56 protein-coding genes (2 of these 56 cut by a window edge) are annotated in these 55941 nt (G+C 64.1%); 31 read left to right on the forward strand and 25 right to left on the reverse strand.

The window, feature by feature from the left end:
• A protein-coding gene (locus ACRECS_RS03230) for a phytanoyl-CoA dioxygenase family protein (RefSeq protein ID WP_431581514.1) crosses the window boundary here: on the reverse strand, nucleotides 1-207 show its start. Its footprint begins 588 nt before the window's first position; 207 of the gene's 795 nt are visible here — the first part of the coding sequence; it begins with the start codon at nucleotides 205-207; its stop codon lies beyond the left edge, outside the window.
• A gap of 249 nt (nucleotides 208-456) precedes the next feature.
• Between ACRECS_RS03230 and ACRECS_RS03235 the strand changes: the two genes are divergently transcribed.
• The 4 genes from ACRECS_RS03235 (at nucleotide 457) to ACRECS_RS03250 (ending at nucleotide 3802) form a co-directional block, all read left to right on the forward strand.
• Nucleotides 457-2061, forward strand: coding sequence for a phosphoenolpyruvate carboxykinase (locus tag ACRECS_RS03235; protein WP_431581515.1), 1605 nt, complete (start codon nucleotides 457-459; stop codon nucleotides 2059-2061).
• A gap of 41 nt (nucleotides 2062-2102) precedes the next feature.
• Entirely contained in the window at nucleotides 2103-2549 is a 447-nt protein-coding gene (locus ACRECS_RS03240) for a hypothetical protein (protein WP_431581516.1), read from the forward strand.
• Between the two features lie 78 nt (nucleotides 2550-2627).
• Nucleotides 2628-3260: a DUF937 domain-containing protein gene (locus tag ACRECS_RS03245; protein WP_431581517.1), complete on the forward strand. Its 633-nt coding sequence runs from the start codon at nucleotides 2628-2630 to the stop codon at nucleotides 3258-3260.
• 170 nt (nucleotides 3261-3430) lie between these two features.
• Nucleotides 3431-3802, forward strand: coding sequence for a hypothetical protein (locus ACRECS_RS03250; RefSeq protein WP_431581518.1), 372 nt, complete (start codon nucleotides 3431-3433; stop codon nucleotides 3800-3802).
• A gap of 31 nt (nucleotides 3803-3833) precedes the next feature.
• On the opposite strand, the gene ACRECS_RS03255 is transcribed toward ACRECS_RS03250, so the two are convergent.
• A complete protein-coding gene (locus ACRECS_RS03255) occupies nucleotides 3834-4292 on the reverse strand; it encodes an NfeD family protein (protein ID WP_431581519.1) in 459 nt (152 codons plus the stop codon).
• The gene (locus ACRECS_RS03260) at nucleotides 4289-5260 is read right to left on the reverse strand and encodes an SPFH domain-containing protein (protein WP_431581520.1); all 972 of its coding nucleotides are present in this window, start codon (nucleotides 5258-5260) and stop codon (nucleotides 4289-4291) included. The genes ACRECS_RS03255 and ACRECS_RS03260 overlap by 4 nt, the downstream gene beginning before the upstream one ends.
• A gap of 150 nt (nucleotides 5261-5410) precedes the next feature.
• On the opposite strand from ACRECS_RS03260, the gene guaB reads away from it, so the two are divergent.
• The 3 genes from guaB (at nucleotide 5411) to ACRECS_RS03275 (ending at nucleotide 8751) form a co-directional block, all read left to right on the forward strand.
• Nucleotides 5411-6868 (forward strand): IMP dehydrogenase, encoded by a 1458-nt coding sequence (guaB, locus tag ACRECS_RS03265; protein WP_431581521.1) that lies wholly within the window; start codon nucleotides 5411-5413, stop codon nucleotides 6866-6868.
• A 145-nt stretch (nucleotides 6869-7013) separates the two neighbouring features.
• Nucleotides 7014-8189: an RsmB/NOP family class I SAM-dependent RNA methyltransferase gene (locus ACRECS_RS03270; protein WP_431581522.1), complete on the forward strand. Its 1176-nt coding sequence runs from the start codon at nucleotides 7014-7016 to the stop codon at nucleotides 8187-8189.
• Between the two features lie 46 nt (nucleotides 8190-8235).
• Nucleotides 8236-8751, forward strand: coding sequence for a tetratricopeptide repeat protein (locus ACRECS_RS03275; protein WP_431581523.1), 516 nt, complete (start codon nucleotides 8236-8238; stop codon nucleotides 8749-8751).
• A gap of 383 nt (nucleotides 8752-9134) precedes the next feature.
• Here ACRECS_RS03275 and ACRECS_RS03280 read toward each other — a convergent pair whose 3' ends face one another.
• The 6 genes from ACRECS_RS03280 to ACRECS_RS03305 form a co-directional block, all read right to left on the reverse strand.
• Nucleotides 9135-9539, reverse strand: coding sequence for a hypothetical protein (locus ACRECS_RS03280; protein ID WP_431581524.1), 405 nt, complete (start codon nucleotides 9537-9539; stop codon nucleotides 9135-9137).
• 16 nt (nucleotides 9540-9555) lie between these two features.
• Nucleotides 9556-10170 (reverse strand): hypothetical protein, encoded by a 615-nt coding sequence (locus tag ACRECS_RS03285; RefSeq protein WP_431581525.1) that lies wholly within the window; start codon nucleotides 10168-10170, stop codon nucleotides 9556-9558.
• Between the two features lie 51 nt (nucleotides 10171-10221).
• Nucleotides 10222-11061, reverse strand: coding sequence for a 16S rRNA (adenine(1518)-N(6)/adenine(1519)-N(6))-dimethyltransferase RsmA (gene rsmA, locus ACRECS_RS03290; RefSeq protein WP_431581526.1), 840 nt, complete (start codon nucleotides 11059-11061; stop codon nucleotides 10222-10224).
• Nucleotides 11058-12053, reverse strand: a complete 996-nt coding sequence (gene pdxA / locus ACRECS_RS03295; protein WP_431581527.1) for a 4-hydroxythreonine-4-phosphate dehydrogenase PdxA — start codon at nucleotides 12051-12053, stop codon at nucleotides 11058-11060. Before pdxA ends, rsmA begins: the two co-directional genes overlap by 4 nt.
• 12 nt (nucleotides 12054-12065) lie before the next feature.
• On the reverse strand, nucleotides 12066-13421 hold the full coding sequence (locus tag ACRECS_RS03300) for a peptidylprolyl isomerase (protein WP_431581528.1): 1356 nt from the start codon (nucleotides 13419-13421) through the stop codon (nucleotides 12066-12068).
• A gap of 76 nt (nucleotides 13422-13497) precedes the next feature.
• Nucleotides 13498-15753, reverse strand: a complete 2256-nt coding sequence (locus ACRECS_RS03305) for an LPS-assembly protein LptD (RefSeq protein ID WP_431581529.1) — start codon at nucleotides 15751-15753, stop codon at nucleotides 13498-13500.
• Between the two features lie 250 nt (nucleotides 15754-16003).
• Here ACRECS_RS03305 and ACRECS_RS03310 point away from each other — a divergent pair, with 250 nt between their 5' ends.
• The 4 genes from ACRECS_RS03310 to ACRECS_RS03325 all read left to right on the forward strand — a co-directional run bounded on the left by ACRECS_RS03310 (nucleotide 16004) and on the right by ACRECS_RS03325 (nucleotide 18990).
• Complete coding sequence (locus ACRECS_RS03310) at nucleotides 16004-17476, forward strand: leucyl aminopeptidase (RefSeq protein ID WP_431581530.1); 1473 nt, start codon at nucleotides 16004-16006, stop codon at nucleotides 17474-17476.
• Nucleotides 17477-17499: 23 nt separating this feature from the next.
• Nucleotides 17500-17940 carry a DNA polymerase III subunit chi gene (locus tag ACRECS_RS03315; protein WP_431581531.1) on the forward strand — a complete coding sequence of 147 codons (441 nt, stop codon included), beginning with the start codon at nucleotides 17500-17502 and terminating at the stop codon, nucleotides 17938-17940.
• A gap of 106 nt (nucleotides 17941-18046) precedes the next feature.
• On the forward strand, nucleotides 18047-18469 hold the full coding sequence (ndk, locus tag ACRECS_RS03320; protein WP_372854301.1) for a nucleoside-diphosphate kinase: 423 nt from the start codon (nucleotides 18047-18049) through the stop codon (nucleotides 18467-18469).
• 14 nt (nucleotides 18470-18483) lie between these two features.
• On the forward strand, nucleotides 18484-18990 hold the full coding sequence (locus ACRECS_RS03325; RefSeq protein ID WP_431581532.1) for an N-acetyltransferase family protein: 507 nt from the start codon (nucleotides 18484-18486) through the stop codon (nucleotides 18988-18990).
• 1 nt (nucleotide 18991) lies between these two features.
• On the opposite strand, the gene ACRECS_RS03330 is transcribed toward ACRECS_RS03325, so the two are convergent.
• From ACRECS_RS03330 to purM, 4 genes are read right to left on the reverse strand one after another with little or no spacing between them, the layout of a single operon-like run.
• Nucleotides 18992-19687 (reverse strand): hypothetical protein, encoded by a 696-nt coding sequence (locus tag ACRECS_RS03330; RefSeq protein ID WP_431581533.1) that lies wholly within the window; start codon nucleotides 19685-19687, stop codon nucleotides 18992-18994.
• Nucleotides 19684-20061, reverse strand: a complete 378-nt coding sequence (locus ACRECS_RS03335; protein ID WP_431581534.1) for an MmcQ/YjbR family DNA-binding protein — start codon at nucleotides 20059-20061, stop codon at nucleotides 19684-19686. Before ACRECS_RS03335 ends, ACRECS_RS03330 begins: the two co-directional genes overlap by 4 nt.
• A complete protein-coding gene (gene purN, locus ACRECS_RS03340) occupies nucleotides 20058-20579 on the reverse strand; it encodes a phosphoribosylglycinamide formyltransferase (protein ID WP_431581643.1) in 522 nt (173 codons plus the stop codon). The genes ACRECS_RS03335 and purN overlap by 4 nt, the downstream gene beginning before the upstream one ends.
• A 34-nt stretch (nucleotides 20580-20613) precedes the next feature.
• Entirely contained in the window at nucleotides 20614-21708 is a 1095-nt protein-coding gene (gene purM / locus ACRECS_RS03345) for a phosphoribosylformylglycinamidine cyclo-ligase (protein ID WP_431581535.1), read from the reverse strand.
• Nucleotides 21709-21768: 60 nt separating this feature from the next.
• Between purM and ACRECS_RS03350 the strand changes: the two genes are divergently transcribed.
• From ACRECS_RS03350 to ACRECS_RS03365, 4 genes are read left to right on the forward strand one after another with little or no spacing between them, the layout of a single operon-like run.
• Nucleotides 21769-23040: a heavy-metal-associated domain-containing protein gene (locus ACRECS_RS03350; protein WP_431581536.1), complete on the forward strand. Its 1272-nt coding sequence runs from the start codon at nucleotides 21769-21771 to the stop codon at nucleotides 23038-23040.
• Nucleotides 23040-23690, forward strand: coding sequence for an HdaA/DnaA family protein (locus tag ACRECS_RS03355; RefSeq protein ID WP_431581537.1), 651 nt, complete (start codon nucleotides 23040-23042; stop codon nucleotides 23688-23690). The genes ACRECS_RS03350 and ACRECS_RS03355 overlap by 1 nt, the downstream gene beginning before the upstream one ends.
• A complete protein-coding gene (locus ACRECS_RS03360) occupies nucleotides 23687-25897 on the forward strand; it encodes an RNA degradosome polyphosphate kinase (RefSeq protein WP_431581538.1) in 2211 nt (736 codons plus the stop codon). Before ACRECS_RS03355 ends, ACRECS_RS03360 begins: the two co-directional genes overlap by 4 nt.
• An 8-nt stretch (nucleotides 25898-25905) precedes the next feature.
• Entirely contained in the window at nucleotides 25906-27411 is a 1506-nt protein-coding gene (locus ACRECS_RS03365; protein WP_431581539.1) for a Ppx/GppA family phosphatase, read from the forward strand.
• Between the two features lie 2 nt (nucleotides 27412-27413).
• Here ACRECS_RS03365 and ACRECS_RS03370 read toward each other — a convergent pair whose 3' ends face one another.
• Together ACRECS_RS03370 and rnd are read right to left on the reverse strand one after the other, a co-directional pair.
• Complete coding sequence (locus tag ACRECS_RS03370; RefSeq protein WP_431581540.1) at nucleotides 27414-27704, reverse strand: I78 family peptidase inhibitor; 291 nt, start codon at nucleotides 27702-27704, stop codon at nucleotides 27414-27416.
• Nucleotides 27701-28876 (reverse strand): ribonuclease D, encoded by a 1176-nt coding sequence (gene rnd / locus ACRECS_RS03375; RefSeq protein ID WP_431581541.1) that lies wholly within the window; start codon nucleotides 28874-28876, stop codon nucleotides 27701-27703. The genes ACRECS_RS03370 and rnd overlap by 4 nt, the downstream gene beginning before the upstream one ends.
• A gap of 173 nt (nucleotides 28877-29049) precedes the next feature.
• Here rnd and aspS point away from each other — a divergent pair, with 173 nt between their 5' ends.
• The 4 genes from aspS to ACRECS_RS03395 all read left to right on the forward strand — a co-directional run bounded on the left by aspS (nucleotide 29050) and on the right by ACRECS_RS03395 (nucleotide 33526).
• Nucleotides 29050-30849 (forward strand): aspartate--tRNA ligase, encoded by a 1800-nt coding sequence (gene aspS / locus ACRECS_RS03380; protein WP_431581542.1) that lies wholly within the window; start codon nucleotides 29050-29052, stop codon nucleotides 30847-30849.
• Between the two features lie 116 nt (nucleotides 30850-30965).
• Nucleotides 30966-32339 carry an APC family permease gene (locus tag ACRECS_RS03385; RefSeq protein ID WP_431581543.1) on the forward strand — a complete coding sequence of 458 codons (1374 nt, stop codon included), beginning with the start codon at nucleotides 30966-30968 and terminating at the stop codon, nucleotides 32337-32339.
• Nucleotides 32340-32354: 15 nt separating this feature from the next.
• Nucleotides 32355-33128 (forward strand): polyphosphate kinase 2 family protein, encoded by a 774-nt coding sequence (locus ACRECS_RS03390; protein WP_431581544.1) that lies wholly within the window; start codon nucleotides 32355-32357, stop codon nucleotides 33126-33128.
• Nucleotides 33125-33526, forward strand: coding sequence for a DUF1801 domain-containing protein (locus ACRECS_RS03395; protein ID WP_431581545.1), 402 nt, complete (start codon nucleotides 33125-33127; stop codon nucleotides 33524-33526). Before ACRECS_RS03390 ends, ACRECS_RS03395 begins: the two co-directional genes overlap by 4 nt.
• Here the strand turns inward: ACRECS_RS03395 and ACRECS_RS03400 are convergent, their stop codons facing one another.
• On the reverse strand, nucleotides 33527-34156 hold the full coding sequence (locus tag ACRECS_RS03400) for a carbonic anhydrase (RefSeq protein WP_431581546.1): 630 nt from the start codon (nucleotides 34154-34156) through the stop codon (nucleotides 33527-33529).
• 66 nt (nucleotides 34157-34222) lie between these two features.
• Between ACRECS_RS03400 and lipA the strand changes: the two genes are divergently transcribed.
• On the forward strand, nucleotides 34223-35143 hold the full coding sequence (gene lipA, locus ACRECS_RS03405; protein WP_187763553.1) for a lipoyl synthase: 921 nt from the start codon (nucleotides 34223-34225) through the stop codon (nucleotides 35141-35143).
• Nucleotides 35143-35625 (forward strand): type II toxin-antitoxin system RatA family toxin, encoded by a 483-nt coding sequence (locus ACRECS_RS03410; protein WP_431581547.1) that lies wholly within the window; start codon nucleotides 35143-35145, stop codon nucleotides 35623-35625. The genes lipA and ACRECS_RS03410 overlap by 1 nt, the downstream gene beginning before the upstream one ends.
• Here ACRECS_RS03410 and ACRECS_RS03415 read toward each other — a convergent pair.
• From ACRECS_RS03415 to ACRECS_RS03425, 3 genes are read right to left on the reverse strand one after another with little or no spacing between them, the layout of a single operon-like run.
• Entirely contained in the window at nucleotides 35565-36086 is a 522-nt protein-coding gene (locus tag ACRECS_RS03415; RefSeq protein WP_431581548.1) for a CinA family protein, read from the reverse strand. The two genes, ACRECS_RS03410 and ACRECS_RS03415, sit on opposite strands and share 61 nt — an antisense overlap.
• Nucleotides 36087-36088: 2 nt before the next feature.
• The gene (locus ACRECS_RS03420; RefSeq protein ID WP_431581549.1) at nucleotides 36089-36625 is read right to left on the reverse strand and encodes a hypothetical protein; all 537 of its coding nucleotides are present in this window, start codon (nucleotides 36623-36625) and stop codon (nucleotides 36089-36091) included.
• Nucleotides 36625-37806 (reverse strand): bifunctional 2-C-methyl-D-erythritol 4-phosphate cytidylyltransferase/2-C-methyl-D-erythritol 2,4-cyclodiphosphate synthase, encoded by a 1182-nt coding sequence (locus tag ACRECS_RS03425; protein ID WP_431581550.1) that lies wholly within the window; start codon nucleotides 37804-37806, stop codon nucleotides 36625-36627. Before ACRECS_RS03425 ends, ACRECS_RS03420 begins: the two co-directional genes overlap by 1 nt.
• Before the next feature lie 215 nt (nucleotides 37807-38021).
• Here ACRECS_RS03425 and ACRECS_RS03430 point away from each other — a divergent pair, with 215 nt between their 5' ends.
• From ACRECS_RS03430 to ACRECS_RS03475, 10 genes are all read left to right on the forward strand, one after another.
• On the forward strand, nucleotides 38022-39314 hold the full coding sequence (locus ACRECS_RS03430) for a hypothetical protein (protein ID WP_431581551.1): 1293 nt from the start codon (nucleotides 38022-38024) through the stop codon (nucleotides 39312-39314).
• A gap of 26 nt (nucleotides 39315-39340) precedes the next feature.
• Entirely contained in the window at nucleotides 39341-40156 is an 816-nt protein-coding gene (locus ACRECS_RS03435; protein WP_431581552.1) for an APH(3')-I family aminoglycoside O-phosphotransferase, read from the forward strand.
• 408 nt (nucleotides 40157-40564) lie between these two features.
• Entirely contained in the window at nucleotides 40565-41587 is a 1023-nt protein-coding gene (dusB, locus tag ACRECS_RS03440; protein ID WP_431581553.1) for a tRNA dihydrouridine synthase DusB, read from the forward strand.
• A gap of 4 nt (nucleotides 41588-41591) precedes the next feature.
• Nucleotides 41592-42665, forward strand: coding sequence for a two-component system sensor histidine kinase NtrB (locus ACRECS_RS03445; RefSeq protein WP_431581554.1), 1074 nt, complete (start codon nucleotides 41592-41594; stop codon nucleotides 42663-42665).
• A complete protein-coding gene (ntrC, locus tag ACRECS_RS03450) occupies nucleotides 42662-44116 on the forward strand; it encodes a nitrogen regulation protein NR(I) (protein WP_431581555.1) in 1455 nt (484 codons plus the stop codon). Before ACRECS_RS03445 ends, ntrC begins: the two co-directional genes overlap by 4 nt.
• Nucleotides 44117-44198: 82 nt before the next feature.
• Nucleotides 44199-46388 (forward strand): sensor histidine kinase, encoded by a 2190-nt coding sequence (locus ACRECS_RS03455; RefSeq protein ID WP_431581556.1) that lies wholly within the window; start codon nucleotides 44199-44201, stop codon nucleotides 46386-46388.
• 3 nt (nucleotides 46389-46391) lie between these two features.
• Entirely contained in the window at nucleotides 46392-47765 is a 1374-nt protein-coding gene (locus ACRECS_RS03460) for a sigma-54-dependent transcriptional regulator (RefSeq protein WP_431581557.1), read from the forward strand.
• Nucleotides 47766-47829: 64 nt separating this feature from the next.
• Nucleotides 47830-48381 carry an RNA chaperone Hfq gene (hfq, locus tag ACRECS_RS03465; RefSeq protein WP_431581644.1) on the forward strand — a complete coding sequence of 184 codons (552 nt, stop codon included), beginning with the start codon at nucleotides 47830-47832 and terminating at the stop codon, nucleotides 48379-48381.
• Nucleotides 48378-49670 (forward strand): GTPase HflX, encoded by a 1293-nt coding sequence (gene hflX, locus ACRECS_RS03470; protein WP_431581558.1) that lies wholly within the window; start codon nucleotides 48378-48380, stop codon nucleotides 49668-49670. The genes hfq and hflX overlap by 4 nt, the downstream gene beginning before the upstream one ends.
• Before the next feature lie 35 nt (nucleotides 49671-49705).
• Nucleotides 49706-50542: a metallophosphoesterase gene (locus ACRECS_RS03475; RefSeq protein ID WP_431581559.1), complete on the forward strand. Its 837-nt coding sequence runs from the start codon at nucleotides 49706-49708 to the stop codon at nucleotides 50540-50542.
• Here the strand turns inward: ACRECS_RS03475 and mazG are convergent.
• The 6 genes from mazG to ACRECS_RS03505 all read right to left on the reverse strand — a co-directional run.
• The gene (gene mazG / locus ACRECS_RS03480) at nucleotides 50539-51315 is read right to left on the reverse strand and encodes a nucleoside triphosphate pyrophosphohydrolase (RefSeq protein ID WP_431581560.1); all 777 of its coding nucleotides are present in this window, start codon (nucleotides 51313-51315) and stop codon (nucleotides 50539-50541) included. The two genes, ACRECS_RS03475 and mazG, sit on opposite strands and share 4 nt — an antisense overlap.
• Nucleotides 51316-51337: 22 nt before the next feature.
• Nucleotides 51338-51976, reverse strand: a complete 639-nt coding sequence (locus ACRECS_RS03485) for a retropepsin-like aspartic protease family protein (protein ID WP_431581561.1) — start codon at nucleotides 51974-51976, stop codon at nucleotides 51338-51340.
• Nucleotides 51973-52749 carry an MBL fold metallo-hydrolase gene (locus tag ACRECS_RS03490; RefSeq protein ID WP_431581562.1) on the reverse strand — a complete coding sequence of 259 codons (777 nt, stop codon included), beginning with the start codon at nucleotides 52747-52749 and terminating at the stop codon, nucleotides 51973-51975. Before ACRECS_RS03490 ends, ACRECS_RS03485 begins: the two co-directional genes overlap by 4 nt.
• A 10-nt stretch (nucleotides 52750-52759) precedes the next feature.
• Nucleotides 52760-53536, reverse strand: coding sequence for a TatD family hydrolase (locus ACRECS_RS03495; protein WP_431581563.1), 777 nt, complete (start codon nucleotides 53534-53536; stop codon nucleotides 52760-52762).
• The gene (metG, locus tag ACRECS_RS03500) at nucleotides 53536-55074 is read right to left on the reverse strand and encodes a methionine--tRNA ligase (RefSeq protein WP_431581564.1); all 1539 of its coding nucleotides are present in this window, start codon (nucleotides 55072-55074) and stop codon (nucleotides 53536-53538) included. The genes ACRECS_RS03495 and metG overlap by 1 nt, the downstream gene beginning before the upstream one ends.
• A gap of 401 nt (nucleotides 55075-55475) precedes the next feature.
• Nucleotides 55476-55941, reverse strand: partial view of a DNA polymerase III subunit delta' gene (locus ACRECS_RS03505; protein WP_431581565.1) — the final stretch only. It continues 527 nt past the right edge of the window; 466 of the gene's 993 nt are visible here — the last part of the coding sequence; its start codon lies off the right edge, out of view — the gene reads right to left on this strand; its stop codon occupies nucleotides 55476-55478.

Here is a 55941-nt window from a genome sequence, read left to right on the forward strand (position 1 = left end):
GACGGGGCTTGGCGCGGTCTCGGGATAGATCAGCAGATCCTGATCGGTGGCATAGACTCGTTCGCCGGGGTGCGCCGCGGGCGGATCGGCGGCGATGGCGGCGATCGTCTCGGCCTCAATCTGCGCGACGCGCTCCTTCGCGATCAGGCCGCGTTCGAAGAAATATCCCTTTTCGCGCCAGGACCGAGTCGATGCTTCCGTCAGCATAATCCTCTCCAGTTCGATATTTTTATGGTATTTAAATAAGAATATATCTATTTTGGAAGAAATCCAGACCACAATCGGTCGGCAGTGAGAGGTGGGCATCCGACATCCGGCGCGCGTGAGCGTGGTTCCGGCGCAGACGGCGTGCGTCCCATGGCCCAATGTTTGACGCTCCGGCGTGGCGACGATATGCGCCCAATCATCACATTGGTATGCGGCAACGCCCGCAGCGCATTATTCGGAGAGACACACGTGAGCGATCGCATTCCCGACGCCGGCCTTGAAGCGCAGGGTATCGAGACCCGCGCCAATCTGCACTGGAACCTGGTCACCGCACGCCTGATCCAGTCGGCGATCTCGCGTGGCGAGGGCAAATTGTCCGCCGACGGCCCGCTGGTGGTCGAAACCGGCGCGCACACCGGGCGCTCGGCGCAGGACAAGTTCATCGTCCGCGATGGCGAGACCGAGAGCACCGTGTGGTGGGGCAAGAGCAACAAGGCGATGTCGCCTGAGCATTTCGCCGCGCTGAAAACCGATTTCCTCGCCGCATTGAAGGGCAAGGAAGACCTGTTCATCCAGGACCTGTTCGGCGGATCGCAGCCCGAGCACCGCGTCAATGTGCGTGTGGTGAACGAGCTTGCCTGGCACAACAGCTTCATCCGCACCATGCTGGTGCGTCCGGAGGAGAGCGAGCTGCGTGGCTTCGTTCCCGATTACACCATCATCGACCTGCCCAGCTTCGTCGCCGACCCGGCCAAGCATGGCTGCCGCAGCGAGACGGTGATTGCGGTCAATTTCACTGAGAAGCTGATCCTGATCGGCGGCACCAAATATGCCGGCGAAATGAAGAAGTCGGTGTTCGGCCTGCTCAATTACCTGCTGCCGCCGACCGGCGTGATGCCGATGCACTGTTCCGCCAATATGGGCGCGAATGGCGACACTGCCGTGTTCTTCGGCCTGTCGGGCACCGGCAAGACGACGCTCAGCGCCGATGCCAGCCGCATCCTGATCGGCGATGACGAACATGGTTGGTCGGATACCGCGGTGTTCAACTTCGAGGGCGGTTGCTATGCCAAGATGATCCGCCTGTCGGCCGATGCCGAGCCGGAGATTTTCGCCACCACCAAGCGCTTCGGCACGATCCTGGAAAATGTCGTGATGGACCAGGTGACGCGCCAGCTTGACCTCGACGACGACAGCCTCGCCGAAAACAGCCGCGGCGCCTACCCGATCGACTTCATTCCGAATGCGTCGGAAAAGAATATGGGCCCGGTGCCGCGCAACATCATCTTCCTGACCGCGGACGCATACGGCATCCTGCCGCCGATCTCGAAGCTGACGCCGGACCAGGCGATGTATCATTTCCTGTCGGGCTATACCGCGCGCGTCGCGGGCACCGAAATCGGCGTGACCGAACCGAGCGCGACCTTCTCGACCTGCTTCGGCGCGCCGTTCATGCCGCGCCACCCGTCGGTGTACGGCAATCTGCTGAAGGAGCGGATCGCCAAGGGCGGGGTCGATTGCTGGCTGGTCAATACCGGCTGGACCGGCGGCAAGTACGGCGTCGGCAAGCGTATGCCGATCAAGGCGACCCGCGCGCTGCTTAATGCCGCGCTCGACGGCAGCCTGAATGATGCCGAGTTCCGCACCGATCCCAATTTCGGCTTCAGGGTGCCGATCGCAGTGACGGGTGTCGACAGCGCGATCCTCGACCCGCGCGAGACCTGGTCGAACAAGGCCGAATATGACGCGACGGCGGCCAAGCTGGTCGACGAATTCGTCAGCAATTTTGCCCAGTTCGCCGATCATGTCGACGAGGGCGTGCGACAATCGGCACCCGCCGCCCAGACTGCCTGACACGCCTGATCATTGGTCGGGCTCCAACGAAAGCCCGACCGATGACCGACCTGCCATTTCGCCCCTTTGCGGATAACGCCGCGATCCGCCGGATCGGGGAGGGGCTGCTCGCGTGCACGCTGCCCAAAGCGGACTGGACGCATGAAGCGCATCTCGGCGCCACGCTATGGCTGATCCGCGATCGGCCCGATGTGGATGTCGATGCGCGGATCGCCGCGATCATCTCCGCCTATAATGAGAGCGTGGGGGGCGTAAATGACGACAGTCAGGGCTATCACGACACGATCACGCGCTGCTTCGTCGCCGGGATCAGGCTGCATCTGTCCGATCGCGCGCCGGATGAGCCGCTGGTCGAGGTGGTCAACGCGCTTCTCGCATCGCCGATCGGGCAGCGGGGCTGGCCGTTGCGTTTCTACAGCCCGGAGCGCCTGTTTTCGGTCGCCGCGCGACGCGGGTTCGTGCCGCCCGATCTGATATCTCTGCCTTGATCTGGCGAGCGGGCGATTCAGGCTGACAGTCTGGCCGTTCGCTCCTACGCTGATCGGGGGCCGCAAGGAGCGCGACAGATGAACATCATGGACATCATCAATCAGGCCGGCGGTATCAGCGCCATTTCCAGTCAGCTCGGCATCGACGAAGGCACCGCGCAGGCCGGCGCGGCGGCGTTGCTGCCAGCGATCCTCGGCGGGATGAAGGGGCAGGCGCAACAGCATCCCGACGGGCTGGCGGGTCTTGCCGGCATTCTCGGCAGCTTGGGTGGCGGCGGTCTGCTCGCCAATGTCCTCGCGCCTGGCGCCAGTGACGTGGATGCCGGCAACAATGTGCTGGGTCAGATTTTCGGATCGAAGGATGTCAGCCGTACCGTGGCGGATCATGCCGCCGCGCAAAGCGGCGTGTCATCCGATTTGCTCAAGAAGATGCTGCCGCTGCTGGCGATGGCGGTCGCGGGCTATCTGGCGAAACAGGCGGGCGGAGCGACGGCCAACCCGACAGACAGCCCGCAGGGTGGCCTTGGCGGCATGCTCGGTGGCTTGGTCGGATCGATCCTTGGCGGCGGCCAGCAGGCGGCGCCGCAACCGGCACCGGCAGCACCGGCCACGTCAGGCTGGGGTGGGTTGGGGTCGCTGATCGATATGAACCATGACGGCAACCCGCTCGATGATATCCTCGGCATGGCGGGCAAGCTCACGGGGCGTTGAACGCGCAGTTGTTTGAGCATTCCCGGCCGATGGCATCGTCGTCCGGTCGGCGCGATCGGGCGCTGCGTCCCGATCGTGGATTGCGCCATCAGGATTCGCTCGTGTGCAGGGCCGGTTCGGCTTAGCCTGCGGGGCCGCTTACGGCACCGTTCGAGTCGAAGGAATTGATCATGGGATTGCTTGATGGACTGCTTGGCCAGGTTGCCGGCAATGTCGATATCGCGAACCTTGCCGCCAAGGTCGGCCTGACGCCGGAGCAAGCCGAAAGCGCGGTTACCGCGCTGGGCCAGGCGCACCCCGAACCGGGCGATACCGTGGCGACAGCCGCTTCGACCACCGGCATTGCGCCCGATATCCTGCAGCAGATCGTCGGCCATATCGGCGGTGAAGGGTCGCTTGCCCAATTTGCCAGCCTGCTTGGTGCCTCGGGCGGCGCCGATGGCCTCCTCGGCAAGGTTGGGGGGATGCTCGATCGCGATGGCGACGGTAACCCGCTCGACGATATCGCCGGTATGGCCGGCGGCCTGTTCGGCAAGAAATGACACCTGGGTCCCCGGCGTACGCCGGGGGCCGTCAGGCGGCGGGGAGAGCGACCGCCTCGACCACCAGCACACCGGCTTCGATCGCGACCACGCGCATCCGCGCGCCAGCCGGCGCATCGGGGCCGCGGGCCGGCCAGCTGCCATCGGCCTGCCGCACTCGGCCGGCGCCGGAGACGATCGCTTGCTCGACCGTGACGATCTCGCCGATCAGCCGGGCACCGCGGTCATTAAGCATCGGATCGCTTGAGGTGACCGGATAGTCACGGTACCAGCGTCGCCCGATCACGACCGCGACCCCGCTCCAGATCGCGAATGACGCGAACTGTACGATGGGCGGCAAATCGGGCAGCGCCAGCATCACCACGCCGGTGATCGCCGCGGCAATCGCGATGAAGACCAGGAAGACACCGGGCAGGATCAGCTCGGTGACACCCAGCACCAGTGCCGCGATCAGCCAGAATGCCCCAGCGCTCAGCCCGTCGATCGTCACTGATCAGCCTGTGTGACAGGAACGCGCGAACGGGAAGGAGGCGTGGGGGCGGGTGCCGGGCGGTCCGCCAGTGCCTCGCGCGCAATCTCGCCGATGCCGCCCAGCGTCCCGATCAGCTGCGTCGCCTCGACCGGGAACAGGATGGTCTTGGCATTGGGCGAGGTGGCGAACTTGCCAACCGCCTCGACATATTTCTGCGCGACGAAATAGTTGATCGCCTGCGGGCTGCCTTCCTCGATCGCCACCGACACCAGCCGGGTCGCGGTCGCTTCGGCCTCGGCGGCACGCTCGCGGGCTTCGGCGTCGCGGAACGCGGCTTCGCGCCGGCCTTCGGCTTCGAGGATCTTCGACTGTTTCTGGCCCTCGGCGCGCAGGATCTCGGACGCGCGCGAGCCCTCCGCCTCGAGGATGTTGGCGCGCTTCTCGCGCTCGGCCTTCATCTGGCGGCCCATCGCATTGACGATGTCGGCCGGCGGGCGAATGTCCTTCACCTCGACGCGAGTGATCTTCACACCCCAGGCAGTGGTCGCATGATCGACCACGGACAGCAGCCTGGCGTTGATCTCGTCGCGCTTGGAAAGTGTCTCATCGAGGTCCATCGAGCCCATCACGGTGCGCAGATTGGTCGTGGTCAGCTGCAGGATCGCGACATAGAGCTCGGACACTTCATACGCTGCCTTGGCCGCGTCGAGCACCTGGAAGAACACCACGCCGTCGACCGCGACCATCGCGTTGTCCTTGGTGATGATCTCCTGTCCCGGGATGTCGATCACCTGTTCCATCATGTTGATGCGGCGGCCGACGCGATAAAAGAATGCGGGATAGAAATTGAACCCCGGCCGCGCCGTGGTGGTGAAACGGCCGAAATGTTCGATCGTATATTGATAGCCTTGCCGGACGATCTTGATGCTCGTGAAGAGGTAGAGCAGCACCAGCGCCAGCACGAGTACGCCTGCGGTCAATTCCATGATGTCGCCCTCTTCCAATCGATCGCACCAGATTTAGCACATCGGTTGGGCAAGAACAGCCAAATGCGGCGCCGCGGACCCTAGCGCTTCCCGGCACCTTTGGTTACATGAGCCGCCACGATTCTCCCCCCGCGCAGGAACTGGCACCCCATGGAAATCCGCCTCGGCCTCACCTTCGACGATGTCCTGCTCTATCCAGCGGAATCCGACATCGTTCCTAGCCAGGCCAACACATCGACTCAGCTGACGCGCGGCATCAAGCTCGACATTCCGATCCTGTCCTCAGCGATGGACACAGTGACAGAGGCCGACATGGCGATCGTCATGGCGCAGCTCGGCGGCATCGGCGTGCTCCACCGCAATATGGAGATCGACGAGCAGGTCGCCGCGGTGCGCCAGGTCAAGCGTTTCGAATCTGGTATGGTCGTGAACCCGATCACCATCGCACCCGATGCGACACTGGCTGAGGCGCAGGCGTTGATGACCCGGCACCGGATCAGCGGCATCCCGGTGGTAGAGAAGGACGGCAAGCTGGTCGGCATCCTGACCAACCGCGACGTGCGTTTTGCCGGCAATCCCCATCAGCCGGTCGCCGAGCTGATGACGCACGAAAATCTCGCCACCGTGTCGAGCGGCGTGTCGCAGGACGATGCCCGCCGGCTCCTCCACCAGCGCCGGATCGAGAAGCTGCTGGTGGTCGATGAAAGCTATCGCTGCGTCGGCCTGATCACGGTCAAGGATATGGAAAAGGCGGTCAATTATCCCAATGCGACCAAGGATGCGGCCGGACGGCTGCGCGTCGCCGCCGCGACCACGGTCGGCGACAAGGGATTCGAGCGGACCGAGGCGCTGGTCGATGCCGAGCTCGACCTGATCGTGATCGACACCGCCCATGGCCATAACCGTGACGTGGCGCGCGCGGTCGAACGGGTGAAGAAGCTGAGCAATTCGGTGCAGGTCATTGCCGGCAATGTCGCGACGGCCGAAGCAGCGCGCGCGCTGATCGATGCGGGGGCGGACGGAATCAAGGTCGGCATCGGGCCGGGCTCGATCTGCACCACGCGCGTCGTCGCCGGCGTCGGCGTGCCGCAGCTGACCGCCGTGATGGAATGCGCCGCAGAAGGTCACAAGAGCGGCGTGCCGATCATCGCCGATGGCGGCATCCGCACCTCGGGCGACATCGCCAAGGCATTGGCCGGCGGTGCATCGAGCGTGATGATCGGCTCGCTGCTCGCCGGGACCGAGGAAGCGCCGGGCGAAACCTTCCTCTATCAGGGGCGGGCGTATAAATCCTATCGCGGCATGGGATCGGTCGGCGCGATGGGCCGCGGGTCCGCCGATCGCTATTTCCAGGGCGATATCAAGGATCAGCTCAAGTTGGTGCCGGAGGGGATTGAGGGGCAGGTCGCCTTCAAGGGGCCGGCGCGCGACGTGATCCACCAGCTGGTCGGCGGCGTAAAGGCGGCAATGGGCTATACCGGCTCGGCGACGATCGAGGAATTGCAGAAGCGGGCGCGGTTCGTGCAGATCACCGGCGCCGGACTGATGGAAAGCCATGTCCATGACGTGACCATCACGCGTGAGGCACCGAATTATCCGACGCGGTAAACGGGGCCGCATAACAACGACGGGTTTCTTCTGCGTCACCCCGGACTTGTTCCGGGGTCCACCGTGCCGCAAGAGCAACGCTTACCGCCTGAGCGGCACAGTGGATGCCGGAACAAGTCCGGCATGACGAAGTCTGGAACATCACATGACACCATCGGCACGCATTCAGGCCGCGATCGACCTGCTCGACGCCATCATCGTCGCGGCGCGTGACCAGGGTGCTGCGGCCGACACGCTGATCGCGCGCTATTTCGCGGAGCGCCGTTATGCTGGGAGCAAGGACCGGCGCGCCGTGCGTGAGCTGGTCTATTCGGCGATCCGCCAGCTTGGCGATCGCCCGAAGAGCGGCCGGGCAGCAATGCTCGCTCTGGCGCAGGCCGATCCGGACATCGCCATGCTGTTCGACGGATCATCGCACGCGCCGGCAGCGATTGGCGCGAGCGAGGTTGCGGCCAGGACGGGTGTCGCGCCCGACTGGATCGTCGCGAAGCTGCTCGACTCCGGTATTGGCCCGGATGAGCTTCCCGCACTGATCGATCGTGCACCGCTTGATATTCGCATCAACCGCCTCAAACCCGCACCGGCCCCGATCGATGGCGCAGAGCCCATCGCGACGCTTCCCGATGCGCTGCGCCTTCTCTCTGGCACTAATGTCGAGGCGCTGGACGCCGCGAAGGACGGCGCAATCGAAGTGCAGGATGCGGGGAGCCAGATCGTGACCTTGGCCGCCAAGGCCGCGCCGGAGATGCGCATCGTCGACCTGTGCGCCGGCGCGGGCGGCAAGACGCTTGCGCTGGCGGCGGCGATGGGCAATCGCGGCGCGCTGCTCGCCAGCGATACCGACCGCAACCGCCTGTCGCGGCTTGCGCCGCGTGCGGCGCGGGCCGGGGCGACGATCGTCGAAACCCGCCTCCTTAATCCCACACGTGAAGCTGAAGCGCTCGTTGATTGGGACGGGAACGCCGATTGCGTCCTGATCGATGCGCCGTGTTCCGGGACCGGCACCTGGCGGCGCAATCCCGAGGCACGCTGGCGGCTGACCTCGGACCGGATCGAACGACTGGCCGCGACCCAGGCGCATGTGCTTGCGATCGGCGCGGCATTGGTCAAGCCGGGTGGTGCGCTGATCTACATCGTATGTTCGCTGCTTGACGAAGAAGGGGCAGGGCAGGTTGCGCGCTTCCTCGCCGATCATCCCGGCTGGAGCGTCGATACGCTCGACCTGCCCGCCGGCCGGCCGCACGGCCCCGGTATCCGGCTGACGCCGGCGCATGACGATACGGACGGGTTTTTTGTCGCAAGACTGAAACGGCCATGCTAGCCGAGTGATTGTGTCAAAGCCCGTACTGTCCCTGTTGGAGAGCATCATGCGTTATTCGTCCGTCGCCGCCGCAGCAGCACTGACGCTGCTCACGGTATCGACCGCGCTTCACGGCCAGCGCCCCGACGACCAGATCGACCCGCGCTCGATGGCATTGCTGGCGCAAGGCAAGGCAGCGCAGGCGGCGGGCAATCTCGACGGAGCGACCGACGCGCTGGAGACGGCATTGGTGGTCGACCCGCGCAACCGCGCTGCGTTCATTGTGCTCGGCGACGTGGCGCAGGCACGCGGTCTGCCGGGCAAGGCGATTCGCCTGTACCGCGAGGCACTGCTGCTCGAACCGAACGACCGCGTGGCGTTGCAGGGGCAGGGCGAAGCGTTGGTGGCCAAGGGCGCGGTGATCCAGGCCAAGGCGAACCTCGGCAAGATTAAGACCTTGTGCGGCAAGGCGGCCTGTCCGGAGGCGGTGACACTGGCGGCAGTGATCGCCAAGGGCCCGCCGATCGTGACCGCGGCGGTGCAGACCAAGGTGCCGGAGAAGCCGGCGACCGCGAAGGAGTAAGAGTCGGGGCAGGATCGGCTTTTAAAAGGGCAGCTGTCCGGACGATGAGTCAATTCAGACCGCGCCTGTTACCCCCTGTTTTCGACGATGTATTTTCCGCCCCCTGTTATGTTGGATTTCGGGCGCGAATTAGGGGTTCGTTTTCAATGATTTGATCCCGACAGCCCCTGTTATGATAACAGGGGCGGAGCCGGACAATAACAGGGGGCGATTGCGCCTGTTATCGCTGGAACAGGGAAAACACCCTTCAGCATTCTACCGACGACGAGAAAGAGCAGGACGGGAGGCCAATGCCACCCATCCAGCTAATGCTGCCATGATCGGCGCCAGGATTTGAATCGTCTGGCAGCTTATCCAGCGAAACAGAGGACCAACCCCGAACCCTAATTCCCGTTACGCGAAGCATCGCTCGCGCCCTCCATCGTGCGGAACCGCTTGTTGTTCTTCTCCATCAGGTTCTGAATATCGGAGGCAGTCGGAGCACCCGCGGCCCTGTCGGCGCTGCGATTGCCCGCTTTGGCAAGCATTATGGTCACGCCGATCAGCAGGACGGCAAGGACGGCCAGAGCCAGCTTCAGCACACGCGCCCGGGCGGGTGGAACCACTGCGTCAGCCGGCAGGCGCCGGGACATGAAGACACCGAACAGTCCCAGGATAATCGTCGTGCTGATGATCCCGCTGAGGATATAGCCAAGCGATTCTCGAGTGCTGGTGGTGCCGGCAACAACCAAGCCGACGACAAGGCCGATCAGGGCAAACTTGATGATGGTGGCGTGGCGCAGCGTCATCCCATATCCTCCAGTGCTATATTTGATGCGCCCCCGAAACAAACGCCCGCGCGCGCGCGCTCAGCGGGCAACCCTTGCTCGCGAGAATATCCAATGCTTTGCGGGCATTTTCCTTGTTCGCGGTGTTTCCGGCGAAGTTTCGCATCGAGTTGTGGAATTCGAGGACGATGTTGACCGTGCCGATCGTCGTGCGCAGGTCGACATTGCTGATATCCGTATAGGGCCGGCGTTTCAGGCGGATCACGCGGTATTCGAAGTCGGTCTGATGCAGGACCAGCAACGGCGCGAGGTTGGAATCGGTCATCGAGATCCAGGGGACGCCCTTCCACCCGCCAAAGGCGGCAACCAGCGGTATCTCCACGCTGCCGCCGGGGCGGAGGATGACGGGTGATCGCGCACGCCGCATTTTCCCGCGGATCAGGAAGAAGCCCAGCACAGCGAACTGGACGATGAAGAGCAGGATCAGCAATGCGATCACGAAAGGCGGAATCTCGATAATCGCGCCAGCCCCTTGCACGTTGACCTGCACTTGCGAGCCGCCCCCTGAAAGATCCGCAACTGCAGGATTTGTGAGACGACCGGGATTGTTTGTACAGTAAATCGTGCCGAGTGAGCGGCGCACACGCCGCATGTCATCGTATTTTATATTCTCTCCGTCTCTGACGAAGAGAGTGGCCCGATCTCAGAATGCCGAAATTCGCGGCGCGCCCATCACCCGCGCTACTTCGGTGAACTCTGCGACGCTGACGGTCTCGGCCCGGCGGGTGGCTTCGATCCCAACCTGCTCCAGCGCCGCCAGCGCGCCGGGCACGCCTTTGACGCTCTGGCGCAGCATCTTGCGCCGCTGCCCGAACGCGGCCCCGGTCAGGCGTTCCAGCACCGCGAAATCCACCCCCTCGGGCGCCGCGTGCGGTTCGAGATGCACTACCGCTGACATTACCTTGGGCGGCGGGGTGAAGGCCGAGCGATGCACCGGCATGGCGAGCCTTGCGCTGCTACGCCACTGCGCCAGTACCGCGAGCCGGCCGTAAGCGTCGTCATCGGTGCCAGCGACAATGCGGTCGGCGACTTCCTTCTGGAACATCAGCGTCAGGCTCGACCACCAGGGCAGCCAGTCGGCCGAGAGCCAGCGGACGAGCAGCGCGGTGCCGATATTATAGGGCAGGTTGGAGACGATATGCGGCCTGCCCTCAAACAGACTGGCCGCGTCGATCTCCAGCGCATCTTCCTCAATGACGCGCAGCCTGCCGGGAAAGGCCTCGCCCAGTTCCGCGAGCGCGGGAATGCAGCGGCGGTCGCGCTCCACTGCCGTCACGCGCGCGCCGGCCTGGAGCAGGGCACGGGTCAGGCCGCCCGGCCCGGGGCCGACCTCGAACACTTCGGCATCCTGGAGATCGCCCGGCACGCGGGCGATGCGTGAGAGCAGTTGCCCGTCGAGCAGGAAATTCTGTCCCAATGCCTTGCTCGCGGTCAGTCCGTGGCGCGCGATGACCTCGCGCAGCGGCGGTAGAGTGGCGGTCACGCGTCCGCGGCGGCGCGGCGCGCAGTCGCTTCGCCGGCCATCTTGATGGCGGCAATCATCGCGCCGGGCTCGGCCTTGTCCTGGCCGGCGATGCCGAACGCGGTGCCATGGTCGGGCGAGGTGCGCACGATCGGCAGGCCAAGCGTGATGTTGACGCCCTCATCGAAATGCAGCGTCTTGAGCGGCACCAGCGCCTGGTCGTGATAGCAGCAGATTGCCGCGTCGTAAGTGACCCGCGCGCGGTCGTGGAACATGGTGTCGGCGGCGAACGGGCCGGTCGCGTCGATGCCCTCGTCGCGCAACAGCGCGATCGCCGGGATGATGAAGTCGATCTCCTCACGCCCGATTGCGCCGCCTTCACCGGCATGCGGATTGAAACCGGCAAAGGCGAGGCGCGGTGCGGCAATCCCGAAATTGCGCTGCAGCCCGCGCGCCGTCGCGCGCCCCTTGGCCACGATCAGTTCGATCGAGAGCAGCGCCGATACGTTGTCGAGCGCAACATGCGTCGTCACCGGCACCACGCGCAATGTCGGCCCGGCTAACATCATCACCGCATTGTCGCGGGCAATGCCGCAGCGCTCGGCGATGAATTCCGTCTGGCCGGGATAGTTGAAGCCGATCTGATACAGCTGCGCCTTCGACACCGGCCCCGTGATCAGCGCCCGGGCCGCGTCCGATCGTGCTAGGCCAGCCGCCATTTCGAGCGAATGAAGCGCACAGCGCGCACCATCGACATCGGGCCGGCCAGGCGCGATCTCGCCACCATCCTCGACATTCAGGACCGGCAGAGCGGTGGCGAAGGCCTGGTTGGCCTCGGCCGGGTCACTAATCCGCGCAACCGGCCCCGGCCAGACAGCAGAGACGGCGCGCGCATCGCCGACCGCGAAGAATGGCGCCAGCGCATGTGCGTCGCGCTTGAGCCATGCCTTGGCGATCACCTCGGGCCCAATCCCGGCAGGATCGCCCATCGAGACGGCAAGCGGCAAGGTCATCGAAGCTTCCGTTCAGCGATAATCGATCACCGCATCGCGGCGAAGATCGCGCAGCAGGGTCTGCGCGCGCAGATTGACGCGCGATTGTTCCATCTGAGCCTGGATCTGTTCGGCTTTTGGCAGGTCCCCGTTGCGCGGATCGTCACGGCCGCAGACCACCAGCGCGCGGACACCGTCCTGCGCCGAACCGAACGGCGGCGTCGCCTGGCCGACCTGCAGCTTCAGCATGATTTCCTGCAGCGCGGGCGGCAAATCGCGGATCGACACCGCGTCGCTGTCAACCACTTCGGCGCCGATATCGCCGGCGATCTTGGCCACGCCGCCACAACCCTGGATGGTCTGGACGGCCTTGGCGAACTCCGCCGCCCGCGAAGTTGCGCCGGCCTGAGTCGTACCGGCGGGGAAACGCACCGTGAGCTGCTTCAGCGCAAGGCGCGCATCACGCGGATCGGCGGTCAGCACCTGCCTCTTGTCGACCAGATAGAGGATCGAAAAACCGCCCGGCACCTCGATCGGGCCGGCAACCTGGCCGACCTGCATCTGGGTTGCAGCGGCAGCCAGAGAATCCGGCAACTGTGCGGAGCGAACCCACCCAAGATCGCCGCCGACCGCGCGGGTCGAGGCTTCGGAAGAGTTGCGCGCGAAATACTCGAACGGCGCTTCGCCCTTTTGGATCTTCTCGATCATTTGACGCATGGTAGCGTTGACCTGTTGCGCGCGTTCGGGCGTGGCCGACAGATAGATTTCACTGACATGGAATTCGTCCATGCCTTTGGACGCCTCGATGCGCTTGAGGATCCCCTGTACTTCTTCGTCGCTGACATTCACGCTTGGCTCGACCTTGCGGCGCAGATAGCGCTGCCAAGCAAGTTCGCCCTCGATCTGGCGTTTCAGCGATCGCTCCGACGACCCGACCGAGCGCAGATAGGTGCGCATCTCGACCGGGGTACGCTTGAAGTTTCGCGATACGCGGTCGAAGCTCTGGGTGATTTCCGGCTGCGTTATCGTTATCTCGCTCGCCTTGGCTTCCTGGATCTGCAGCGTCTCGTCGATCAGCTGGCGCAGGATCTGTAGCTTCAGGCGATCCTTGTCCTCCGGGCTGAGTTTGAGTTCATTGGCCGAGACGATCAAGGCCACGCGCTGATCGACATCAGTGCCGGTGATGACGCTGTCGTTGACGATCGCGGTCGGCTTGCGCACGTTCGGATCGACCTTGCCGAAAATCTGCATATTGGCAGGAATGTCGAGACCGGTACTGGGAACGCTGTCGTCGCTCACGGTTTGTGCGGCCACGGCACCGGCAACCGCAAGGCCCGCCAGGAAAGCAACCGCGCGGCCGGTCCGGGCCGCCTTCGTCTTCGAAATCATCACGTCGTTCAATATCCCATATCGCGCCGTCGCGTCCCGGCGGTAAATCCATGAAACAGGGCAGGTGAACCCAAGCTTAGCGGCCAAGATTCTTGAACGCCAGACTCAACAGGAAGCTATTGCCCGCGCGAGCGTCGCCGGCATTCTGATAATCGCGCCGCCAAGTCAGGCCAAAGCGCAGGCAATCATCTTCATAATTGACGCCGACACGGTGACGAACGGGGCTGAAACCATCCGACGCCGACAACGGGTCCTCGTTGCGATCGGTCAGGTCGAAGATCGCCGATCCGAACAGCGACCAGAATCGCGCGAGCTGGACCCGGCCGGCAAGCCGCCCTTCTTCCCGGTCCTGCAAATCCTCCAGCGCCGGGTCGATGTTCCGATTGAGTCGCAAATAGCCGACCAGCACATAAGTGCTACGCGATCCGACCGTCAGGTCGAGCTCGTTGCGGCGCACCGCCAGGCTATCCTTGTCGAGTCGGTAGCGTTGCGTGAACGACACGAAATCGCGAAACCGCACCTCGTTACGGCCGACGATATCGGAGAAACGGTCGGTTAACCCGGTACCGTCGGGAAAGATCACCGAACGCTGGCCCAAGCGATAGCTTTGCCCGACATTGGTCTTGATCGACAGGCCGGGGAGATCCAGCGCCCAGTCCACGCCATAGGTAAAGCGCGTGGCATCTTCGAACCGGTCATAGCCCGGGAAGCGATTGAGCGCGAACAGGTTGGAATCGTCCAGGTCGACCGCCCGCGCATCTTCATTGGGAATGTCGAGATTTTCGGTCTTGGGCGATGCCGCAATCTGAAATCGCGGTGTGAAGCGCTGAGTGCCACCGAGGAACTCGCCGATGAACGGCCATTTCACGTCGATTGCGACCGTGCCCATTACGCGGCCATGTACACCCTCCGTGCCGCGATAGCTCGGGATCGTCGTCGAAAGCGTGTCGTTGGCGTTGTAGACGTCGCCGCGCGCAAAGGCGGTGAAGGTCACTTCCTGCCCGAGCGAGGTCAGCTTGCGCAGATCCCAGCGCACGCTGGCGAAGGCGCGCTGCGTATCCTCGCCGCTGGTCCGCGTGATCGCCAGCGTGTTGACCTGGATCTGGAATTTGCCGCCGAGCAGGCCGTCATTGAAACGGCGGCGATAGTCGAGTTCAGGCAGCGCAATCGGTTGCGCGCTCTGACTATCATTGATGCGCAGCGTCTGCACCGCCCAGCCGGTGAGGGCGAAATAACTGTCCGCGTCGATCCGCTCCAGGCTTGCGGTCGACCGGAGCCGGTCGTCATTGGAAATGTCATAGCGGCGCAGGAAGGTGCGGTCCGTGGCCAGCCGCAGTGAGGCCTTTGCGCTCCAATTCTCGTCGAACTGATAGCGGGCGACGCCGTCGAGATAACCGCGGAACGCCATTTCCGTGACGAGCGGCGCTGCGGAGCCAAGATCGTCGCTGCGCCGGCTGACCGTCGCATAGGCGCCGATTCGGTACGCCCCCTTGCTGTCGAGCGCGCTATAATCGGCCTGAAGCATCGGCAGGGCGTTGCTGAACACGCGCGGCGTGACGATCAGGCCGCGATTGGGCGCCAGGCGGAAATAATAAGGCTGCGAATATTCCAGGCCGTTGACACGGCCGTAGCGGAAATCGGGGCTCAGCAGGCCGCTTGCGCTACCGTCGCTGACCGTGTGCGAGAATCTCGGCAACGGGATCGATGGCAAGCCGAACAAATTGATCTGTGCGCCGTCATAGTAAACCCGCTCGCGGTCCGGGCGGTAGACGATCTTGACCGCGGTGATCTTCCAGGATGGTTCCTTGGGACATCCCTTCGACGTCGTCACCGCGCAGGGGGTGAAGGCGGCATCGTCGAGCGTCACCACCTCGTCCAGCGCCCGCGTACCCTTGCGCGCGGCAAGCCGGCCACCGCGTTCGAGCACGATAAGCATGTTGTCGACCACCCCGTCCTTCAGGGAATCGGTCAGGTCGATCGAATCGCCATAGGCGGTATCGCCGCCCGGGTTGGTCACCGCGACATTGCCGGTCGCGACAACCTTGCCGGTGTTGCGATTCCACACCACCTTGTCAGCCCGCAGCCGATCGCCGCCGCGATACATGCGGACATCGCCATTGGCCGTCACGATCTCGTTATTGAGATCATATTCGAGCGTGCCGGCGGTGAACTGCACCTGTTCTTCAGTTGTCGGCAGCGGCGTTTCGGAAGGCGGCGGCGGCGGAACGGTACGCGTCTGCAGGTCCTGCGCCTGCGCAGCCGGCGCAAGAATCACGGCGAGCGGCGCTACGCCGGCCAGGGCACACGTCAAAAGCAGATCGGAACGCTTCACGTCGGGAAACACACCCCCAGACGCGCCGGAATGACGCGCGAACGCTTGCCCTATCGCATCACGAGGCGTTCGCCGCAATCGCGCTGAGACGTGGGGGCCGCGTGCGACGGCACTTTGTCAGCCCGTCTTCGCTGGCCAAGGATGTGTGCTCGGCACCGGCGATGCCCGCTCGGTCACGACCATTGTCGGCGCTGAGTACACATCCTAGAGGGGGCGACTCGTCCCCCAATCTCAATCGACCGAGGTTTTCATGCAGATCCTTTTCTCCGCCGCTCCCGCCGATTCCGGCACGCCGCTTGCGCTGCTGGTCGAAAAGGATGCGCTGGAGCGGGCGACGTTTCCCGGTCTTGATGACGCGGCGCGCAAAGTCGTGCTGGGTGCGGCTCGGAGCAGCCGGTTCGACGGCGAAGCCGCTGCAATTACCGAAGTTTTTGTCGGCGCGGATGATGGCGTGCGCCGTATTCTGTTGCTCGGCGCCGGCAATGGCGGCGAAGCGGACTATGAAAAGGCTGGCGGCGCGCTGACTGCACGGTTGCTAACCTCGGGCGTCGAAGCCGTGACGGTCGATTTTGCCGGTGCGAATCCTGCGCCCAAGGCAGCCGCCCGTTTCGCCGCAGCGGCGGCACAGCGCGGCTGGCGGCACGATATCTACCGCACCAAGCTGCCCGAAAAGGCCAAACCGACGCTGACCTCGATCACCTTGCTCAATGCGCCGGAAGGCACCGAAGCGGCCTGGTCGCACCAGAAGGCGCTGACCGAGGGGCTGGAACTGACCCGCACGCTGGTGGCCGAGCCGCCGAACGTGATCTATCCGGAAAGCTTCGTTGCCAAGGTGCTGGCCGAGACCCAGGGCCTGGGTCTCGAAGTGACCGTGCTTGACGAGGCGGCAATGCGTGACCTCGGCATGGGTGCACTGCTCGGCGTGAGCCTCGGCTCCGCGCGCGAAGCACGGTTGCTCGCCCTCAAATGGAGCGGAGCAGGCGAGGGCGACCCTGCACTGGCGCTGGTCGGCAAGGGCGTGACCTTCGACACCGGCGGCATTTCGCTCAAGCCCGGCCCCGGCATGGAGGACATGAAATGGGACATGGGCGGCGCCGGCGCGGTGGTCGGGGCGATGAAGTCGCTCGCGCTGCGCAAGGCCAAGGCCAATGTGATCGGCGTGTGCGGCCTGGTCGAAAATATGCCTGACGGTGCCGCAATGCGCCCGGGCGACGTTATCACCTCGATGTCGGGCCAGACGATCGAAGTGCTTAATACCGATGCCGAAGGACGGCTGGTGTTGTGCGACGCGCTGACCTGGGTCCAGAAAACGCACCGACCCAAGACAATCGTCGATCTCGCGACGCTGACCGGCGCGATGATCATCAGCCTGGGCAATGAGCATGGCGGCTGTTTCGCCAATGACGATTCGCTCGCGGACGAACTGCTTGCCGCCGGCAAGGCGTCGGGCGACCTGTTGTGGCGTTTCCCGCTGTCGGACACCTATAACAAGCTGATCGATAGCCCAATCGCCGACATGAAGAATGTCGGGCCACGCGGCGCGGGCTCGATTACCGCGGCGCAATTCCTGCAGCGTTATATCGAAACCGGCGTGCGCTGGGCGCATCTCGATATCGCCGGTATGGTGTGGGCCGACAAGGCCGGCGCGACTTTCGACAAGGGCGCGACCGGCTATGGCGTACGTCTGCTCGACCGCTTCGTCGCGGACAACTTCGAGAGCTGATGCCAGGGTAAATGCCAGACTCAATGCAAGTCGATTTCTATCATCTGACTGTCACGCCACTTGACCGGGCCTTGCCGCAAATTGCGGAAAAGATCCTGTCGGGTGGCGGGCGGTTGCTAATCGTCGCCGAAAGCGGCGCGCAGCGCGTCGCACTGGACCAGCTGCTCTGGGCTTATTCGGCCGAGAGCTTCCTGCCGCACGGTGAGGCAGGCGGGGAGGGCGACGCGCAGCAACCGATCCTGATCGCAGCGGACCCGCTTGCGGCCAATGACGCGCGTTATATCGCACTGGTCGATGGCATCTGGCGCGAGGAAGCGCTCAGCTTCGAGCGTGCGTTCCACTTCTTCGATGGCGACCGCATCGCTGAGGCGCGTGGCGCGTGGAAAGCGCTGGCCGATCGTACCGGGATCGAGCGGCGCTACTGGAAACAGAATGACAATGGCCGCTGGGAACAGGCTGCGTAGAGCGTCCAGTCATTGGGGCGGTCTTGCATTGACTCAGGGCCCCGCCTAGAGAGCCGCGACTTTCCGCCATTTTCGACATCATTCAAGATACAGGAGCTTCACGGTCATGGCCGCGAACCGCACGTTTTCGATCATCAAGCCCGATGCCACCCGCCGCAACCTGACCGGTGCCGTCACCAAGATGCTGGAGGAAGCCGGCCTGCGCGTCGTCGCGTCCAAGCGCATCCAGATGACCAAGGATCAGGCCGAAGGCTTTTACGGCGTTCACCGCGAGCGTCCGTTCTTCAACGATCTGGTCAGCTTCATGATCTCCGGCCCGGTCGTCGTGCAGGTGCTGGAAGGCGAGAATGCCGTACAGCGCAACCGTGACATCATGGGCGCGACCAACCCGGCCAATGCCGATGCCGGCACGATCCGTAAGGAACTGGCCGAATCGATCGAGGCCAATTCGGTTCATGGTTCGGACAGCGACGAGAATGCGGCGATCGAGATCGCCTATTTCTTCAAGCCAGAAGAACTGGTCGGCTGAAGATGAAGTGGCGCGTGCGACAGGCCGGTCCGGAAGACGCGGCCGCCCTGTCGCTCGTCGCCAATGCGGCGTTTCTCGATACTTATGCCATGGTGCTGAGCGGCGCCGATTTGCTGGCGCATTGCCAGAAGAACAACGCAATCGAGGTCTTCGCCGCCTGGACGCGCGATCCGAACACCATCGTCACGCTGGCCGAAGTCGAACCCGGCGGCGTGCCGATCGGCTATGCTGTGCTGACCACGCCGGATTTTCCGATCGAACAGCAACCCGGCGATATCGAGCTGCGCCGCATCTATACGATGAAACAGACGCACGGCTCTGGTGTGGGGCCAGCACTGATGACGCGCGCGGCCGAAGATGCGATCCGGCTCGGCCATCGCCGCATGCTGCTTGGCGTATGGGAACATAACGACCGGGCCCGCGCCTTTTACGAGCGCAACGGTTTCCGAGTGATCGGCACACGGCGCTTCCAGGTCGGTTCGGAAATCCACGAAGACCCGGTCTACGCCCTTACGCTCTAGGTCATTTCGCCGGCTTGGGCTTTTCACGCGCCCAGATCGCGTCGAGCCGCGCCTTCGATCCGGCACGTTCGCGCAGCATCAGCCCTTCAACATGGAGTGCCCGTCCGAGCAACATGCGGCCCTTGGTCTTCCACACCACGTCATAGATCGCGGTATCGCGCCGTTCGGTATCGGCATCCCAATAGCTGGCGGTGATCAGCACGGGCAGACGCCCTTCCTGATCGTCCGGGCCATGGTCGGTCAGGCCGAGCAACGGACCTGAGAACCAACTCGCTTCAATTCGCGGCTCCAGCACACTGTTCTGCGCGGCGATGCCCAGTGCTGACGGGAAGGTGACGTCGATATTCTGGATGTCATGTGCGGCGTCGGACAGTTTCAGGCGGTCGCCACCTTTTTCCACGACCCCCTTCAGCATGACCAGCGTGCGGACCTTGGCCTCGCTTGCCTTTTCCACCTGCTTCGCCTGGTCGTCGGCGCGGCGATCGGACCAACTCATCCACAACCCGGCCGCGGCAATGATCAGTCCGGCCACACCGACGAGTTCGGCCAGCGTGACCCAACGACGGCGTGTCGCCGCCGCTTCAGCGCGATCGACGGCCTGTTGCGCGACGGTCTCGACCGAAGGCGTTGGTGAAGGCGGGGGAGGCGCGGCGGGTTCAGCCGGGATGGCCGGCCCGGCCGGCGTTTCGTCGCTCATCGTCCACCAGCCTCCAGCAAGCGCCGCGGCGCGACCATTTCCCAGCTCATCGCGATGCGGTCGGCAACCCGATCCCAATCGCGGTTTGCTCCGTCCAGCCGCATCGCGATCCATCCCGAAGGTCCGAGATAGGGCGGCGAGTAATAGAAATCGGGGTCGGCCTCGATCAGCATCTGCTGTTCTTCGCGTCCGCTTGTCTTGACGATCGCGACCGTCTCGCCGTCGCCATGATGATTGTGCCAGAAATAGGCGAAGCCCTTGCCTTTCTCGATGAAGAAGCCGGGCGATCCGTGCGACAGTTTTTCAAAGGTCGCAGGCAGCGCGAGCGCCGCCTCACGGACTTTGGCGAGTGCGGATTCCGGATCGGGACTCATCGTGCGACGAAGTCTGCCAGAATTTGGGGGTAAAGGCGATGCTCGGCGACCAGGACACGTTCAGCAAGGGTATCGGGCGTGTCGCCGGGCAGGATCGGAACTTCGGCCTGGCCAAGCACCCCGCCGGCATCAAGCTCCTCGGTCACGATATGGACCGAGCATCCGGCGACTGCATCGCCTGCGTCGATCGCCCGGGCATGCGTGTCGAGGCCCTTGTATTTGGGCAGCAGCGACGGATGAATGTTGATGATCCGGCCGCGCCAGCGCGCAACGAAATCATCGGAGAGCAAGCGCATATAGCCGGCAAGGGCAATGCTCTCGACGCCCGCATCACGCAACGCTGCATCGATCGCGGCCTCGTAATCCACCTTGGGCATGCCTTTCGGGGATTGCGCAAAGGTGGCGATACCCTGGGCGTGAGCCCAGGTCAGGCCGGGTGCCTCGGGCTTGTCAGAGGCGACAAGAGCGACTTCGTAAGGGGCGCCGGAGGCTTTGGCCGCTTCGGCCAGTGCCATCATGTTGGAACCGCGGCCCGAGATCAGAATACCGACCTTATGCAAGGTGCGTCGCCGCCCAATCGGCGCGCGCGCCCCAGGTTTCGATCGATCCGCTAACCGTGCAGCCGCGTTCGCCCGCTTCGATCGTGCCGATCGTAAAGACCGTCTCGCCGGCCGCTTCCAACACTGCAGTAACGGCGGCGACCTCGTCGGCGGCGACCACAACTGCCATGCCGATCCCGCAGTTGAAGGTCCGCGACATTTCCTCCGGTTCGATCGCGCCCTGCGCCTGCAGGAACGCCATGAGCCGGGGCTGCGGCCAGGCATCGGCATCGATTCGCGCATGAACGCCTGCGGGAAGGACGCGCGGCACATTCTCCAGCAGCCCGCCACCGGTGATATGGGCCAGCCCCTTGATCCGTCGCTCGGCAAGAACCGGTAACAGGCTCTTCACGTAAATTCGCGTCGGCGCCATCAGCGCGTCGATCAGCAGCATCTCCTGGTCGAACAACGACGGACGGTCGAGCTTCCAGCCCATGTCGGCCGCCAGTCTGCGCACCAGCGAGAAGCCGTTGGAGTGAACGCCCGACGAAGCCAGCCCGAGAATCACGTCGCCCGCGGCGATATCGCGGCCGGTCAGCACGCGGTCGCGCTCGACCGCACCGACGCAGAAACCGGCCAGATCATAATCGCCCGGCGCATACATGCCCGGCATTTCCGCGGTCTCGCCGCCGATCAGCGCACAGCCCGCCTGAAGACAGCCGTCGGCAATCGAGGCGACAACGCGCTCGGCGACTGCCGGGTCGAGCTTGGCGGTGGCGTAATAGTCGAGGAAGAAAAGCGGCTCGGCGCCCTGAACGATCAGGTCATTGGCGCACATCGCAACCAGATCGACACCGACGCCGTCATGCCGATCATGCTCGATCGCCAGTTTCAGCTTGGTGCCGACGCCGTCATTGGCCGCAACCAGCAGCGGATCGGTAAAGCCGGCAGCCTTCAGGTCGAAGAAGCCGCCAAATCCGCCAAGGTCGGCATCGGCGCCGGCACGGCGCGTAGCCTTGGCCAGCGGTCCGATCGCGCGCACCAGCGCATTGCCTGCGGCGATCGAGACGCCCGCCTGGGCATAAGTATAGGGTTCAGTTTCACTCATAACCGCCGCCTAGCCATATCTCGCTTGGATTTCCACGCTTGCTTCGCCAAAAGGGCCGCAATGTTTGTCCGACGCTTTCCTCGCCCCTCCCATTTGGCTCTCGCGCTGGCGCTTGCCGCTACCGGCGGGATGGTGATCGCGCAGGCCGATGCGCCTGATCAGCCAATGACCGCCGCCGACGGATCCGGCAGTTTTGAGGTCAGCGGCGTCCAGGTTGATGTGACCGGCAAGACCGCAGATGCGGCGCGTTATGCCGGGTGGAAGATCGCGCAGCGCAAAGGCTGGGCGATGCTGTCACAACGCCTGGGCGGCGGTGGCGGGACGCTGTCCGACGCGACGCTCGATTCGATGGTCTCGGGTATTGTCATCGAGGACGAGCAGATCGGCCCCAACCGTTATGTCGCGCGGCTCGGCGTGTTGTTCAGCCGCGCTCGAGCCGGCGGGCTGCTCGGCGTTGGCGGGCAAGCCTTACGATCGCCGCCGATGCTGGTCGTTCCGCTGCAATGGTCCGGCGGCACCGGGCAGGTTTTCGAGCGGAAGACCGACTGGCAGGAAGCCTGGGGCCGCTTCCGTACCGGCAACAGCGCGGTGGACTATGTCCGCCCCGCTGGCACCGGGCCCGACGCCATGTTGCTCAATGTCGGCCAGGTCGGACGGCCCGGCCGGGGTTGGTGGCGCACGATCCTCGACCAATATGGTGCGTCAGACATCCTGGTTCCGGTGGTGCGGCTCTATCGGCAATGGCCGGGTGGGCCGGTGGTCGGCGTGTTCGAAGCCCGGCATGGCCCCGACAATCATCTGATCGCCAAATTCAGCCTGCGCGTCGGCAGTGGCGACGGCCTGGACGCGCTGCTCGATGCTGGGGTCAAGCGCATCGACGAGGCTTATCAGTCGGCGCTGCAGTCCGGCATGCTCCAGACCGACTCAAGCCTGGCTTATGTGCCGCCGCCCGTTGCGCCGGTGGTGATCGAGGATTTGCCTGACGACGAGGCGACACTGCCAGGCACGACCGGACCGACGCCGACCGGCGAAGCACGATCGACCGTGTCGATCCAGTTCGATACGCCCGGCGCAGGGGCCGTGTCGGCGACCGAGGCCGCGATGCGCACTATTCCCGGCGTGCGGTCGGCGCTGACCAGCAGCCTCGCGCTTGGCGGCGTGTCAGTGATGCGCGTTGGCTATGATGGCGACCCGGCCGGGCTGCATGCCGCGCTCGAATCGCGCGGCTGGCAAGTGCAGGGTACCGGCACGACATTACGCATCCGGCGTGGAGGGCAACCGTCGCAGGGCGGTACGCCGGCCCCGACGCCCGCGGACAATGCGACCGGCTGATGAGCCAGATCGCGCTGCCGTTCGAATGGCCAGCCGACCCGCGTGACGACGAGTTCCTGGTCAGCGAGTCGAATTCCCGCGCCGTGCAACAGCTCGAACATTGGGCATCATGGCCCGTCATGTCAGTGGTGCTCACCGGTCCGCGCAAATCGGGTCGCAGCCTGCTCGCGCGGATCTTTGCCGCAAAGAGCGGCGGAACGATCATCGATGATGCCGAACGACAGAGCGAAACGGCGCTGTTCCATGCCTGGAATCGCGCACAGGAGACACGCCACCCGTTGGTGATCGTCGCCGACGCCGCACCGCCCGAATGGACGGTCAGACTGGCCGACCTGCGCTCGCGCCTGACCGCGAGCCCGATCGCAAGGATCGGTCCACCCGACGATGTGTTGATGCAGGCGTTGTTTGAGCGGATGTTCCTGCGCCGCGGCCTCGATGCGCGGCCCGATCTGATCCAATGGCTGCTGGCGCGAGTTGAACGCAGCCATATCGCATTGCTCCGTGCGGTCGATGCACTCGACCAAGAGGTGATGGAACGCCGCAAACGCCTGTCGATCCCGCTCGCACGCGCGACTTTGTCGGAAATCGGGCTTATCACCGACCGTGCGCCCGAATCGCACCCCAAAGATTCAGACGAAAGCCTCAAATGACCCGACCCGCTCATATCGCGCGCCTCGATGACGACGACGATCCCTTTGCGGAGGGCGGCGACAGCGAACGATATTTCAATCGCGAACTCTCCTGGTTGGCCTTCAACCGCCGCGTGCTTGAGGAAGCGTGCAACACCGCCCATCCGCTGCTCGAACGGCTGCGCTTCCTGTCGATCTCCGGATCGAACCTGGACGAGTTCTTCATGGTCCGCGTTGCCGGCCTGAAGGGGCAGTTGGCGCAGGATGTCGACCGTCGCTCGGCCGACGGGATGACCGCCGGCCAGCAATTGGCCGCCGTGGTGGGAGAGGCGGATGCGCTGGTGCAGAGCCAACGCGAAGTATGGCGCGACCTGCGCCATCAGCTCGCCGAAACCGGGATCGAGGTGCTGGGGTCGAAGACGATCGACGGTGCGGTCGAAGCCGTCGATCTGACCTGGCTGGAGACGCATTTTCGCGAACAGATCTTCCCGATTCTCACGCCGCAGGCGCTCGACCCCGCACACCCGTTCCCGTTCATGCCCAACAAGGGTCTGGCGGTGATGTTCGACCTGGTTCGCCAGTCGGACAATGAGCCGATTCGCGAGCTGGTGATGCTCCCGGCGACCATGGCGCGGTTCGTGCGCTTGCCCGATAAAAGAGGAGAGCCCGACAAAAAAGGGTCGGCCGACCGCGCGCGTTATGTCGCGATCGAGTCGTTGGTGAAACGGTTCTCGGCGCTAATCTTCCCCGGCTATGAGGTACACGGCGCGGCCGAATTTCGCGTCTTGCGCGACAGCGATATCGAGATTGAGGAAGAGGCCGAGGATCTCGTTCGCTACTTCGCCAATGCGATCAAGCGCCGCCGGCGCGGGCGCGTCATCCGGCTCGAACTGGAAGCAGGCATGCCGGAGCGGCTGTCATCGGCGCTGCGCGACGAATTGGGCGGCGCCGACTCGTTCGTCACCGAAGGCGGCACCTTTCTCGGCATCAATGATCTCGATGCGATTGTCGACGAGGATCGCCCCGACCTGAAGTTCACCCCCTATAGCCCGCGCTTCCCCGAACGGATCCGCGAGTTCGGCGGCGATTGCTTCGCGGCGATCCGGTCCAAGGACATCGTGGTCCATCACCCGTACGAGACGTTCGAGGTGGTGCTCGCTTTCTTGAAGCAGGCGGCGGCCGACCCCGATGTCGTGGCGATCAAGCAGACATTGTACCGCGCAGGGAAACAGCCCGCCGTGATCAATGCGCTGATCGCGGCGGCCGAATCAGGCAAATCGGTCACTGCCGTGGTCGAGCTGAAGGCGCGTTTCGACGAGGAGCAGAATCTCGTCTGGGCCTCCGCGCTGGAGCGCGCCGGCGTCCAGGTCGTCTATGGCTTCATGGAATGGAAGACGCACGCCAAGGTATCGATGGTGGTACGCCGCGAAGCGGGACAATTCCGCACGTATTGCCACTTCGGCACCGGCAATTACCACCCGGTCACCGCGAAAATCTATACCGATCTCAGCTTCTTCACTGCCGATCCGCGGCTCGGCCGCGATGCGGCGCAGATGTTCAACTATGTCACCGGCTATGTCGAGCCGCAGGACATGGCGCTGATCAGCCTCTCGCCGCGCGATCTGCGGCCCAACCTGGTCGCGATGATCGATGCCGAGATCGCCAATGCCGAAGCGGGCAAACCGGCGGCGATCTGGGCGAAGATGAACTCACTGGTCGATCCGGCGATCATCGAGAAGCTGTATGAGGCGAGCAATACCGGGGTCGAGATCGAACTGATCATCCGCGGCATTTGCTGCCTGCGGCCGGGCGTGCCGGGAATGTCGGAGCATATCCGCGTCAAATCGGTGATTGGACGCTTTCTCGAACATAGCCGTATCTGGGCATTCGGGAATGGCAAGGCTTTGCCCAATGACGGCGCGAAGCTGTTCATTTCCTCGGCCGACTGGATGCCGCGCAATTTCGACCGGCGGGTCGAATATATGCTGCCGATCGAGAATGCGACGGTCCATGACCAGATCCTCGACCAGGTGATGGTCGCCAATCTGATCGACAATGAACAAAGCTGGGAATTGCACGCCGACGGCAGCTATGTCCGCGACGATCCGGGCGACCGGCCATTCAACCTGCACCGCTATTTCATGACCAATCCGTCGCTGTCGGGGCGGGGTGCCGCGCTCGGGCTCGGCGAATCCGTGCCGAAACTTTCGCTGCGTCGTCGGCGTTGAAACCGGCGATGCAGACTTCGTTGTTCCGCAAGCCCAAGGCCGACCCGGCGGGGGAGCCGCGTACCGGTATCATCGATATTGGCTCCAATTCGATCCGCCTGGTGATCTATCAGGGCCCGGAGCGATTGCCCGCCATCCTGTTCAACGAAAAGGTCATGGCGGGATTGGGCCGGGGCTTGTCGGAAACCGGGAAGATTGCCCCTGACGGGCTGGTCAAGGCCGGCCATGCTCTGGCGCGCTTTGCCGCGGTGGCGCATGAAATGGAGGTCACCCGACTGCGCACGGTTGCCACCGCCGCCGTGCGGGAGGCCTCCAATGGTCATGTTCTGCTCGACACCGCGCAGTCGCTTGGGCTCGATGTCGAGCTTTTGTCGGGTGAGCAGGAAGCGATGGCGGCGGGCCAGGGGGTGCTGTCGGCGATTCCCGATGCCGATGGTATCGTCGGCGACCTGGGTGGCGGCAGCCTGGAACTGGTACGCGTGGCGGGTGGCGAAGTCCGTGACCGGGTGTCCTTTCCCTTTGGTGTGCTCCGCGTCGGACCGATCCGCGTCAAGGGCGGGCAGGGCGCACTTGAACGCCAGGTCGCCAAGGGGTTGAAGGGCACGGGTTGGGCCGGGCGCGGCCAGGGGTTGCCGCTCTATCTCGTCGGCGGCACATGGCGGGCGCTGGCGCGGCTCGATATGCATCTGAACGGCTATCCGCTGCCGATCATCCATCAATATGCCATGGCACCCGCCGCGATCACGCGAATGAGCCGGACGATCAGTCACGTCACCAAGGGGCGACTGCGCGCCATTCCCGGCCTGTCGTCGGGGCGTGCGGCGACATTAGGCGATGGCGCGGCCCTGCTGTCGGCCTTGTTCAAATATCTCGGCAGCGAGACGACCATTGTGTCCGCCTTCGGCTTGCGTGAAGGCCTGCTTTACAGCCAGCTCGACCACATCGTTCGCTCGGAAGATCCATTGATCGTCGCGACCCGCGACGAGGGGCGTCGGCATGGGCGCTTTGCCGAACATGGCGACCTGCTCGATCGCTGGATCGCACCATTGTTCGCCGACGATTCTCCTGGCATGGCAAGGCTACGTCATGCCGCTTGCCAGCTTGCCGACGTGGGCTGGCGCGCCAATCCGGAATTCCGCGCCGAGCGTGGCGTCGAGATCGCGCTTCACGGCAATTGGGTCGCGATCGACGCGCGGGGTCGCGCCCTGATGGCGCAGGCATTGTTCACCAGCCTTGGCGGTGGCGTAGAAACACCGCCACCGATCAACGAGCTGGCACCGCCAGATGACTTGAAGCGCGCGACGGCGTGGGGGCTCGCAATGCGGCTCGGGCAAAGGTTGAGCGGCGGCCTGGCCGGACCGCTGCAGCGATCGCGCCTCTTTGTCGGTGCATCGACGCTCGCGCTGCATCTGGAACCAGGCGACGCCCCCTTGTACGGCGAAGCCGTAGAGCGGCGGCACAAGGCGCTGGCGACCGCTCTCGGACGTGAGGCATTGTCGGTGTCGTCTTCCTGACGTCAGCCGCAGCTGAGCCGTTCGACTCGCCCTTGCGCATCGACATAGACGTTCAGGCGATCCGCCCGGAAATCCATCGTTACCATCATGCCCGGCGTGATCCGGCGCACGGTACGCGCACCGGCGCGGCGCTTGGCATTGGCGACCACCTTGGCCGATCCCGGACGGCCGACAAACTGCTGAACTGGCCCAGCATTGCAGGCGCGGGCAGGGCCGGAATGTTCGGGCGGCCCATCCATGGCGCAGGCCGAGAGCAGCAGGAATGGCAGCGCGGTTGTGGCGATCAGCTTCATGTCACATCCTCCGTCCGGGTCATCTTGAGCTTGCCGTTGACCACCGCAAAGGCCAGCCGTCCCTCGACCAGGTCAAGTGCATCGCGGCCGAACTGATCGAACCGCCAGCCCTGCAGGATCGGCAGCCCGTCGCGCTGGCCCGCCGCCAGCGCTTCGAGATCCTCGCTGCGCGCGAGCAGGCGTGAAGCGACGTCGATTTCCTTCGAGCGAATCTTGAGCAGCAGCTTGAGCAGATCGGCGACCAGCGCGCCGTCCTTGCCGAGACCGGGCTTGCGATCGTCGCGCGCGGGCATTTCGTCCGCGCTCATCGGGACCGCCGCCTCAAGTGCTGCCATCAGCCGTCCGCCGATATCATTACCTGCCCACGTCGCCGACAGGCCGCGCACCTTGGCCAGGTCGCTCTGCTTGCGCGGCGGGTGGCCGGCGATGTCGGCGATCGTCTCGTCCTTGACGATTCGACCGCGCGGCAGATCCTTGCTCTGCGCCTCCAGCTCACGCCAGCGCGCCAGCGCCTTCAGTCGGCCCAGCACGTCGGGCTTGCGGCCGGCGATGCGGATCCGCTTCCATGCTTCTTCCGGATCATTGGCATAATTGGCCGGATCGCCGATTCGCTCCATTTCCTGGTCGAGCCACTCGCCGCGCCCGGTCTTGCGCAGCCGCGCAAGCATCTTGGGGAAAATCTTCGCGAGATGCGTGACGTCGCCGATCGCATATTCGATCTGGCGCGCATCGAGCGGGCGGCGCGACCAGTCGGTGAAGCGCGCACCCTTATCGACGACAATGCCGAGATAGGAATCGACCAGATTGGAATAGCCGATCTGCTCGCCTTGGCCGAGCGCCATCGCCGCGACCTGGGTATCGAACAGGGGATGCGGTGTCTTTCCGGTCAAATTATACACGATTTCAAGGTCTTGGCCGCCGGCATGAAAGACCTTCAGCACGTCCTCATTCTTGACCAGCAGGTCGAGCAAGGGCGTCATGTCGAGTCCGGGCGCCATCGGATCGATCGCTGCCGCTTCGTTCACATCGGCAATCTGGATCAGGCAGAGTTCCGGCCAGAAAGTGTTCTCGCGCATGAACTCGGTGTCGACGCAGACAAAGTCCGCCTGGGACAATCGGGTGCAGAGATTGGCGAGGGTTGCGCTGTCGGTGATCAGGTCATGGATATGCATCGCAACGCCATAGCGAGGGGAGCGCGGGTTGACAAAGGCGGCATGGAAAGAGAAGCGCGGCCCCACATATTTACGTCATCCCGGCACAGGCTGGGATCTCCCGTTATGGCGCGCGCGCTTGCGGCGCGAGATCCCGGCTCGCGCTAGGGTGACGAACCAGAGTGAGAATCCGAATGCACGCCTATCGCACGCACACCTGCGCACAGCTCCGCGCCGCCGATGTCGGAACGTCGGTCAAGCTCAGCGGCTGGATTCACCGCAAGCGCGACCACGGCAATCTGCTGTTCGTCGATTTGCGCGATCATTACGGCATCACGCAGATCGTCACCGACAGCGACAGTCCGACTCACGCCGCACTCGACAAACTGCGCGCCGAATCCGTCGTGACGATCACTGGCGATGTGGTCGCCCGCTCGCCCGAGACGGTGAATGTAAACCTGCCCTCGGGCGAAATCGAGATTCGCGCCCGCGATGTCGTGGTGCAGTCGGCGGCGCAGGAATTGCCCATGCCGGTGTTCGGCGAGAATGAATACCCCGAGGATATCCGTCTCCGTTACCGCTTCCTCGATCTCCGGCGCGAGCGGCTCCACGCCAACATCCTGCTGCGCTCCAACGTCATTTCGTCACTCCGCAATCGCATGATCGGGCAGGGCTTCACTGAATTCCAGACCCCCATCCTGACCGCGTCGTCGCCCGAAGGCGCGCGCGACTATCTGGTGCCGAGCCGGGTCCATCCGGGCAAATTCTACGCGCTGCCGCAGGCGCCGCAGATGTTCAAGCAGTTGCTGATGGTCGCCGGCTTCGACAAATATTTCCAGATCGCGCCCTGCTTCCGCGATGAGGATGCCCGCGCCGACCGATCCCCAGGTGAATTCTATCAGCTCGATTTCGAGATGAGCTATGTCACGCAGGACGATGTGTTCGCGGCGATCGAGCCGGTACTGCACGGGGTGTTCGAGGAATTCGCCGATTGGCAGGGCAAGGGCCGCACGGTCAGCCCATTGCCGTTCAAGCGCATCCCGTACCGCGAATCGATGCTCAAATATGGCAACGACAAGCCGGACCTGCGCAATCCGATCCTGATCACCGACGTGTCGGAGCTGTTCAAGGGTTCAGGCTTCGGGCGCTTCGCCTCGATGGTCGAGGGCGGCGATGTGGTGCGCGCGCTGCCGGCACCCAACACGCACGAAAAGAGCCGCAAGTTCTTCGACGACATGAACAGCTGGGCGCAAGGCGAAGGTTTTCCCGGCCTGGGCTATGCGACACAGAAGGACGGCGTTTTCGGCGGCCCGATCGCCAATAATCACGGCCAGGACGGCATGAAGGCGATCGCCGAGGCGCTTGGCCTCGGGCCGAACGACGGCATCTTCTTCGCCGCGGGCAAGGAAGCGCAGGCGGCGAAGCTCGCAGGCCTCGCGCGGACGCGTGTCGCCGACCAGCTCGGCCTGATCGACCAGAATCGCTTCGAATTCTGCTGGATCGTCGATTTCCCGATGTTCGAATATGACGAGGACGCGAAGAAGGTCGATTTCAGCCACAACCCCTTCTCGATGCCGCAGGGCGAGATGGAAGCGCTGGAGACGATGAATCCGCTCGATATCCTCGCCTATCAGTATGACATTGTGTGCAACGGCATCGAATTGTCGTCGGGCGCGGTGCGCAACCACAAGCCGGAGATCATGTACAAGGCGTTCGAGATCGCCGGCTATACTCAGGCCGATGTCGATACGAATTTTGCCGGCATGATCAATGCGTTCAAATGCGGCGCCCCGCCGCACGGCGGTTCGGCGCCGGGCGTCGACCGCATCGTCATGCTGCTCGCCGATGAACCCAATATCCGCGAAGTGATCGTCTTCCCGATGACGCAAAAGGCGGAAGATCTGATGATGGGCGCGCCAGCGTTCGTAACCTCGAAGCAGCTCAAGGAACTCAACATCCGCACGCTGGACGCCCAGGCGGTCAAGCCGGCCTGAGACAGCTTGCAGTACGCGGAGGGGCTTGTTCTGCCTTCCCGCGTGCCGCATGGGCGCTCTCCACGTGCAGGGGGCACGATGAGGTGGGGCGGACAGGCATGCTCAATGATCAGCTGATGCCCGAACCACCGTCGCGGCTGGTGCGCAGTCTCGGCGTGTTCGGCGTGCTGTTCCTGACTCTCTCGGTCACCACGCCCGCCTCATCGGTGTTCGTGATCATTCCCGGCATGCTGCAGGTCGCCGGCACTGGCGCGATCTGGGCGCTGATCCTCGCCGGGATCGTTTGTGTCGCGACTGCCTTCATCTATGCCGAGCTTTCCTCGGCCTGGCCGGTCGCCGGCGGCGAATATGTCGCGGTCGCGCACACGCTGGGGCCGCTCGCCGGCTTCGTGATGCTCGGCGTCAATGTGTTCAACAATATCTTCTTCGTCCCCGTTGCCGCGCTCGGGATCAGCGCGGTGCTCTCGACCATCGCGCCGGGCCTGCCGCAAGTGCCGGTGGCGATCGCGGTGGTGGTCGGGGCAACCTTCGTCGCGATACTGCGCATCCGCATTAATGCCTGGATGACCGGCATTTTCCTGCTGTTCGAAGTGCTGGCGCTGATCGTGGTCGCGGTGCTTGGCTTCCACGGCGCCGCGCGTTCAGCGGCCGAATTCCTGACCGCGCCAGTCATGTCGTCGCCCGTGGGGCTGGTGCCGACCAGCCTGACTCAGATCGGCCTGGCCACCTCAATCGCGATCTTCGCGCTCAACGGCTATGGCTCGGCGGTCTATTTCGGCGAGGAGATGCACGATGCCTCGCGCAGCATATCCCGCGCGATCCTCGCTGCACTTGTCCTGACTTTGCTGCTTGAGGTCCTGCCGGTGCTTGGCGGGTTGATGGGGGCAGGGGACCTCGCCGCTTTTCTCAGCGCCGATGATCCCTTTGGATTGCTCGTCGCGGCACGTGGCGGCGACACGCTCGCCGACTGGGTCGCGATCGGCGTGGTGATCGCGATCGTCAATGCGGTGATCGCCTGGGTGCTGGCCTGCGCGCGCTTCTTCTACGGCACCGCGCGCGACGGATCCTGGGGGCGGCCGCTCGATCGCTGGCTCACCACCCTCCATCCGCGCTTCGGATCGCCGTGGATCGGCACCTTGCTGATCGGCGCGATCGGAGTCGCATGCTGCTTCCTGCCGATCCAGCTGCTGCTGATCCTCAGCGGTACCGGGCTGATCGTGATCTATGCCGGCATCTGCATCGCAGCGATCGTCGGGCGCCGCACCGGGCGGACCGCGCACGCCCATTACCGCATGCCGTTCTACCCGATCGCACCGATCCTGACCCTGGTTGCGCTGGCCGGGGTCGCGTGGACCAGCTGGATCGATGTCGAGGAGGGCGGGCGTGCCGCGCTGATCATGACCGGCGTGCAGATTGCGCTGTCCGCCGGCTATTACTGGTTCGTGCTGCGCCGGCGCGGCAATTGGGAAGTGCAAATCCCGTCGAGCTGAGTTTATGATGGCGGCATGAGCATCAATCTATCCGATTATGAATCGGGCAAGAAATTCGACGGCGATTATTCCGAGGCGCTGATCGCGGTGCAGGAACGCCTCGCGCATATCCAGGTCGCGCACATCGTGCACAAGAAGCGCGCGGTCGTCCTGTTCGAAGGCTGGGATGCGGCGGGGAAGGGCGGGATCATCCAGCGCATGACCGCCGAATGGGATCCGCGCAATTTCGAGGTCTGGCCGATCGCCGCGCCGACCGCCGACGAACTTGCCCGGCATTTCCTGTGGCGCTTCTGGAAACGATTGCCGGCAAACGGCAATATCGGCGTGTTCGATCGCAGCTGGTATGGCCGCGTGCTGGTCGAGCGGGTCGAGAGCTTCGCGACCGAGGCTCAGTGGCGCCGCGGCTATGACGAAATCAACGAGTTCGAGGCACAACAGGCGGATTCGGGCACCACGCTCGTCAAGATGTTCATCCACACCACCCAGGCCGAACAGGATGAGCGGCTCAAGGCGCGGCTCGACCATCCCTGGAAACGCTGGAAGACCGGGGCCGACGATTATCGCAACCGCGACAAGCGCGGCGCGTATCTCGATGCGATGGCGGAGATGTTCCGCCGTACCGACACGCGCTGGGCGCCATGGTGCGCGATCGACGGCAATAACAAAAAGGCGGCGCGCATCGCCGCGCTGACCGCGATCGCCGACCGGCTCGAGGCGAATATCGACATGACCCCGCCGCCGCTCGACCCGGCCGTGGAGAAAATGGCGCGCAAGGCGCTGAAAGGATGATGCCCGATCAGGTCGCGCAGGTGTTTGCCGGCTATCCGGCCGATGCCCGCGCGGCGCTGCTGGCGGTACGCGACCTGATCTTCGCAACCGCTGCCGACACCCATGCGGTCGGCGCACTCACTGAAACGCTGAAATGGGGTGAGCCGGCCTATCTGACTGAAGCATCGGGCAGCGGCAGCACGATCCGTATCGCCTGGAAACCGGCAACGCCGGATCGCTACGCGTTGTATTTCAACTGCAAGACAAGCCTGGTCGAGGCGTTCAGGTCGATGTTTGATGAGCTCAGCTTCGAGGGCAATCGCGCGATCACGCTCGGGATTGGCGACCCGCTGCCCGAATTCGAGCTATCGGCCTGTATCCGCCTCGCGCTGACCTATCATCGCCGCGGCGCGAACTGATCAGGCGATATCGAAGCGGCCTTTCTCGTCCATCACGTGCAGCAAACCGTCGGCAATCGCGAAATAGGCGCCGTGCAGCGTCAGCGTGCCCGCCGCCTCGCGCTCGGGAATGCACGGGAAGGTGCGCAGATTGGCGAGGCTGACCCGCACCGTTTCCAGCTCCAGCGCGCGTACCGCGTTCGGGCCGGTCCCCAGCCGCGCGACAATGTCGTCGCGCGCTTCGTCGAGCAGGTCGATCCAATGGTCGATAAACCCGCCTTCCCCCGGCGGCTTGCCGGCAAAGGTCTGCTGGATCGCGGCATGGACGCCGCCACACGAGCCGTGCCCCATCACCACGATTTCCGAGACCTGGAGCTGGGTTACCGCGAATTCCAGTGCAGCGGACACGCCGTGGCGGCTGCCGTCGAGCTCGAATGGCGGCACCAGATTGGCGATATTGCGCACGACGAAGATTTCGCCCGGCGAGGTGTCGAAAATCTGCGCCGGGTCAACCCGGCTGTCGGAGCAGGCGATCACCATCACCTTTGGCGCCTGCCCGTCGCTCAGGACCGCCCAGCGGCTGCGTTGCTGCGCCCAGGATGAGTCGCGAAAGCGGTGATAGCCCTGGATGAGATTCGAAAAGCCGGTCATGGGCGCTTCTTTTGCACCGGGAACGGGGGGTGGCAAGCGGGCCAAAGCATCGCTATCTGCCACCCCATGACCGACATGACTCCGCTCCCTCGTCCAGAACGCCAGCGCAAGCCCGACTGGATCCGCGTTAAAGCACCGACCAGCGTCGGATTCGCCGAAACCAAGGCGATGATGCGTCGGCTCAACCTCAATACGGTCTGCGAAGAGGCGGCATGCCCGAATATCGGCGAGTGCTGGACCAAGAAGCACGCCACGGTGATGATTCTCGGCGACACCTGCACCCGCGCCTGTGCGTTCTGCAATGTGAAGACCGGGATGCCGCGCGCGGTCGACGCGCTGGAGCCGCAGCACACCGCTGATGCGGCGGCTGAGCTTGGCCTTGAACATATCGTCATCACCTCGGTCGATCGTGACGATCTGCCCGATGGCGGCGCGTCGCAATTCGTCAAGGTGATCCAGGCACTGCGCCGCACCACCCCGAAAACGACCATCGAAATCCTCACACCGGATTTCAGGAACAAGGCGCAAGCGGCTGTAGAATCAATCGTCGAGGCGCGGCCCGACGTCTATAACCACAATCTCGAAACCGTGCCGCGGCTCTATCCGACGATCCGGCCGGGCGCGCGCTACTATGCCTCTCTGCGCTTGCTCGAAAGCGTCAAGCGCCACGATCCGTCGATCTTCACCAAGTCCGGCGTGATGGTCGGGCTGGGCGAGGAGCGGCTCGAAGTGCATCAGGTGATGGACGATATGCGCTCCGCCGATATCGATTTCCTGACCATGGGCCAGTATCTGCAGCCGACCCCGCGCCACGCCAAGGTGCTGGACTTCGTTACGCCGCAGGCGTTCGATGCCTATGCCGCGATCGCGCGCGCGAAAGGTTTCCTGCTGGTCGCGGCATCGCCGCTGACCCGCTCGAGCTATCATGCCGGCGACGACTTCGCCGCGCTCCGTGCTGCACGGGAGGCGAAGCTCGCCCGCGCCTGATGCCCCGCCATTCAGAAACCCGCCGCTTGCCCCATAGCCGCGAACAGATGTTCGACCTGGTTGCCGATGTCGGGCGCTATGCGGAATTCCTGCCCTGGGTGACGGCGATCCGCGTGCGATCGAACAGCCCGACCGAAATGGTCGCTGACATGATCGTCGGCTTCAAGGGATTGCGCGAAACCTTCACCTCGAAGGTCGAGAAGCAGCGGCCCGACCATATCCGGGTCGATTATCTCGACGGGCCGCTCAAATATCTGCGCAACGAATGGATCTTCCGTGCCGATGGCGCGGGCGCCTGTCTGGTCGATTTCAGCGTCGATTTCGCGTTCAAGAACAAGATGTTCGAGATGCTTGCCGGACAGGTGTTCGGATCCGCGCTGCGCAAGATGATCGGCGCGTTCGAAGATCGCGCCGCGGTGCTCTACGCCGGCTCGTCGGTCGGCGAGGGCAGCAAGAGTTCAAGCGCGCACAACGCCGCCTGAAGCCGGACGCCGCCGCGTCCGAGATCGCCGAAATCCTTGCGATCCGCCACGACATGGCCAGGATCGGCGCCTTTCTCCGCGCGCGCGAACACAACTGTCCCGACCGGCTTCTTTTCGCTGCCGCCGCCGGGGCCGGCAACGCCGGTAATGGCGACCGCGACATCGGCGCCGCTCATCTCCAGTGCCGACTGCGCCATGTTCCATGCCACCGCGATCGACACGGCGCCGAACGTCTCAAGGATGTCGGGGCTGACATTCAGCAATTCGAGCTTGGCGTCATTGGAATAGGTCACGAAGCCCGCTTCGAGCACATCGGACGATCCGGGGATTTCGGTGATCGCCGCCGCGACCAGGCCGCCGGTACAGCTTTCGGCGACGGTGACCCGCCGCCCGATCGCCTTGTTGGCGTCGACGACGCGTCGCGCGGCGTCAACCAGCGCCGCGGGCAGGATGGTGTCCATGGTCAATTCTGGCCCGCAGGGCAGACCGGCAGCTTAGACGTCTCTTTCTTCTCGCCGCCCAATTGAATCAGGGTCACGATCAGCTCGGCGGCATTGCGCGGCGGGAGCGGCGCGATCAGTGTCAGGATCCGGTTGATCTGGGTGCAATCCTTGGGCTTGATGTCCTTGGTGATGACCGGCGCCATCAATGACCCGATCATCGGTTTGAACGTGTCATTCTCCAGCGCCGGTTTCATCTCGTCGCCACCGATCTTCGCCAGTGCGGCCTTTGCCGACGGCCAGGCCGAATCCTGTTCGGCGCGATATTTTTCGATGAACGCGCCGGATGTCTGGCGCAGCAGCGCATCGGCCGGCAGCATGGTCGTGCATGTCTCGCCGACCGCCTTGATCGCGTCGGGGGCAATGAACAGCACCAGCCCCGATGCCTCCGCCGGCGTCACGCAGGGCTTGGCTGCGGCTTCAGCCGCCTGAACGCTGGTCGCGCCCATCCCGGCCCATAGCGCAATGGCTACCGTCAGTCCGATCCGCCGCTTCGTCATTATGCGTCCCCCATGATCCTGATCGTTGCAATTGCCTGCGCGGCGATTCCCTCGCCGCGTCCGGTGAAGCCGAGCCGCTCCGTGGTTGTCGCCTTGATGCTAATCTGGCCGGGAGCGAGCCGCAACAGCGTCGCGACCCGGTCGCGCATCGCCGCGCGGTGCGGGCCGATCTTCGGTGCCTCGCAGATGATCGTCAGGTCGACGAAATCGATGATCCCGCCGCGCGCGCGGATCAGCGATGCGGCGTGTTCGAGGAACTGCGCCGAGTCCGCGCCGCGCCATTGCGGGTCGCTGGGCGGGAAATGCGTGCCGATATCGCCCTCGGCGATCGTGCCAAGCAACGCGTCGGTAATGGCGTGGAGGGCGACATCGGCGTCGCTATGCCCCGACAATCCCTTGTCGTGCGGGATCAGCACGCCACCGAGCCACAATTCCTCACCCTCGGCCAGGCGGTGAACGTCATACCCCGTGGCGCTACGCACCCGCATCGTCGCGGCATGGCGCGCTTCGGCCGCCGCGAAATCGGCGGGATAGGTGACCTTTTCAAGCATCGCATCGCCTTCGACCAAAGCCACGGTTCCTCCTGCCTTGCGTACCATTTGCGCATCGTCGGTCGGTTCGTCGCCGACCCAGCCACGATGCACGGCAAGCACGGCATCGAAGCGAAACGCTTGCGGCGTCTGGATCCGGAACAACCCATCGCGCGACACGCCGGCGCCGAGCACTTCCATGCCGCGCGCGAGCGTATCGGCAACCGGGAGGGCGGGCACCGCGCCCACATCCTCGTCGAGCGCGGCAAGCAGTCGATCGATCACCTGCATCGGCAGGAAAGGTCGCGCGGCATCATGGATCAGCACCCGGACCGGCGCATCCCCGGCAAGGCGCTCCAGTCCGGCCAGCACCGACAACCGCCGCGTCGCGCCGCCGGTAACGCGCTCGACCGGGCCAAGGGCTGCGTCGAGTGCGGCATCCTGTCCCTCGCCAATCACCACGATCACCCGGTCGATCGCGGGGTGCGTGGCCAAAGCAGCGTATGAATGTGCGATCATCGGCTTGCCCGCGAGCGGGACAAATTGCTTCGGCAAGCCGCCGCCGCTGCGCAGTCCCTGTCCGGCTGCGACGATCAGCGCGGCGGTACGGGGAAGAGCAGGGTGGGGGGAAGTGGGGCTGGGCGCCGTCATGCCCGCTCGCCTAGCCCAAGCCTGACCGCCTCGCCACCCGCTATTCCGCTCGGTATCGACCAGTTCGATCGGTTATGGGGCATACCGATGATGCCGGGAGTGCAGGATCGGCTTTGCTGATCATGCACCTTGTCCGACAGATTGTTTCCAGTCTCTGGTGTCGCTCAGCCAACGGTGTCACGGATCGCGGCAACAGCATATCAAGGGTCAGGTCGATGAAGATGCTCCGGAAGCTTATTGCCGCAGGGATATTGGCCTTGCCCGCACCATCTTTTGCCTCCCCGCCGATGTCGCACGAAACCATCCAGATTATCGCCGCCGCGTTGCCCGAATGCACCGGCGGTTGGATTGAGCCGGGGAAGCGCGGTCGCGTTTATCCGATGGATCTGGCGCCCCGGCTTTCGTTGCTTTCAGGTCCGTCCAGCGCGTTGGATCAACGTGCTGGCGAGGATCTCTATCAAATCGCCAAAGGCCTTCTGGCTCCCGCCACGGGAGTCCATGATCGAATGATGGATGGCGATGCCAGCTTGACCTGCCCCGCGCACGCCAAGGAGGGAGTCGCCTTGATGGAATATCTTGTCGATGAAAAGCCGGATGCATGGCGGGGCTACACAAACGCGTTCGAATGGCTCGGCCTTGCTTATGAAACAGGTGCCGCGGGCGCCAAAAATGCACCAAAGGCGCAACGTTACTATCTCCGCTTTCGCATGCATGCCGGGGGTGGGTCAGAGGCGCGTTGGTCTGACGGGGTCGATAACAATTTTCTGGGTAACGTCGAACGCGCGGGCTTGAGGCCATATCTTGACGCGCTGGCCCAAAGCGATCGCGGTAGCGGCGGTGCAGCGCGATTGGCGCTGGCGGAAGCGGCCCTGCCAACCGACCCTTTGACTGCGCGGAAATGGCTGCGTTACCTTGATGACCGCCCCCTCGATCGACTGCTCGAACTTGAGCAGCAAAAGCGGGTCCCGAGTGTCGCGAATGGCGAGGAAATCGCATTCTGGGCAGAAGCCTCCCGTACGCTTTTTGGATATCGCAAATATGCGGCGCGATTGCTCAAAGCGGTGCAGGATGTGAATGGGGGTGTCATTCCCACCTCGCCCCGGCGTCCCTCAATTGATTTGCTGCGCCCCCACCTCGATATGGCTGCGGTCGCCGACACGGACGCAACGCGTGATCCCGTTCCAGCTCGCGCCCTGGTGACACCGGAAGGGAGGGCAATTTATATCGAGGCTTGTAGCACGCGGCCTGCACAGTCAGCGCCGCTCGACGTTTTCAACGTTCAACTGAATGTTGCGCGCGTCTACAGTGTCAGAAATATAGCTAACTTGCCGAAGCTACCGATCGCGACGATAGGCGGCAGGCCGGCTTATGGCTGGGTCATCTTGCCCGCCGTCCATTTCACACGGCCTGACAATGGAAAGCTCGATATCCGCTTTGTGGATCTCCCGACCGAACGCTGTGCCTATTCCAGCATCGCTGATGCGCCGCCGCCGCCAGTCGCACCGTGACCGCGACACGAGATGGTAATGGATAGATGAGCGACATCGAACGAGAAGAGGCCTGCGCTGCTCCCGTCGTTCCGGCAAGCCTGTCTGACGAGGTGGCGGGGTATCAATGGGCCCGCGACATGGTCGGAGAATCCGGCAGCTCGGTCTACCGCCTGCATGGCCGGGCCGGTGCACCTGACCTGTTCCTCAAACATGGCAGGGATGGTTTTGCCGAGGATATATCCGACGAGATGGCAAGGCTGCGCTGGCTGGCCGGCTACATACCTGTTCCCGCCCTCAAGCACTTCATGCGCACACCCGATCAGGCATGGCTGTTGATGACGGCAATGCCTGGAAAATCGGCCTATCAGCTTCTGGAGGCAAATCCCGAAGCCCGTCCCGCCATCATTGACGCCGCAGCGGCATTTCTGCGCCGGCTGCACGCCATCCCGCTGAGCGAATGCCCCTTCAACGGCGATCACGCCTACAGGCTTGGCCGCGCACGCAAGCGCATCGACGCGGCCCTGGTCGATGTCGATGACTTCGATGATGAACGCGAAGGCTGGACGGCTGAGCAGGTCTGGGAAGCGATGCACGGCCTTTTGCCGCTTACCCCTGACCCGGTGGTGACGCATGGCGACTTTTCGCTCGATAATCTCCTTATTCATGAGGGCAGGGTCGTCGGGTGCATCGACGTTGGGCGGGTCGGTATCGCCGACCGCTATCAGGACCTGGCCATAATCTGGAACTGCCTTGGCGAGTTTGGCGCCCCCCTGCAGGAACGGCTTTTCCGGCAATATGGCATTGCCGATCCGGATCAGCGGAAGCTGCAATTCCATTTGATGCTGGATGAGTTTTTCTGATCGCCAGAATTTCCCGCGCTCATCTGATTCAACCACGGCCCCGACCGTGGCAGGCATCGTTTCATGAACGCCGCCATCCTTGAACCAGACTTGTCGCCCCGGTTGAATCGGCGCTCCCTGTTATATCGCGCCGCGCTCCCTGTTCCGGGCGTCACCGCTCCCTGTTCCGCGCCCTCATTCTCCCTGTTCTTGAATAACAGGGAGAATGGCATTCAACTTACTGATATCGCGATAGATTTTATCCAACAAAATGGCCGGAATCGCTGCAAAAAATATACCGCTCCCTGTTATTCTCCCTGTTATCGCCCAATAACAGGGAGCGGATACGGGCGTCGTCGTCCGTTTCGAGCATCGCTCATCTTGCCATTGCGGCCCATCTCGCGTACTGCCTGTTTTTCAGGCACATTCATGAAAACCCTATCCCCCATCCAGATCGGGCCCGTCCGGATCGAACGCCCCGTTGTGCTCGCGCCGATGACCGGTGTGACCGACATGCCGTTCCGCAAGCTCGTGCGCCGCTATGGCTCCGGGCTCAACGTGACCGAGATGGTCGCCAGTCAGGCGGCGATCCGCGAGACGCGCCAGTCGCGGCAAAAGGCCGCCTGGGATCCGATCGAGGATCCGGTGTCGATGCAGCTGGTCGGCTGCACGCCCTATGAGATGGGTGAGGCGGCCAAGCTGAGCGAGGATCGCGGCGCGGCGATCATCGACATCAACATGGGCTGCCCGGTGCGCAAGGTGACCAATGGCGATGCCGGGTCCGCGCTGATGCGCGATCTCGACAATGCCGGTGCGATCATCAAGGGCGTGGTCGAGGCGGTCAGCGTGCCGGTGACGCTGAAGATGCGCATGGGCTGGTGCCACGACAGCCTCAACGCGCCCGAACTCGCGCGCATTGCCCAGGACCTCGGCGTCAAGCTGATCGCGGTCCATGGCCGTACCCGCAACCAGATGTACAAGGGCAATGCCGACTGGGCGTTCATCCGCCGTGTCAAGGACGCGGTCAGCGTGCCGGTGATCGCCAATGGCGATATCTGCTCGATTGAGGACGCTGAGGCTGCGCTGGAGCAATCGGGCGCCGATGGCGTCATGATTGGTCGCGGCGCCTATGGCCGGCCCTGGCTGCTCGCCCAGGTGATGGAATGGTTCGCCAGCGGCCAGCGCGTCCCCGATCCCACAATCGACGAACAATATAACGTAATTGCAGAGCATTATGACGAAATGCTCGCGCACTATGGTAATGAAACCGGCGTCAATATGGCACGCAAGCATATCGGCTGGTACACGCGCGGCCTGCACGGCTCGGCCGAGTTCCGCAATCGCGTGAACCAGATCGCCGATCCGAAAACGGTCCAGGCAATGCTTGCCGAATTCTACGCGCCGCAATGTGAACAGTCGCGGGATCAGGCACCGGAAGCGGTCGCGGCGTGACGTCATGACCGCACCGGATGCTGCCGCCGGTCCGGAATTCGCGCATCTCTTTGCGGCATTGCCGGTGGCAGTCCTGGTGATCGACCCCGCCGGCTGCATCGCGCACGCCAATGCCGAGTGCGAAACCCTGCTCAACCTGTCCGAGCGCGCGATGGTCGGCCAGCCGGTCGAGGCGATCCTGCAATCGCCACGCGACGACAATGGCCGCGACAGCCATGGCTTCGCGGCGTTCGATACCGAGATCGATACCGCGCGGGGCGGGCGGGTGCGGGTCGACTTCATCGAGGGGCTGGTGGCCGATCATCCCGGCTGGCGGACTATCACGCTGCACCATGCTGCGGCCTCGCGCCGCATGGGCCATAGCGCCGATCGCGCCGCCGCGGCACGCGCCGCGGTCGGCGCCGCGGCAATGCTGGCGCATGAGATCAAGAACCCGCTGTCCGGCATCCGCGGTGCCGCGCAATTGCTCGCCACCGGCGGGGAGGGGGCGGATGAGCTCACCACGCTGATCACCACCGAGGTCGACCGTATCGCCGCGCTGATCGACCGGATGCAGGACTTCACCGACACCAGGCCGCTCAATCCGGTGCCGGAAAACATCTATCCGCTGCTCGACCATGCCCGCCGCGTGGCGCTGGCCGGGTTTGCGCGTGATGTCTTGATCGAGGAGCGCTTCGATCCGTCGCTGCCGCCCGCTTTGGTCGACCGCGACGCCTTGCTCCAGGTGATCCTCAACCTGCTCAAGAACGCCTCCGAGGCGATGATCCAGCAGGCCGATGCGCGCATCACGCTTGCCACCGCTTATCGTCACGGCATGGCGGTCAGCGCCGCGCCGGGCCGGCCGCGCCAGCCATTGCCGATCGAGATCTGCGTGATCGACAATGGTCCCGGTGCGCCCGCCGACATTGCCGAGCATCTGTTCGACCCGTTCATCTCCGGCAAGCCGGAGGGGCAGGGGCTTGGCCTCGCCCTGGTCGACAAGCTGGTGCGCGACATGGGCGGGATCGTCCAGTACGCCCGCGAAGGCATGCCCGAGGCCACCGTTTTCCGTATCCTGTTACCGAGAGGAGCTTCATGACCGCCAGCGGCACCATCCTGGTCGTCGATGACGATGCCGCGATCCGCACCGTGGTGGCGCAGTCGCTGCGTCGCGCGGGGCACAATGTCACCACCGCGGCGACCCTGGCCGAGCTGGACGTGCAACTCGCGATCCGCTTGCCCGATGTGGTGATCTCGGACGTCGTGCTGCCCGACGGCAATGGCCTGGACCGGGTCGCGCGGCTGACCGCCGAGCATCCGTCGCTCCCGGTCATCGTCCTGTCGGCACAGAACACGCTGAGCACCGCGGTCCGCGCGACTGAGGTCGGCGCCTATGACTATCTTCCCAAGCCGTTCGATCTCGACGCCCTGTCGCGCGCGGTGCAGGGCGCATTGGCGCGCCGCCAGGGGGCGCCGCTCGAAGCGATCGACGAGGACGACAACACGCTGCCGCTGATCGGCCGCTCGCCGGCGATGCAGGATGTCTACCGCGTCATCGCCCGCGTCGTGTCGAATGACCTGACGGTGCTGATCTCGGGCGAATCCGGCACCGGCAAGGAACTGGTGGCGCGCGCGATCCATGATCTCGGCACGCGCCGCCGCTCGCCGTTTGTCGCGATCAACATGGCGGCAATCCCGCGCGAGCTGATCGAGGCCGAACTGTTCGGCCATGAACGCGGCGCTTTCACCGGCGCACAGGCGCGCTCGGCCGGGCGGTTCGAGCAGGCCGCGGGCGGCACGCTGTTCCTCGACGAGATCGGCGACATGCCGATGGAGGCGCAAACGCGCCTGCTCCGCGTGCTGCAATCGGGCGAGTTCACCACGGTCGGCGGGGCGCGCACGATTCGCGCCGATGTGCGCATCGTCGCCGCAACCAATCGCGACCTGGCGCAGCTGGTCGGTGGCGGGCAGTTCCGCGAGGATCTGTTCTATCGCCTCAACGTCGTGCCGGTGACTCTGCCGGCACTGCGCGCGCGGCGGCAGGACGTCGCCTTGCTTGCACGCCATTTCCTCGACAAGGCGGCGGAAAGCGGCCTGCCGCGCAAGCAGCTCGCCCCCGCCGCGATCGTCGCGCTCGAGAATTACGACTGGCCGGGCAATGTCCGCGAGCTTGAGAACATCATGCGGCGCATGGCTGTGCTCAGCCGTGACGAACGGATCGACGCCGATGAGGTGCGGGCGATGCTTGGTGCCGCCGCGACCGCGCCGACCATCTTCGAAGGCGATCCCGGCATTGAGGCGGCGGTGCGGTCGCGAATCGAGCGGCTGGCGCGCGAAGAGCCGGCGGCGCTCGACAACGGGTCGCTCTATGATCGCATCATCGGCGAGGTCGAACGGCCGCTGATCGAAGCGATGCTTGCCCGGCATGGCCAGAATCAGCTCCGCGCCGCGCGGGCGCTGGGAATCAATCGCAACACGTTGAGAAAACGGCTCGACCTGCTCGGCATCGATCCGGGGGCGGGGCGCTCGGCTGAGGCTGAGGCGCGTTGAAAGGTTGAATTCTGTGTTCTAATTGCCACGGTATCGTTGTATCAAAGACACGATGCACGCCGGATTGGCTCCTTCGACTGAGATGAAAACGCAGAGCCGCCGGTTCAGTGTCACGCCGTTTGTCGAGCTGCTCGTATTGGGCGTGGCGATCGCGATCGCGGTGGGCACCTATTTCGTCGTGACCGGCGGCGAGGCGCCGCAACGCTCGCTCACCCCAACGATCATCGCCCTGTTGCTGGTCGCGAACCTGCTGCCCGGCATCGCGCTGATGGTGCTGCTCGGCCGCCGGGTGGCGATGCGGCGCGCGGCACGGTCGCCGCTGGGCGGGCGCGGGCGGCTCCACGTCCAGCTCGTGGCGATGTTCTCGATGGTCGCCGCCGTTCCCACGCTGCTCGTGGTGATTTTCGCGTCGCTGCTGTTTCAATATGGCGTGGAATTCTGGTCGTCGGATCGGGCGCGCGGCATGCTCGAGAATGCCAGCACGCTCGTGCGCGAGAACTATCAGCGCGAGCTGAACCGGGTCGCGGACCAGACCAAGGCGATGAGCGGCGATCTGGCCGCCGACCTGCGCCAGTTGCCGATCGAAAGCCGCAGATTCGGCGAATTGCTGTTTCTCCAGACCTTCAATCGCGAATTGTCGGAAGCGGTGATCCTGCGCCGGAACGAGAAGGATCCGCTCGCCGTCCTCAACCCCTATGGCCGGCCGCTGACCAATATCGTCACCACGCAAATGATGGACGATATCGATCGCGGTGCGCCCTATGTGACGGTCCAGAACAAGGACCGGGCCGGCGCGATCGTCGCACTGGACTATGGCAGCCACACCTATCTCTACACCGCCAGGGTGTTCGACGAGCAGCTGGCGGGGCAGCTCAAGCGCGGCGACGCCATCCTGGCCGATTATCGCGTACTGCAGTCGCGGTCCCGGGCGCTGCAATTGCGCTTCAATGCCGCGCTGCTGGGGATCTCGCTGCTGATCGTCGGTATCGCGGTTTGGATCGCGCTCGCCGTGGCCGACCGGCTGGTGCGCCCGGTCGGTGAACTGGTCGCGGCCGCGCGCCGGGTCAGCGACGGCGACCTGACCGCACGCGTTTCCGCGCCGAAGACCGAGGACGAAGTCGGCACGCTCGCCAATGCCTTCAACCAGATGACGGTACGTCTGGAGGAGCAGACCGGTGCCCTCGAAAGTCGCCGCGCGCTGATCGAGGCGGTGATGTCCGGCGTGTCAGCCGGCGTTGTCTCGGTTGCAGGAGACGGGACGATCCGCCTGATCAACCGCTCCGCCACCGAATTCCTCAACACCGGGGACAGCAATCCGGTCGGGCGCGCGCTTGGCGACGTATCGCCCGAACTGGCCGCGCTGATCGGCAGCGACGCACGCGATGCGATCGTCGAGATCGATGCCGGCGGCGAGGCCAAGACGCTCGCGGTCAAGATCGCGCGATCCGAGGACGGGCCGATCCTGACCTTCGATGACATCACTCAGCAATTGCTCGACCAGCGCCGCGCCGCCTGGTCCGATGTCGCGCGTCGCATCGCGCATGAGATCAAGAACCCGCTGACCCCGATCCAGCTTGCCGCCGAGCGCCTCCAGCGCCGTTACGGCAAGCAGATCGCCAGCGATGACGGCACCTTTGCCCGCCTGACCGAGACGATCGTGCGCCAGGTCGGCGACCTGCGCCGCATGGTCGACGAATTCTCGTCCTTCGCGCGGATGCCCAAACCGCTGTTCCGCAACGAGCTGATCGGCGACATCGCCAAACAGGCGCTGTTCCTGCACGAGGTCGCACATCCTGCGATCCGCTTCGCGCTGACCAATGACGATCCCGGGCTCGAACTGGTCTGCGATCGCCGCCAGATCGGCCAGGCGCTGACCAATATCGTCAAGAACGCGGTCGAGGCGATCGAGGCGGTCGACGGCGAGGGGGCGGGGCAGATCACCATGACGGTCGGTCGGGACAATGACCGGACGGTCCGCATCACCGTGGCCGATAATGGCGTGGGCCTGCCCGCCGGACGCGACCGCATCGTCGAGCCCTATATGACGACGCGTGCCCGTGGCACCGGTCTCGGTCTCGCGATCGTCAAGAAGATCGTCGAGGAGCATTGCGGCACCATCGCTTTCGGCGACCGGGAGGGCGGGGGCACGCTCGTCATCATGACCTTCGACGCTGCCGCACTCGCGGCGATGGACATCGGCAGCGGCGCGGATGCCGGTGCCGCCGGCAGCGAGGATCGCCGCCCCACCGAACTCACACGAAATCGGACCTGACCCATGGCACTCGATATCCTCATCGTCGACGACGAACGCGACATTCGCGAACTCGTCTCCGGCGTGCTCGAAGACGAAGGTTATGAAACGCGCAGCGCCGCGGACAGCGATGCGGCGCTGGAGGCGATCGCCGCGCGCCGCCCGTCGCTCGTGCTGCTCGACGTGTGGTTGCAGGGATCGCGGCTCGACGGGCTGGAATTGCTTGACGAGCTGAAGCGCCGCGACCCGTCGATCCCGGTGCTGGTCATTTCCGGCCATGGCAATCTCGACACCGCGGTCGCCGCGATCCGCCGCGGCGCCGCCGATTTCATCGAAAAGCCGTTCGAGGCCGAACGGCTGCTGCTGATGGTCGCCCGCGCGACCGAGACTGAGCGTCTGCGCCGCGAAGTGGCGTCACTGCGTGCGAGCGCCGGGCGCGACAATGATCTCACCGGTAACTCCACCGCGATCAACGGCGTCCGCGCGACGCTGAAACGCGTCGCTTCGACCGGCAGCCGGGTGCTGGTGATGGGCGCGGCCGGCGTCGGCAAGGAAGTCGCCGCGCGCCTGCTCCACGGCTGGAGCCAGCGCGCCGATGCGCCGTTCGTCATCGTCAGCGCGGCACGCATGACTCCGGAACGGGTCGAGGAGGAATTGTTCGGCGCAGAGGATAGCGGCGACATCGTTCGCCCCGGCCTGCTCGAACAGGCGCATGGCGGCACCCTGTTCCTGGATGAGATCGCCGACATGCCGATCGCCACCCAGGCCCGGATCCTGCGCGTCCTGACCGACCAGAGCTTCACCCGCGTCGGCGGCCAGCGCGTCGTCAAGGTCGATGTCCGTGTCGTCTCGGCAACGTCGCGCGACCTGATGACCGAGATCACCGAGGGACGGTTCCGCGAGGACCTGTATTACCGGCTCAACGTCGTGCCCGTGCTGATCCCCGGCCTGAGCGAGCGGCGCGAGGACATTCCCGCGCTGGTCAATCATTTCATGGCGCATTACGCCTCGGAACGCCGCGTCCCTACGCCGGAAATCGCGCCCGATGCGATGGTTGCGCTGCAATCCTATGAATGGCCCGGCAATGTCCGCCAGCTGCGCAACGTGGTCGAGCGCACGATCATCCTCGCCCCGGGCGACCGGATCGGGCGGATCGATCTCGACCTGCTGCCCGCCGAGGTGCTGGGCGAGCCAGGCGATATGGGCGGCGGCACCAACGCGATCATGGGATCACCGCTGCGCGAAGCGCGCGAGACCTTCGAACGCGAATATCTGCGCGTCCAGATCCGCCGCTTCTCCGGCAATATCTCGCGCACCGCGCACTTCATCGGCATGGAACGGTCGGCGCTGCATCGCAAACTCAAGTTGCTCGGCATTACCGAAACACGCGAGGAGTAGATGTGAGGGAGTAGACGCGAGACTGTCGCATCCCTAGATTAGCAACAAGCGCCCGATAGCGCCCATTCCGACGCCGGGAACCGGCGCACAGCGGGAAAACCCGCCAAGAACAAAGGATCGACCGATGGCCGACAAGCAAACCTCTCTTCAGGATCTGTTCCTCAATGCCCTGCGGCGTTCGAAGACGCCCGTGACGATGTTCCTCGTCAAGGGCGTGAAATTGCAGGGAATCGTAACCTGGTTCGACAATTTCTCGGTGCTGTTGCGCCGCGACGGCCAGTCGCAGCTGATCTACAAGCACGCCATTTCGACCATCATGCCCTCGGGCACCGTCGATGTCGCGGCGATCGTCAATGCAGTCGGCGAGGCGCAGAAGCGCGCGCCGCTGCTGCAGGAAATCTTCCTCAATGCGGTGCGCAAGTCGGACGACAATGTGACCATGTTCCTGGTCAATGGCGTCATGCTGCAGGGCCAGATCGCGGCCTTCGACCTGTTTTGCATGCTGCTCCAGCGCGACGGCATGTCGCAGCTGGTCTACAAGCATGCCGTGTCCACCATCCAGCCGGCGAATCCGCTGAATTTGGCTGATGAAACAACGGATAGTGACGAAGGTTGACCACAGGTTTCGAACGTGATCGCGATGAATTCGCGCGTGGTGCCCGTGCCGTTGTCGTGTTTCCCGAACATGGTGCGTCCTCACGCGATGTAGCCGCGCGCCTGGAGGAGACTGCTGGTCTTGCTGCGGCCATCGGCGTCGTCGTGGCCGAGAAAATCTCCTATCGCGTCCGCGGGGCGCGGCCTTCGACTCTGCTCGGCAGCGGCCAGGTCGAGATGCTCGCCCTGGCCGTCCGGATGGAAGAGGCCGAGCTTGTCGTGTTCGACGCGTCGCTGACGCCGGTGCAGCAGCGCAATCTCGAAAAGGAGCTTGGCGCGAAGGTTATCGACCGCACCGGCCTGATCCTCGAGATCTTTGGTGAACGCGCCGCAACCGCCGAAGGGCGATTGCAGGTCGAACTGGCGCATCTCGATTACCAGGCCGGCCGGCTGGTGCGCAGCTGGACTCATCTTGAACGCCAGCGCGGCGGCTTCGGCTTTCTCGGCGGCCCGGGTGAAACCCAGATCGAGGCCGACAGACGCCTGATCCGCGACCGCATGGCGCGGTTGAAGCGCGAGCTCGAACAGGTCAGCCGCACGCGTGGCCTGCACCGCGAACGACGTCAGCGCGCGCCCTGGCCGGTGATTGCGCTGGTTGGTTATACCAATGCCGGAAAATCAACACTTTTCAATCGCTTGACTGGTGCTGACGTCATGGCGGAGGACCTGTTGTTCGCCACGCTCGATCCGACGCTGCGTCAGATCAGTCTGCCCGGGCTCGACAAGGCGATCCTGTCGGACACGGTGGGTTTCGTGTCGGAGCTGCCGACCCAGCTCGTCGCGGCATTCAAGGCGACGCTTGAGGAAGTCATTTCCGCCGATCTGCTGGTGCATGTCCGCGACATCGCGCATCCCGACACCATCGCGCAGCGCGCCGATGTCGAATCGGTGCTGCAGGATATCGGCGTCGCGCCGGAAACGCCGCGGCTCGAGGCGTGGAACAAGCTCGACCTGCTCGACCATGACGAGCGTACCGAATTGCTCGGCGAGGCGGAGCGCCGCGACGATGTCGTTGCGATCTCGGCGCTGAGCGGGGAAGGGGTCGACACGCTGATCCAGACCATCGCCGCGATGCTGACGCAGAATCATCGCCGCTACAGCATCACGCTCGATTCGGCCGATGGCGCCGGCGCGGCCTGGCTGCACGCGCATGGCGAGGTGCTTGGCCAGGATGTCGAGAATGACCAGGCGACCTATGAGGTACGCATGGCGCCACGCGATTACGACCGGTTCAGCCAGCGCGGCGTCTGACTGCCGCCGGATGGCGAACACGCCTATGGCGATGGATGCTTGTGGCTGTCGCGGGCGTATTGGCGCTGATCCTGATTATTGCCGCTATCGGCCTGGCCAATGTTCAGGCCGTACCGATCATACGACGCGCATCGGTGAAGTTGCCCGGCCTGACCGCGGGCTCGTCGCCGATCCAGGTGGCGCTGCTGTCCGACATTCACCTCGGCAATCGTGGCATGGAGCAGGGGCGACTGGCCAATATCGTCGACCAGGTGACCGCGGCTCGCCCGGATCTGATCCTGATCGCCGGCGATTTCGTGACCGGGCATGACGCCGAAGGGATCGAAGCGCGCGCGGCCGGATTGACCGCACCCTTGTCCCGGCTGCGCGCACCGCTCGGCGTGTTCGCGGTGCTCGGCAATCATGATCACTGGACGTCTCCCGCCGCAGTCCGTTCCGCGCTGCAGAAAGCCGGGATCATCATTCTTGAAAATCAGGCCGAACGGCGCGGCCCCTTGGCGATCATCGGCATCGGCGATCGTTTCTCCGGCCATGATGATATCGCCCGCTCGATCGCCGCGGCGCGCCGGGTTGGTGGCGCCCCCATCATCGTCACTCATTCGCCCGACATCGCCTCGACCCTGCCGGCCGGGTTTCCGCTGGTGCTTGCCGGGCATACCCATTGTGGTCAGTTGGTGTTGCCCTGGATCGGCCCGCTGTTGACGCGCGCGCCGCGCGACCATTGGCGGCCGCTCTACACGCTTCGCTATCGCTGCGGGTTGATTAGCGATCCCGGTCGCCTGACGGTCGTCACGGCGGGGCTTGGCTCAGGATCCGCGCCAATCCGCCTCGGCGCGATGCCCGATTGGTGGCTGCTGACGCTGCATTCCTAGAGCCGCTTGACCGCCTGCCACAGGGCTTCCTTCGCGCCGAGACCAAGGCCGGCGAAACCCTCACCGGCCTCAGTTTCCATCGCCTTGAAGCGCGCTTCGAACTTGGCATTGGCGACGCGTAACGCCGCCTCGGGGTCGACACCAAGGTGCCGGGCCCAATTGACCACCGAGAAAAGCAGGTCGCCGACTTCTTCCTCGCGCTGCTCGATCGCGGCTGCATCGATCTCGGCAATCTCCTCGATCACCTTCGCGCGCGGGCCGTCCGCATCGGGCCAGTCGAAACCGGTGCGCGCCGCGCGTTTCTGCAGCTTTTCGGCGCGGAGCAGGGCTGGCAGGCCGATCGCCACGCCGTCCAGCGTGCTGGCTTCGCCTTTTGCGGCGCGTTCATCGGCCTTGATTTGTTCCCACAGATAATGGCCACCTTCGGCCGCATCGCCGAAAATGTGAGGATGGCGGCGTTCCATCTTGTCGCTGATCGTGGTCGCGACATCGCTCAGCGCGAACAGGCCGGCTTCCTCGGCCATGCGGCTGTGGAAGATGACCTGAAGCAACAGATCGCCGAGTTCGTCCTTGAGGTCGGCCATGTCGCCGCGCGCGATCGCATCGGCGACTTCATAGGCTTCCTCAATCGTGTACGGGGCGATCGTCGCGAAATCCTGCGCGCAGTCCCATTCGCAGCCGGTGATCGGATCTCGGAGGCGAGCCATGATCTCGACCAGACGTTCCATCGTCGGCGCGGTCGATACCGCAGGGGAGCCCTGCTCGTGATTCATAATCTAAGTCCGATAATATACATTATGTTAAATCTGTATCTGTGTCAGGGGTTTCCTCGGTCCCCACTGGCTCGAGTATTAGAACACCGTTCTCCACGCGCCAGGACCGCAACCGCGACAGGAAATTCATTCCGATCACATCCACGTCCCCGAATTTGGGCGACACCACTGCCTTGATATCGCGCGCATGCAGCCCGTCGATATCCAGCCGCTTGATCGTTGCGCGCCACGCATCGACCATGCCATTGGCGGTTTGAAGCTGGACCGGTTCGCTGCTCTTGTCGAACTTGACGCTCACGGCGTTGGCAGTTGCTTCCGACAGCGCGACCGTGGTCGCGCCGCTATCGATCATCATCGATCGCGTGACGCCGTTGATCGTCACTCGGGCATAATAATGGCCGTCATCGCTCTGCGCGATGCGGATCGTCTTGCCGTCGGTCTGCTGCTTACCGATACTTGCCCAATGTTCGAAGTCGTTGAACCCGCCGACGATCGCCGATCGGTTGACGACCGCGATATAGATGATGCCGATGATCGCCGCCCAGGCCAGCGCCGATTTGACCGCGAAGCTGAGCGGAATGCGGCGCCCGGCCAGTGAGCTGACTGCCAGCACAAGGCACAATAGCGAGAATATCACGCCAGCGGATTGGCCTTCGGTCATGGGATCAGCTCCAGCCCGTCATAGCCCGGCTCGACTCCGCCAGGCAGTTCACGCAGCAACGTGGCATAATCCATCGAATGGTCCATATGGATCAGCGCCGATCTGGTCGGACGCAAATCCTCGACCCACCCCAGCACGGCCGACAATTCGGGATGCGTCGGGTGCGGAAAGCGTCGCAGGGCATCGACCACCCAAATGTCCAGTTCCTGATATAATGAACGCATATCATGCGTTAAGATATTGAAATCGGTTGCATAGCCGATCGATCGGTTACTGTGATCGAAACGCAATCCGGCCGAACTGATATTGCCATGAGGCTGATCGACCACGCTGATCGCAATATCGCCTATCTCAATCCTGTCAGGCAGGATTTCGCCTTCAACGGTGGGCGGATACCCATCGCGACCGTTAAAGGCATAAGCGAAACGCTCGCTCAGCGCATCAAGCGTCGCCGGCCGCGCCAGCCCACGCACCGGCCGGCCGCGCATGTGATAGAGTTGCCGCAGATCGTCGATGCCATGGCAATGATCGGCATGGTCATGCGTCCAGATCACCGCATCGATATCCGAGACATTGGCGTTGAGCAATTGCTCGCGCATGTCCGGACTGGTGTCGATCAGGATCCGCGTGGTCTCGCTCTCGACGATCGCCGACGCGCGGGTGCGACGGTTGCGCGGTTCGGCCGGATCGCACTCGCCCCAGTCCCCGCCCTTATTGGGGCCGATCCGCGGCACGCCCGATGAAGTGCCCGATCCGAGAATCCGGATCTTCACTGGCCCGCTTTCACGCGACAGTCTTGGCAAACAATCGGTGGAAATTGCGCGCGGTCGTCTCGGTCAGCTGCTCGACCGTCTCGCCTCGCAGAGTGGCCAGGAACTGCGCGGTATCGGCGACGAATGCCGGTTCCCCAGTCCTGCCACGATGCGGCACCGGCGCGAGGAACGGCGCATCGGTCTCGATCAGCAGCCGGTCGAGCGGCAGCCGTGCGGCGGTTTCCTGCAGGTCCTTCGCGTTCTTGAAGGTCACGATCCCCGAAATCGAAATCATGAAGCCCAGATCGAGCGCGATATCGGCAAAGGCGCCGCTGGCGGTGAAGCAGTGGATGACGCCGGGATAGGCGCCCTTCCCCAGTTCGTCGCGCAGGATCGCCGCGGTATCTTCCTCGGCATCGCGGGTATGCACCACGATCGGCAACCCGGTTTCGCGCGCCGCGGCGATATGCGCACGAAAGCTGATTTGCTGCCGCTCGCGGTCGCTATGGTCGTAATAATAATCGAGCCCGCTTTCGCCGATGCCGACCACGCGCGGATGCCGCGCGCGATCGACCAGCTTGGCCGTGTCGATATGCGCATGCTGGTCCGCCTCATGCGGGTGGATGCCGACCGTCGCCCAGACATCGGCCTCGCGCTCGGCGGTGGCCAGCACATCATCCCATTCGCTTTCGCGTGTCGCGATATTCAGCATTGCCGTCACGCCGCGCGCCCGGGCACGCTCGAGCACGCCTGCCTGATCCTCGGCCAGGCCCTTATAGTTCAGGTGGCAATGGCTGTCGGCAAGCATCAGCCCGGCTCCACCGTCAATTCCAGCCGCGGAAACACGCCACTTGGTACGGGCAATATCGTGCCCGACGCGACCGGCTGGCTCAATGCAGTAAAGTCGCGCGCATCCGCGTTCTGGCCAAGCAGGTCGAGCAGCCGGTCTGCACCGTCGGGGATCGCCCAGCGCGCCATGATCGCGATGCGGCGGATCGCCTCGATTGTGAAGTGCAGGATGGTGTCGGCGCGCGCCGGATCGGTCTTGCGGACGCTCCACGGCGCGGCATCGGCGAAATACTGGTTGGCGTCACGCGCCGCCGACCACACTGCCTCCAGCGCATTATGCAGCGCCAGTTCGCCCATGGCCGCGTGTAAACCGGCCTCGGCCGCAGTGACGCTGGCCAGCAAGGCCTCTTCGGTTTCTGTCGGCGGCCCCGCCGGCGGCACTTTGCCATCGCAATTCTTGGCGACGATCGAGAGGCAGCGCTGAGCGAGATTACCGACATTATTGGCGAGATCGGCATTGCAGCGCGTCACGATCGCTTCTTCCGAATAGCTGCCGTCCTGGCCGAAGCTCACTTCGCGCAGCAGGAAATAGCGCAGCGCATCGACCCCGAACCGCTCGACCAGGTCCATGGGATCAGTGACGTTGCCGAGCGTCTTCGACTCCTTCACGCCCTTGTTGAGCAGAAAGCCATGGCCGAACACGCGCCGCGGCGGCGCCAACTTCGCAGACATCAGGAAAGCCGGCCAGTAAACCGCATGGAATCGCACGATATCCTTGCCGATTACATGCAGATCGGCCGGCCAGTAGCGCGTGAAATCAGCGGCATTGTCGGGATAGCCCGCGCCGGTCAGGTAATTGGTGAGCGCATCGACCCAGACATACATCACATGCCCCGGGCTACCCGGTACCTTCACGCCCCAGTCGAAGCTGGTGCGCGACACCGACAGATCGGACAGGCCGCCTTCGACGAAGCGCATCACTTCGTTGCGCCGCGTCTCCGGCAGGATGAAGTCGGGCTGCGCATTGTACAGGTCGAGCAAGGGTTGCTGATATTTCGACAGACGGAAGAACCAGGTTTCCTCCGCGGTCCATTCGACCGGCGTCCCTTGTGGGGAAAGCTTGCCCCCTTCCCCGTCGACCAGTTCCTTCTCGTCGTAGAACGCCTCGTCGCGGACTGAATACCAGCCCTCGTAACGATCGAGATACAAGTCGCCGGCATCGGCCATCGCCTGCCAGATCGCTGCGCTGGCGGCATGATGCTCGGGCTCGACCGTGCGGATGAAACGATCATAGGAGATGTTCAGTTTCTGATTCATCTCCTTGAAATAGGAGGACATTTCATCGGCAAGAGCACGTGTTTCCACACCTCGGTCGCGCGCCGTCTGAACCATTTTCAGGCCATGTTCGTCGGTCCCGGTCTGGAACCGCACATCGCGCCCCGCCTGACGATGATAGCGCGCGATCGCATCGGTCGCGATCACTTCGTAAGCGTGGCCGATATGCGGGCGTCCATTGGGATAGCTGATCGCGGTGGTGATGTAATAAGGGTCGCCCATGCGCGCCTCCTAGCGCGGTTTTCCCGCGATTAGAACCACCGTCACAATCGTTTACGCATGATTCAATGTCAGCGTGAACTGAGGCAATGCACATATAGCGCGCGCCATGGCGAGCGCAGCCGCTCTTTCTCATCGTCGATCTGAGATCACAGCCGTCGCTGGCTGTTATCGCAAAAACAGCCACCAGCACTGGCTGTTAGCTGGCTGTTAGCTGGCTGATAACTGGCTGATAACTGGCTGATAACTGGCTGATAACTGGCTGATAACTGGCTGTTATTCGATAACAGCCAGTGCCTAATAAGGTTATGAAATTAAACTGGAAATCTTCAGTAGATAGCCAACCTAACAGCCAGAAAAACAATATCGCCCGATTAACAGCCAGGAACAGCCAGCATTCGCCTTCACGGCCGGGCCGGCTCGGCGAGTGTCGCGACGAGACCAGCCATCTCGAACACCGTCGCCTGCGCATCGAGCGACAGGCTGCGCGCGCTGGCCGACAATGCACGCGCAGCGTCATAGCTGTTCAGGGCAGTCTGCAGCGCCGCGCCACGCTTTGCGGGCGCCGCGGCGGCAATGAAGGCGGGCGCGCGGTCGAGAAATGCCTCGTACCGTGGCTGCGCGGCCTTGGGCGAGAGAAGCTTGGCCAGCTTGGCACGCTGCGCGTTGCTCGGGTCGCCGTCTCTGGCGATGCCGGTCAGCGCCTTGTCGAGCGCGGCCATATCGAGCCCGGCAAAACCGAGTGCACGACCGGGCGATCCCTGCCCCGCCGTTACCAGCGCGGCGATTTCCGCGGCATTGGCGTCCGGCAATTGCGCGCGCAGCACGCGCTCCATCGCCGTGTCGTCGAGTGGATCGAAGCGCAGCAGG

This window comes from Sphingomonas sp. (assembly GCF_050725575.1).
Classification (GTDB): Bacteria; Pseudomonadota; Alphaproteobacteria; order Sphingomonadales; family Sphingomonadaceae; genus Sphingomonas.

What these genes read in the sequence shown, in the direction of transcription:
- ACRECS_RS03240 (WP_431581516.1), top strand. Translation starts at nt 2,103, where the DNA reads ATGACCGACCTGCCATTTCGCCCCTTTGCGGATAACGCCGCGATCCGC.
- ACRECS_RS03245 (WP_431581517.1), top strand. Translation starts at nt 2,628, where the DNA reads ATGAACATCATGGACATCATCAATCAGGCCGGCGGTATCAGCGCCATT.
- ACRECS_RS03250 (WP_431581518.1), top strand. Translation starts at nt 3,431, where the DNA reads ATGGGATTGCTTGATGGACTGCTTGGCCAGGTTGCCGGCAATGTCGAT.
- ACRECS_RS03260 (WP_431581520.1), bottom strand. Translation starts at nt 5,260, where the DNA reads ATGGAATTGACCGCAGGCGTACTCGTGCTGGCGCTGGTGCTGCTCTAC.
- guaB (WP_431581521.1), top strand. Translation starts at nt 5,411, where the DNA reads ATGGAAATCCGCCTCGGCCTCACCTTCGACGATGTCCTGCTCTATCCA.
- ACRECS_RS03270 (WP_431581522.1), top strand. Translation starts at nt 7,014, where the DNA reads ATGACACCATCGGCACGCATTCAGGCCGCGATCGACCTGCTCGACGCC.
- ACRECS_RS03275 (WP_431581523.1), top strand. Translation starts at nt 8,236, where the DNA reads ATGCGTTATTCGTCCGTCGCCGCCGCAGCAGCACTGACGCTGCTCACG.
- ACRECS_RS03280 (WP_431581524.1), bottom strand. Translation starts at nt 9,539, where the DNA reads ATGACGCTGCGCCACGCCACCATCATCAAGTTTGCCCTGATCGGCCTT.
- ACRECS_RS03285 (WP_431581525.1), bottom strand. Translation starts at nt 10,170, where the DNA reads ATGCGGCGTGTGCGCCGCTCACTCGGCACGATTTACTGTACAAACAAT.
- pdxA (WP_431581527.1), bottom strand. Translation starts at nt 12,053, where the DNA reads ATGACCTTGCCGCTTGCCGTCTCGATGGGCGATCCTGCCGGGATTGGG.
- ACRECS_RS03300 (WP_431581528.1), bottom strand. Translation starts at nt 13,421, where the DNA reads ATGATTTCGAAGACGAAGGCGGCCCGGACCGGCCGCGCGGTTGCTTTC.
- ACRECS_RS03310 (WP_431581530.1), top strand. Translation starts at nt 16,004, where the DNA reads ATGCAGATCCTTTTCTCCGCCGCTCCCGCCGATTCCGGCACGCCGCTT.
- ACRECS_RS03315 (WP_431581531.1), top strand. Translation starts at nt 17,500, where the DNA reads ATGCAAGTCGATTTCTATCATCTGACTGTCACGCCACTTGACCGGGCC.
- ndk (WP_372854301.1), top strand. Translation starts at nt 18,047, where the DNA reads ATGGCCGCGAACCGCACGTTTTCGATCATCAAGCCCGATGCCACCCGC.
- ACRECS_RS03330 (WP_431581533.1), bottom strand. Translation starts at nt 19,687, where the DNA reads ATGAGCGACGAAACGCCGGCCGGGCCGGCCATCCCGGCTGAACCCGCC.
- ACRECS_RS03335 (WP_431581534.1), bottom strand. Translation starts at nt 20,061, where the DNA reads ATGAGTCCCGATCCGGAATCCGCACTCGCCAAAGTCCGTGAGGCGGCG.
- purN (WP_431581643.1), bottom strand. Translation starts at nt 20,579, where the DNA reads ATGATGGCACTGGCCGAAGCGGCCAAAGCCTCCGGCGCCCCTTACGAA.
- purM (WP_431581535.1), bottom strand. Translation starts at nt 21,708, where the DNA reads ATGAGTGAAACTGAACCCTATACTTATGCCCAGGCGGGCGTCTCGATC.
- ACRECS_RS03350 (WP_431581536.1), top strand. Translation starts at nt 21,769, where the DNA reads ATGTTTGTCCGACGCTTTCCTCGCCCCTCCCATTTGGCTCTCGCGCTG.
- ACRECS_RS03355 (WP_431581537.1), top strand. Translation starts at nt 23,040, where the DNA reads ATGAGCCAGATCGCGCTGCCGTTCGAATGGCCAGCCGACCCGCGTGAC.
- ACRECS_RS03360 (WP_431581538.1), top strand. Translation starts at nt 23,687, where the DNA reads ATGACCCGACCCGCTCATATCGCGCGCCTCGATGACGACGACGATCCC.
- ACRECS_RS03365 (WP_431581539.1), top strand. Translation starts at nt 25,906, where the DNA reads ATGCAGACTTCGTTGTTCCGCAAGCCCAAGGCCGACCCGGCGGGGGAG.
- ACRECS_RS03370 (WP_431581540.1), bottom strand. Translation starts at nt 27,704, where the DNA reads ATGAAGCTGATCGCCACAACCGCGCTGCCATTCCTGCTGCTCTCGGCC.
- rnd (WP_431581541.1), bottom strand. Translation starts at nt 28,876, where the DNA reads ATGCATATCCATGACCTGATCACCGACAGCGCAACCCTCGCCAATCTC.
- aspS (WP_431581542.1), top strand. Translation starts at nt 29,050, where the DNA reads ATGCACGCCTATCGCACGCACACCTGCGCACAGCTCCGCGCCGCCGAT.
- ACRECS_RS03385 (WP_431581543.1), top strand. Translation starts at nt 30,966, where the DNA reads ATGCCCGAACCACCGTCGCGGCTGGTGCGCAGTCTCGGCGTGTTCGGC.
- ACRECS_RS03390 (WP_431581544.1), top strand. Translation starts at nt 32,355, where the DNA reads ATGAGCATCAATCTATCCGATTATGAATCGGGCAAGAAATTCGACGGC.
- ACRECS_RS03395 (WP_431581545.1), top strand. Translation starts at nt 33,125, where the DNA reads ATGATGCCCGATCAGGTCGCGCAGGTGTTTGCCGGCTATCCGGCCGAT.
- ACRECS_RS03400 (WP_431581546.1), bottom strand. Translation starts at nt 34,156, where the DNA reads ATGACCGGCTTTTCGAATCTCATCCAGGGCTATCACCGCTTTCGCGAC.
- lipA (WP_187763553.1), top strand. Translation starts at nt 34,223, where the DNA reads ATGACCGACATGACTCCGCTCCCTCGTCCAGAACGCCAGCGCAAGCCC.
- ACRECS_RS03410 (WP_431581547.1), top strand. Translation starts at nt 35,143, where the DNA reads ATGCCCCGCCATTCAGAAACCCGCCGCTTGCCCCATAGCCGCGAACAG.
- ACRECS_RS03415 (WP_431581548.1), bottom strand. Translation starts at nt 36,086, where the DNA reads ATGGACACCATCCTGCCCGCGGCGCTGGTTGACGCCGCGCGACGCGTC.
- ACRECS_RS03420 (WP_431581549.1), bottom strand. Translation starts at nt 36,625, where the DNA reads ATGACGAAGCGGCGGATCGGACTGACGGTAGCCATTGCGCTATGGGCC.
- ACRECS_RS03425 (WP_431581550.1), bottom strand. Translation starts at nt 37,806, where the DNA reads ATGACGGCGCCCAGCCCCACTTCCCCCCACCCTGCTCTTCCCCGTACC.
- ACRECS_RS03430 (WP_431581551.1), top strand. Translation starts at nt 38,022, where the DNA reads ATGAAGATGCTCCGGAAGCTTATTGCCGCAGGGATATTGGCCTTGCCC.
- ACRECS_RS03435 (WP_431581552.1), top strand. Translation starts at nt 39,341, where the DNA reads ATGAGCGACATCGAACGAGAAGAGGCCTGCGCTGCTCCCGTCGTTCCG.
- dusB (WP_431581553.1), top strand. Translation starts at nt 40,565, where the DNA reads ATGAAAACCCTATCCCCCATCCAGATCGGGCCCGTCCGGATCGAACGC.
- ACRECS_RS03445 (WP_431581554.1), top strand. Translation starts at nt 41,592, where the DNA reads ATGACCGCACCGGATGCTGCCGCCGGTCCGGAATTCGCGCATCTCTTT.
- ntrC (WP_431581555.1), top strand. Translation starts at nt 42,662, where the DNA reads ATGACCGCCAGCGGCACCATCCTGGTCGTCGATGACGATGCCGCGATC.
- ACRECS_RS03455 (WP_431581556.1), top strand. Translation starts at nt 44,199, where the DNA reads ATGAAAACGCAGAGCCGCCGGTTCAGTGTCACGCCGTTTGTCGAGCTG.
- ACRECS_RS03460 (WP_431581557.1), top strand. Translation starts at nt 46,392, where the DNA reads ATGGCACTCGATATCCTCATCGTCGACGACGAACGCGACATTCGCGAA.
- ACRECS_RS03475 (WP_431581559.1), top strand. Translation starts at nt 49,706, where the DNA reads ATGCTTGTGGCTGTCGCGGGCGTATTGGCGCTGATCCTGATTATTGCC.
- mazG (WP_431581560.1), bottom strand. Translation starts at nt 51,315, where the DNA reads ATGAATCACGAGCAGGGCTCCCCTGCGGTATCGACCGCGCCGACGATG.
- ACRECS_RS03485 (WP_431581561.1), bottom strand. Translation starts at nt 51,976, where the DNA reads ATGACCGAAGGCCAATCCGCTGGCGTGATATTCTCGCTATTGTGCCTT.
- ACRECS_RS03495 (WP_431581563.1), bottom strand. Translation starts at nt 53,536, where the DNA reads ATGCTTGCCGACAGCCATTGCCACCTGAACTATAAGGGCCTGGCCGAG.
- metG (WP_431581564.1), bottom strand. Translation starts at nt 55,074, where the DNA reads ATGGGCGACCCTTATTACATCACCACCGCGATCAGCTATCCCAATGGA.